54 protein-coding genes (2 of these 54 cut by a window edge) are annotated in these 57,671 nt (G+C 41.4%); 18 read left to right on the top strand and 36 right to left on the bottom strand.

Annotated features, from left to right (window positions below):
- Nucleotides 1–1,317, top strand: the 3' portion of a protein-coding gene (gene mutS / locus C2M30_RS04920; RefSeq protein WP_105170861.1) for a DNA mismatch repair protein MutS. 1,284 nt of this gene lie to the left of the window's left edge; the window shows 1,317 of its 2,601 coding nt (coding positions 1,285–2,601); its start codon lies off the left edge, out of view; the stop codon is at nucleotides 1,315–1,317.
- 57 nt (nucleotides 1,318–1,374) lie between these two features.
- Here mutS and C2M30_RS04925 read toward each other — a convergent pair whose 3' ends face one another.
- Genes C2M30_RS04925 through C2M30_RS04935 form a run of 3 tightly spaced genes read right to left on the bottom strand, consistent with a single transcriptional unit; the run spans nucleotide 1,375 to nucleotide 3,324 of the window.
- Complete coding sequence (locus C2M30_RS04925) at nucleotides 1,375–2,208, bottom strand: DUF1835 domain-containing protein (RefSeq protein ID WP_105170862.1); 834 nt, start codon at nucleotides 2,206–2,208, stop codon at nucleotides 1,375–1,377.
- Between the two features lie 32 nt (nucleotides 2,209–2,240).
- Nucleotides 2,241–2,948 (bottom strand): SIMPL domain-containing protein, encoded by a 708-nt coding sequence (locus C2M30_RS04930; RefSeq protein WP_105170863.1) that lies wholly within the window; start codon nucleotides 2,946–2,948, stop codon nucleotides 2,241–2,243.
- Entirely contained in the window at nucleotides 2,941–3,324 is a 384-nt protein-coding gene (locus tag C2M30_RS04935) for a cupin domain-containing protein (RefSeq protein ID WP_010560895.1), read from the bottom strand. Before C2M30_RS04935 ends, C2M30_RS04930 begins: the two co-directional genes overlap by 8 nt.
- 134 nt (nucleotides 3,325–3,458) lie before the next feature.
- On the opposite strand from C2M30_RS04935, the gene C2M30_RS04940 reads away from it, so the two are divergent.
- Entirely contained in the window at nucleotides 3,459–6,128 is a 2,670-nt protein-coding gene (locus C2M30_RS04940; protein ID WP_105170864.1) for a bifunctional acetate--CoA ligase family protein/GNAT family N-acetyltransferase, read from the top strand.
- 9 nt (nucleotides 6,129–6,137) lie between these two features.
- Nucleotides 6,138–7,085: an ion transporter gene (locus tag C2M30_RS04945; protein WP_100912805.1), complete on the top strand. Its 948-nt coding sequence runs from the start codon at nucleotides 6,138–6,140 to the stop codon at nucleotides 7,083–7,085.
- 3 nt (nucleotides 7,086–7,088) lie between these two features.
- On the opposite strand, the gene C2M30_RS04950 is transcribed toward C2M30_RS04945, so the two are convergent.
- The 3 genes from C2M30_RS04950 to C2M30_RS04960 are packed head-to-tail and all read right to left on the bottom strand — an operon-like array spanning nucleotide 7,089 to nucleotide 12,168.
- The gene (locus tag C2M30_RS04950) at nucleotides 7,089–11,549 is read right to left on the bottom strand and encodes an EAL domain-containing protein (RefSeq protein WP_105170865.1); all 4,461 of its coding nucleotides are present in this window, start codon (nucleotides 11,547–11,549) and stop codon (nucleotides 7,089–7,091) included.
- Nucleotides 11,549–11,935 carry a GNAT family N-acetyltransferase gene (locus C2M30_RS04955; protein WP_158683320.1) on the bottom strand — a complete coding sequence of 129 codons (387 nt, stop codon included), beginning with the start codon at nucleotides 11,933–11,935 and terminating at the stop codon, nucleotides 11,549–11,551. Before C2M30_RS04955 ends, C2M30_RS04950 begins: the two co-directional genes overlap by 1 nt.
- Nucleotides 11,936–11,967: 32 nt before the next feature.
- On the bottom strand, nucleotides 11,968–12,168 hold the full coding sequence (locus tag C2M30_RS04960; protein ID WP_010560900.1) for a DUF3283 family protein: 201 nt from the start codon (nucleotides 12,166–12,168) through the stop codon (nucleotides 11,968–11,970).
- A gap of 211 nt (nucleotides 12,169–12,379) precedes the next feature.
- On the opposite strand from C2M30_RS04960, the gene C2M30_RS04965 reads away from it, so the two are divergent.
- Nucleotides 12,380–12,988, top strand: a complete 609-nt coding sequence (locus tag C2M30_RS04965; RefSeq protein WP_148665223.1) for a hypothetical protein — start codon at nucleotides 12,380–12,382, stop codon at nucleotides 12,986–12,988.
- Nucleotides 12,989–13,024: 36 nt separating this feature from the next.
- On the opposite strand, the gene C2M30_RS04970 is transcribed toward C2M30_RS04965, so the two are convergent.
- The 10 genes from C2M30_RS04970 to zntR all read right to left on the bottom strand — a co-directional run bounded on the left by C2M30_RS04970 (nucleotide 13,025) and on the right by zntR (nucleotide 23,348).
- A complete protein-coding gene (locus tag C2M30_RS04970; RefSeq protein WP_040641367.1) occupies nucleotides 13,025–13,273 on the bottom strand; it encodes a DUF1289 domain-containing protein in 249 nt (82 codons plus the stop codon).
- A 165-nt stretch (nucleotides 13,274–13,438) separates the two neighbouring features.
- Nucleotides 13,439–14,545, bottom strand: coding sequence for a lysophospholipid acyltransferase family protein (locus tag C2M30_RS04975; protein WP_100912801.1), 1,107 nt, complete (start codon nucleotides 14,543–14,545; stop codon nucleotides 13,439–13,441).
- Between the two features lie 82 nt (nucleotides 14,546–14,627).
- Nucleotides 14,628–15,704, bottom strand: a complete 1,077-nt coding sequence (locus tag C2M30_RS04980) for a DUF1513 domain-containing protein (RefSeq protein ID WP_105170868.1) — start codon at nucleotides 15,702–15,704, stop codon at nucleotides 14,628–14,630.
- A gap of 2 nt (nucleotides 15,705–15,706) precedes the next feature.
- Nucleotides 15,707–15,919 carry a hypothetical protein gene (locus C2M30_RS04985; RefSeq protein WP_105170869.1) on the bottom strand — a complete coding sequence of 71 codons (213 nt, stop codon included), beginning with the start codon at nucleotides 15,917–15,919 and terminating at the stop codon, nucleotides 15,707–15,709.
- Nucleotides 15,916–16,845 carry an imelysin family protein gene (locus C2M30_RS04990; protein ID WP_105170870.1) on the bottom strand — a complete coding sequence of 310 codons (930 nt, stop codon included), beginning with the start codon at nucleotides 16,843–16,845 and terminating at the stop codon, nucleotides 15,916–15,918. Before C2M30_RS04990 ends, C2M30_RS04985 begins: the two co-directional genes overlap by 4 nt.
- An 11-nt stretch (nucleotides 16,846–16,856) precedes the next feature.
- Nucleotides 16,857–18,263 carry a di-heme oxidoreductase family protein gene (locus C2M30_RS04995; protein WP_105170871.1) on the bottom strand — a complete coding sequence of 469 codons (1,407 nt, stop codon included), beginning with the start codon at nucleotides 18,261–18,263 and terminating at the stop codon, nucleotides 16,857–16,859.
- Nucleotides 18,260–19,915 (bottom strand): di-heme oxidoreductase family protein, encoded by a 1,656-nt coding sequence (locus C2M30_RS05000; RefSeq protein WP_105170872.1) that lies wholly within the window; start codon nucleotides 19,913–19,915, stop codon nucleotides 18,260–18,262. Before C2M30_RS05000 ends, C2M30_RS04995 begins: the two co-directional genes overlap by 4 nt.
- Before the next feature lie 63 nt (nucleotides 19,916–19,978).
- Nucleotides 19,979–21,388, bottom strand: a complete 1,410-nt coding sequence (locus C2M30_RS05005; RefSeq protein WP_105170873.1) for an imelysin family protein — start codon at nucleotides 21,386–21,388, stop codon at nucleotides 19,979–19,981.
- 300 nt (nucleotides 21,389–21,688) lie between these two features.
- Nucleotides 21,689–22,948: an SO_0444 family Cu/Zn efflux transporter gene (locus tag C2M30_RS05010; RefSeq protein ID WP_105170874.1), complete on the bottom strand. Its 1,260-nt coding sequence runs from the start codon at nucleotides 22,946–22,948 to the stop codon at nucleotides 21,689–21,691.
- A complete protein-coding gene (zntR, locus tag C2M30_RS05015) occupies nucleotides 22,935–23,348 on the bottom strand; it encodes a Zn(2+)-responsive transcriptional regulator (protein WP_105170875.1) in 414 nt (137 codons plus the stop codon). Before zntR ends, C2M30_RS05010 begins: the two co-directional genes overlap by 14 nt.
- A gap of 92 nt (nucleotides 23,349–23,440) precedes the next feature.
- Between zntR and C2M30_RS05020 the strand changes: the two genes are divergently transcribed.
- From C2M30_RS05020 to C2M30_RS05030, 3 genes are all read left to right on the top strand, one after another.
- Nucleotides 23,441–24,385, top strand: coding sequence for a D-2-hydroxyacid dehydrogenase (locus tag C2M30_RS05020; protein ID WP_105170876.1), 945 nt, complete (start codon nucleotides 23,441–23,443; stop codon nucleotides 24,383–24,385).
- A 109-nt stretch (nucleotides 24,386–24,494) separates the two neighbouring features.
- Nucleotides 24,495–26,270 (top strand): DUF885 domain-containing protein, encoded by a 1,776-nt coding sequence (locus tag C2M30_RS05025; protein ID WP_105170877.1) that lies wholly within the window; start codon nucleotides 24,495–24,497, stop codon nucleotides 26,268–26,270.
- 215 nt (nucleotides 26,271–26,485) lie between these two features.
- On the top strand, nucleotides 26,486–27,439 hold the full coding sequence (locus C2M30_RS05030; protein ID WP_158683321.1) for a hypothetical protein: 954 nt from the start codon (nucleotides 26,486–26,488) through the stop codon (nucleotides 27,437–27,439).
- 168 nt (nucleotides 27,440–27,607) lie between these two features.
- On the opposite strand, the gene C2M30_RS05035 is transcribed toward C2M30_RS05030, so the two are convergent.
- Nucleotides 27,608–28,996, bottom strand: a complete 1,389-nt coding sequence (locus C2M30_RS05035) for a PhoH family protein (RefSeq protein ID WP_105170879.1) — start codon at nucleotides 28,994–28,996, stop codon at nucleotides 27,608–27,610.
- Nucleotides 28,997–29,226: 230 nt separating this feature from the next.
- Between C2M30_RS05035 and rapA the strand changes: the two genes are divergently transcribed.
- Genes rapA through C2M30_RS05050 form a run of 3 tightly spaced genes read left to right on the top strand, consistent with a single transcriptional unit; the run spans nucleotide 29,227 to nucleotide 33,738 of the window.
- Nucleotides 29,227–32,121: an RNA polymerase-associated protein RapA gene (gene rapA / locus C2M30_RS05040; protein ID WP_105170880.1), complete on the top strand. Its 2,895-nt coding sequence runs from the start codon at nucleotides 29,227–29,229 to the stop codon at nucleotides 32,119–32,121.
- Between the two features lie 57 nt (nucleotides 32,122–32,178).
- Nucleotides 32,179–32,832: a bifunctional tRNA pseudouridine(32) synthase/23S rRNA pseudouridine(746) synthase RluA gene (rluA, locus tag C2M30_RS05045; RefSeq protein ID WP_105170881.1), complete on the top strand. Its 654-nt coding sequence runs from the start codon at nucleotides 32,179–32,181 to the stop codon at nucleotides 32,830–32,832.
- 57 nt (nucleotides 32,833–32,889) lie between these two features.
- Entirely contained in the window at nucleotides 32,890–33,738 is an 849-nt protein-coding gene (locus tag C2M30_RS05050; RefSeq protein ID WP_158683322.1) for a DUF3530 family protein, read from the top strand.
- A gap of 36 nt (nucleotides 33,739–33,774) precedes the next feature.
- Here C2M30_RS05050 and djlA read toward each other — a convergent pair whose 3' ends face one another.
- From djlA to C2M30_RS05065, 3 genes are read right to left on the bottom strand one after another with little or no spacing between them, the layout of a single operon-like run.
- Entirely contained in the window at nucleotides 33,775–34,614 is an 840-nt protein-coding gene (gene djlA, locus C2M30_RS05055) for a co-chaperone DjlA (RefSeq protein WP_105170883.1), read from the bottom strand.
- Between the two features lie 5 nt (nucleotides 34,615–34,619).
- A complete protein-coding gene (gene murU, locus C2M30_RS05060) occupies nucleotides 34,620–35,288 on the bottom strand; it encodes an N-acetylmuramate alpha-1-phosphate uridylyltransferase MurU (RefSeq protein ID WP_100912738.1) in 669 nt (222 codons plus the stop codon).
- Nucleotides 35,285–36,292, bottom strand: coding sequence for an aminoglycoside phosphotransferase family protein (locus C2M30_RS05065; RefSeq protein WP_158683323.1), 1,008 nt, complete (start codon nucleotides 36,290–36,292; stop codon nucleotides 35,285–35,287). Before C2M30_RS05065 ends, murU begins: the two co-directional genes overlap by 4 nt.
- A 333-nt stretch (nucleotides 36,293–36,625) precedes the next feature.
- Between C2M30_RS05065 and lptD the strand changes: the two genes are divergently transcribed.
- The 7 genes from lptD to C2M30_RS05100 all read left to right on the top strand — a co-directional run bounded on the left by lptD (nucleotide 36,626) and on the right by C2M30_RS05100 (nucleotide 45,336).
- On the top strand, nucleotides 36,626–38,848 hold the full coding sequence (gene lptD / locus C2M30_RS05070) for an LPS assembly protein LptD (protein WP_105170885.1): 2,223 nt from the start codon (nucleotides 36,626–36,628) through the stop codon (nucleotides 38,846–38,848).
- 20 nt (nucleotides 38,849–38,868) lie between these two features.
- Nucleotides 38,869–40,155, top strand: coding sequence for a peptidylprolyl isomerase SurA (gene surA, locus C2M30_RS05075; protein ID WP_010560922.1), 1,287 nt, complete (start codon nucleotides 38,869–38,871; stop codon nucleotides 40,153–40,155).
- Nucleotides 40,156–40,157: 2 nt separating this feature from the next.
- Entirely contained in the window at nucleotides 40,158–41,144 is a 987-nt protein-coding gene (pdxA, locus tag C2M30_RS05080; protein WP_105170886.1) for a 4-hydroxythreonine-4-phosphate dehydrogenase PdxA, read from the top strand.
- Nucleotides 41,145–41,951 (top strand): 16S rRNA (adenine(1518)-N(6)/adenine(1519)-N(6))-dimethyltransferase RsmA, encoded by an 807-nt coding sequence (gene rsmA, locus C2M30_RS05085; RefSeq protein ID WP_105170887.1) that lies wholly within the window; start codon nucleotides 41,145–41,147, stop codon nucleotides 41,949–41,951.
- Nucleotides 41,935–42,318 carry a Co2+/Mg2+ efflux protein ApaG gene (apaG, locus tag C2M30_RS05090; RefSeq protein ID WP_010560925.1) on the top strand — a complete coding sequence of 128 codons (384 nt, stop codon included), beginning with the start codon at nucleotides 41,935–41,937 and terminating at the stop codon, nucleotides 42,316–42,318. The genes rsmA and apaG overlap by 17 nt, the downstream gene beginning before the upstream one ends.
- 10 nt (nucleotides 42,319–42,328) lie before the next feature.
- Nucleotides 42,329–43,159: a symmetrical bis(5'-nucleosyl)-tetraphosphatase gene (locus C2M30_RS05095; RefSeq protein WP_105170888.1), complete on the top strand. Its 831-nt coding sequence runs from the start codon at nucleotides 42,329–42,331 to the stop codon at nucleotides 43,157–43,159.
- A 161-nt stretch (nucleotides 43,160–43,320) separates the two neighbouring features.
- Nucleotides 43,321–45,336 (top strand): methyl-accepting chemotaxis protein, encoded by a 2,016-nt coding sequence (locus C2M30_RS05100; protein WP_105170889.1) that lies wholly within the window; start codon nucleotides 43,321–43,323, stop codon nucleotides 45,334–45,336.
- 400 nt (nucleotides 45,337–45,736) lie between these two features.
- On the opposite strand, the gene C2M30_RS05105 is transcribed toward C2M30_RS05100, so the two are convergent.
- The 5 genes from C2M30_RS05105 to rplU all read right to left on the bottom strand — a co-directional run bounded on the left by C2M30_RS05105 (nucleotide 45,737) and on the right by rplU (nucleotide 48,625).
- Nucleotides 45,737–46,111 (bottom strand): DUF3718 domain-containing protein, encoded by a 375-nt coding sequence (locus C2M30_RS05105; RefSeq protein WP_105170890.1) that lies wholly within the window; start codon nucleotides 46,109–46,111, stop codon nucleotides 45,737–45,739.
- A gap of 71 nt (nucleotides 46,112–46,182) precedes the next feature.
- Nucleotides 46,183–46,683 (bottom strand): type 3 dihydrofolate reductase, encoded by a 501-nt coding sequence (gene folA / locus C2M30_RS05110; protein WP_199775873.1) that lies wholly within the window; start codon nucleotides 46,681–46,683, stop codon nucleotides 46,183–46,185.
- A gap of 82 nt (nucleotides 46,684–46,765) precedes the next feature.
- Entirely contained in the window at nucleotides 46,766–47,923 is a 1,158-nt protein-coding gene (cgtA, locus tag C2M30_RS05115) for an Obg family GTPase CgtA (protein ID WP_105170892.1), read from the bottom strand.
- Nucleotides 47,924–48,038: 115 nt separating this feature from the next.
- Nucleotides 48,039–48,296: a 50S ribosomal protein L27 gene (rpmA, locus tag C2M30_RS05120; protein WP_010560931.1), complete on the bottom strand. Its 258-nt coding sequence runs from the start codon at nucleotides 48,294–48,296 to the stop codon at nucleotides 48,039–48,041.
- Nucleotides 48,297–48,313: 17 nt separating this feature from the next.
- A complete protein-coding gene (gene rplU, locus C2M30_RS05125) occupies nucleotides 48,314–48,625 on the bottom strand; it encodes a 50S ribosomal protein L21 (RefSeq protein WP_010560932.1) in 312 nt (103 codons plus the stop codon).
- A gap of 290 nt (nucleotides 48,626–48,915) precedes the next feature.
- Here rplU and ispB point away from each other — a divergent pair, with 290 nt between their 5' ends.
- On the top strand, nucleotides 48,916–49,887 hold the full coding sequence (ispB, locus tag C2M30_RS05130; RefSeq protein ID WP_105170893.1) for an octaprenyl diphosphate synthase: 972 nt from the start codon (nucleotides 48,916–48,918) through the stop codon (nucleotides 49,885–49,887).
- A gap of 257 nt (nucleotides 49,888–50,144) precedes the next feature.
- Here the strand turns inward: ispB and rpoS are convergent, their stop codons facing one another.
- From rpoS to C2M30_RS05185, 11 genes are all read right to left on the bottom strand, one after another.
- Nucleotides 50,145–51,101, bottom strand: a complete 957-nt coding sequence (gene rpoS, locus C2M30_RS05135; protein ID WP_010560934.1) for an RNA polymerase sigma factor RpoS — start codon at nucleotides 51,099–51,101, stop codon at nucleotides 50,145–50,147.
- Nucleotides 51,102–51,164: 63 nt separating this feature from the next.
- Nucleotides 51,165–51,989, bottom strand: coding sequence for a peptidoglycan DD-metalloendopeptidase family protein (locus C2M30_RS05140; RefSeq protein WP_105170894.1), 825 nt, complete (start codon nucleotides 51,987–51,989; stop codon nucleotides 51,165–51,167).
- A gap of 9 nt (nucleotides 51,990–51,998) precedes the next feature.
- Nucleotides 51,999–52,643, bottom strand: coding sequence for a protein-L-isoaspartate(D-aspartate) O-methyltransferase (locus C2M30_RS05145; RefSeq protein ID WP_105170895.1), 645 nt, complete (start codon nucleotides 52,641–52,643; stop codon nucleotides 51,999–52,001).
- On the bottom strand, nucleotides 52,633–53,397 hold the full coding sequence (gene surE / locus C2M30_RS05150; protein ID WP_105170896.1) for a 5'/3'-nucleotidase SurE: 765 nt from the start codon (nucleotides 53,395–53,397) through the stop codon (nucleotides 52,633–52,635). Before surE ends, C2M30_RS05145 begins: the two co-directional genes overlap by 11 nt.
- Nucleotides 53,375–54,415 (bottom strand): tRNA pseudouridine(13) synthase TruD, encoded by a 1,041-nt coding sequence (gene truD, locus C2M30_RS05155; RefSeq protein WP_105170897.1) that lies wholly within the window; start codon nucleotides 54,413–54,415, stop codon nucleotides 53,375–53,377. The genes surE and truD overlap by 23 nt, the downstream gene beginning before the upstream one ends.
- On the bottom strand, nucleotides 54,408–54,881 hold the full coding sequence (gene ispF, locus C2M30_RS05160; protein WP_010560939.1) for a 2-C-methyl-D-erythritol 2,4-cyclodiphosphate synthase: 474 nt from the start codon (nucleotides 54,879–54,881) through the stop codon (nucleotides 54,408–54,410). Before ispF ends, truD begins: the two co-directional genes overlap by 8 nt.
- The gene (gene ispD / locus C2M30_RS05165) at nucleotides 54,872–55,582 is read right to left on the bottom strand and encodes a 2-C-methyl-D-erythritol 4-phosphate cytidylyltransferase (RefSeq protein ID WP_105170898.1); all 711 of its coding nucleotides are present in this window, start codon (nucleotides 55,580–55,582) and stop codon (nucleotides 54,872–54,874) included. The genes ispF and ispD overlap by 10 nt, the downstream gene beginning before the upstream one ends.
- Nucleotides 55,569–55,853 (bottom strand): cell division protein FtsB, encoded by a 285-nt coding sequence (gene ftsB, locus C2M30_RS05170; RefSeq protein WP_054979728.1) that lies wholly within the window; start codon nucleotides 55,851–55,853, stop codon nucleotides 55,569–55,571. Before ftsB ends, ispD begins: the two co-directional genes overlap by 14 nt.
- A gap of 9 nt (nucleotides 55,854–55,862) precedes the next feature.
- Nucleotides 55,863–56,495 carry a hypothetical protein gene (locus tag C2M30_RS05175; protein ID WP_105170899.1) on the bottom strand — a complete coding sequence of 211 codons (633 nt, stop codon included), beginning with the start codon at nucleotides 56,493–56,495 and terminating at the stop codon, nucleotides 55,863–55,865.
- A 209-nt stretch (nucleotides 56,496–56,704) separates the two neighbouring features.
- A complete protein-coding gene (locus C2M30_RS05180) occupies nucleotides 56,705–57,178 on the bottom strand; it encodes a DUF2947 family protein (RefSeq protein WP_010560948.1) in 474 nt (157 codons plus the stop codon).
- 117 nt (nucleotides 57,179–57,295) lie between these two features.
- Nucleotides 57,296–57,671: the 3' portion of a substrate-binding periplasmic protein gene (locus C2M30_RS05185; protein WP_105170900.1), read on the bottom strand. It continues 359 nt past the right edge of the window; the window shows 376 of its 735 coding nt (coding positions 360–735); its start codon lies off the right edge, out of view; its stop codon occupies nucleotides 57,296–57,298.

Here is a 57,671-nt window from a genome sequence, read left to right on the forward strand (position 1 = left end):
GGTGGTGTTATTGCCCCAGGCTATAACGCCGAACTCGACCAGTGGCGCAACCTTAGCAAAGGTGCAACCGATATTCTTGAGCAAATGGAAATTCGCGAACGCGAGCGCACTGGCATTGCAACCTTAAAAATTAGCTACAACAAGGTACATGGCTATTACATAGAAGTCAGTAAGGCCAACGCTAACCTTGTACCGGCAGATTACGTACGCCGTCAAACACTGAAAAATAACGAACGCTATATTATTCCTGAACTGAAAGAGCACGAAGACAAAGTTCTTAACAGCCAATCAAACGCATTGGCACTTGAAAAGCGTCTGTATGAAGAATTGTTCGATATTATTTCGCCGCAAATTGACGTACTGCAAAAAATGGCTGCGGCGCTCAGTGAATTGGATGTAATTAATAACTTAGCAGAACGTGCTGAGTCTCTCGATTATGTTAGGCCCAACCTTAGTGAAGACAACTGCATCGACATTAAAGGCGGCCGTCATCCTGTGGTTGAGTTTGTTATGCAACAACCATTTATTGCCAACCCAACTTACCTTGATGATAAGCGCAAAATGTTAATTATTACCGGGCCAAATATGGGTGGTAAATCAACCTATATGCGTCAAACTGCGTTAATCGTATTAATGGCACATATTGGTTGTTATATTCCAGCGCAATCTGCGAGCATAGGCATTACCGACCGAATTTTTACACGTATTGGCGCGAGCGATGACCTTGCATCAGGTCGCTCAACCTTTATGGTAGAAATGACTGAAACCGCTAACATTCTTAACAATGCTACCGAAAACTCACTGGTATTAATGGATGAAATTGGCCGCGGTACCAGTACTTATGATGGTCTATCACTGGCGTGGGCAACAGCCGAATATTTAGCGAAGAATATCGCTGCTAAAACACTGTTTGCAACTCACTACTTTGAACTAACTGAGCTTGTTGACCAGCTGGAAATTTTAGCCAATGTACACCTAGATGCAATTGAATACCAAGATACCATTGCGTTTAAACACACTGTATTAGATGGCGCAGCAAGTAAAAGCTTTGGCTTACAAGTAGCGGGCCTTGCAGGTGTGCCAAAGGCGGTAATCAACCGTGCAAAACAAAAGCTGTCATTGTTGGAGCAGCATCAAAGTGTCAGTGAAATGCCGCTTAACAACGCGGCAGATATGCAAATATCACAACAGGCAAGTTTATTTGATACGCCTAACCCTGTGGTTGAAACCTTAGACACGATTGACCCGAATGATTTGACCCCGCGTCAAGCACTTGATTTAGTGTTTAAACTGAAACAACTGGCAAAAAGTAACTAATTCGCGTCTGCGCTAGCTAATTTTTAGCTAACCTGAACGCGGGTTACTACCTTTAATTTAGAGCAGAGCTTGTCCTTTTTCTGACAAGCTCACTTTAACCCCGTGATAGAACTCTATTTCTTGATGCAATAAACTGTCTTGCGTCGATATATTCAAATACTCTCGCATTTCTTCAATCTGACACCAAAAACTTAAATCCCCCATAAACGGGACTTCTTCCAAATCTTGATTCGCACCGAATAACTGCGCTAACGACAAAGTTTGTCCGTTTAAACAATCCAAAATCTGCCATTGTGTGCGGTTTAAACCGATATCATCAGGTTGCTCTTGTAAGAAGCGTTGAACCGAAGTTTTAAGATTAGGCCAGTGTTTGAAATCGAGTGTTAAACAACCTTCTAACGCTGCTAAATCGGTTGTCAGTGCGTGCCACACCCTAGTTGCTAATTCAAAAAATGGCTCACTTGGACTAAAGCGGGTTTTATAATACTGTGCAATTTGGCTTGCCTCTAATTCCCGCGGAGGTAAATGATCAGATAATAAAACCACGAACAGATTGCGCGTGGTATTAAATTTCGCCCGATACCAAGCAATAAACTGTAAGCCAATCAAACTATCAAACAGCTCTGGCGTTAACCACAAGGTGACTTCATCGCTGTCTTCTATGGCATTTAATTTATCGTTACGCGCCTCAAACTTGGCCCGTACTTCTTTGAGCGGTAAACAAAAATAGTCTGCTAAAAATGCGGCGCGATAATCGCTCATCGCAGACAGTGATACTTCAGCGTTAATAGGACCATGATGTAGCACATCTTGCCACGCAATAAATTGCCCCTGAATGCCAATGCGCTTTAAAAATAGGTTTGCACTGTCGCCATTAGTAATATGATACATAAACTAACCTCATCGACTGATAGTTGTTTGTTCTAATCCACTAAATAATATTCAACACTCGAAACCACGCGCACACGTTTAATATGTGGTGAGTTAGAGTCGCGATCTGAAATACTAAACAGCCCTTGGCGCGCAGATTTAATTTTACCTAAGGTGGATTTTGAATCGGTGGCAAATTTTTCAGCAACTTCGCGTGCTTTTTCTGTTGCTTGTTGGATCATCTCCGGCTTGATGTCATTTAAGCCAGTAAAAATGTACTGTACTTTAGCGTCGTAGCGATCGCTTGAGATGGCAATGCCTTGTTTTGCAAGTTGCGTCACTTTCGTTAATGCGTGGCGCACTTTTTCTGGCTCGTGGCTATAAACCGTAATGCTCGACATCACAAAATAACGCATTTGGCCTTTTTCTAATTGCGCGTAAGGCTGCGCTAGTTTGTCTGCAACATTAGGCGGCGATACTGAAATTTCTTCGTCGCTAAAACCATGTAATGCTAAAAATGCACGTACTGCTTGGTTTTTAGCCTCTAATTCATCAATTAATTTTGTTAAGTCATTACCCGCAAGTGAGTAATTAATCGGCCAAATAACGGTGTTTGCCATCACTTCTTTTTCAGCCAGTCCTTTTACCGCTACACTGCGGTCGAGGGTTTTAAACTCTACAATGCCTTGTTTTAACAACAAGCTGGCAACAATAATTGCCAGTGCAAAGATAATCGTACTGGTTAGCGATTGTTTATTCATGGTTATCTACCCTATGTTTATCCTTGCCAAAGTATTCCGGTGTTTGCGTTGACAGTACTTTAAGCGGCTGCGATGACGTTACCTTAACACCATGTGGTGTATTTTCATCAATCTTTACAAAATCGCCTTTTTTAATTGTGAAGGTTTTATCACCGAGCTGCATTTGCCCTTCACCGTCGACAATATAAACCATTTCACTGTGCTCTTTATGAATATGCAGTGGTACTGACTTTTTAACATAGATCAGAAATTGGCTTGCATCTTGGTTGCTAGTCAACGGCACAACTTTTACGTTGTCTAAATCACTTGGTGCAACCATTTGCTCAAGATTGATAGGTGCTGCGCTGATAGCAGCGCTCAGCAGCAGTAGAGTCATATTTATTAGTCCATATTTATGCCCTGTTGAGCATAACAAGACCCTGTTTTATATCAAGTATCTAACAACATTATTGCTTTATACTTGTAAACGAATTTTATAAGATAGCAACAACTCAACTGTGGTGAAACGCTATGACGGTAAAAAGGATAAGTCAATTTTTCAACCCTAAATCAGTAGCAGTTATTGGTGCGTCAAACCGTACCAATCGCGCAGGTTACGTGGTGATGCGCAACTTGTTGCAAGGCGGTTTTAATGGCCCGATTATGCCAGTAACGCCAAAATATAAGGCAGTTCATGGCGTGCTTGCTTACCCTACAATAGACGCCCTGCCACAAGTGCCCGATTTAGCCGTTATTTGCACCAGTAAAGACCGTTGCTGCCAAATCGTTGAACAGCTTGGTAACAAAGGCTGCAAAAATGCCGTCATTATCGCATCGGGCATTGATAAAGATTTAAAGCACGCACTTATCGAAACCGCACGCAAAGCCAATGTAAATATACTCGGGCCAAATAGCCTTGGATTATTAATCCCGCGTATCGGACTTAACGCAAGTTTCTCCCATATGGTCGCTAAGCCCGGAAAAATAGCTTTCGTGTCGCAATCTGCCGCAGTTTGCTCAACAATTCTCGACTGGGCACAAACAAAAGACATTGGCTTTTCATATTTTGTCTCGGTGGGCGATTGTGGCGATATTGATTTTGATGAATTGGTCGATTTTTTAGGGCGTGATGCCAATACCCAAGCAATCTTGCTGTATATCGACAATATTGAACATACCCGTCAATTTATTTCCGCTGCACGAGCCGCTGCGTTCAGTAAACCCGTCATTGCAATAAAAACAGGGAAAACCGCCGCAGGCGCAGATGCTGCTATGGCGCACACCGGTGGCAACCAAGGTTCCGATGCGGTGTATGATGCGATGTTCCAGCGTGCCGGTATGCTGCGCGTAAATGACTTACGCGAGCTGTTTGCCGCAACACAAACCTTAGCACTGCACCCTAAACTATTAAAACAAGAAGCCCTGACCATTTTGACCAATGGCGGCGGACCAGGTGTAATGTCTGTAGACACCTTGATCCAAAGCTCGGGCAAACTTGCTGAACTTTCGAAAGAAACCATTACTAAATTAAATCAGGTATTGCCTCAGCACACCTCATTCGCCAACCCTGTTGATATTTACGGCGATTCCGATCCGTGGCGCTATCAAAAGGCGGTCGAAATTCTAGTGCAAGCACCTGAGGTTGATAATTTACTCATTTTACATAGCCCATCGGCATTAGCTCCTAGCGAGGAGTTTGCTAAGATTATTGCAGAAACGGTAAACAAAGTGCCGAAAATGCAGCGCCCGTATGTAATGACCAACTTTATGGGTGAAACGGCAGCCTATGAAGCGCGTAAAGTTTGCCAATCAGCAGGCATTCCCACTTACCGCACACCCGAAGGTGCAGTAGCGGCTTACATGCACTTAATTCAGTATCGCCGTAACCAAAAGCACTTAACGCAAACACCAGAATCCCTATTAGATTCAGACAATATTCACACTGAACAAGCTGGCAAACTAATAAGCGGCTACCTGCAAGAGAAGCGTCACTACTTGCCTACGCATGATGCAGCAGCACTGCTTGAGTGTTATCAAATTAACTGCATTGCAACTGAGCATGCATTTACACCTAGCGAAGCGCGCGAACTAGCCGAGAGCATCGGCTTTCCGGTTGCGCTTAAATTAGTAAGCCCTAACATTCCATCTAAGTCTGATGTTGGTGGTGTCGTATTAAACTTAAACGATGGCGTTGAAGTAGAGCAAACAGCATTTAATATGCTACTGCGAATTAATGAAACTTACCCAGATGCCAAAATTGATGGTTTTGCGCTACAAAAAATGGCAACCCGTGCTGGCGGTCAAGAGCTGCGCATAGCAGTTAAAACAGATGCTAATTTTGGCCCGGTTATTTTACTCGGCGAAGCTGGCACTGCTCTTAACTTTGACCTAGCAGCGGTTGCTCTGCCACCGCTTAATATGAATCTAGCCAAGTACTTAATTGCCGCAGCAAGCGATAAAGGGTTTATCAAAGAAAAACATTTACCAACCAAAATCGATAAGTACACTCTGTGCGCTATGCTTACTCGCGTATCACAAATGGTGGTTGAAAATCCTGATATCAAATCACTTGAGCTTAACCCAGTCCTGGCTTTACAAGGTAAATTCTTAGTACTTGATGCGGCTATTGAGCTAGAAAAATACCAAGCATCAAGTCGCGCAAAACGCTTAGCAATTAAACCTTATCCAAAAGAGCTTGAGCAAAATATTACCCTTAAAGATGGTTCTGCTGCGATATTAAGACCAATTCGTCCAGAAGATGAAGAAGCGCATCGAGAGTTTGATAATCAGCTAACCAAAGAAGACAGATACAAACGTTTCTTTGGTGAAATGCCACAATTTAGTCATGAGCAATTAGCTAAAATGACGCAAATTGATTACGACCGCGAAATGGCATTTATCGTTACGCAACGACGCGACGATAAATGGCAAACACTTGGTGTGTCGCGTGTGTTAATGGACCCAGATAACCTTGTTGCCGAGTTTGCTGTAGTTGTGCGCTCAGACCTAAAAGGGCTTGGGCTTGGTCGTATTCTAATGCAGTCGGTGATTGATCATTGTAAACGCCAAAATGTGCAAAAAATTGAAGGCCTTACTTTACCTGAAAATGGTGGCATGATTGGCCTGTCGGAAAAACTAGGCTTTAAAGTCACGCGTGATTTCGAAGAAGGTACGGTTATTATGACAATGCCACTTAACTAAGAGGTCACTGTGAATCAATTACGACTGAGTATTGCACAAGTATTAGAAAGTTCTGGCGAAGGACTAAAACTTGGTAGGTTTATCGATGCGCTGTTGATACTGCTGATTATCGGCAATGTCGTTGCGATTGTACTCGAGTCGGTTGAAGAGGTCGCTGCCAGCTACACGCATCTTTTTTTAGCAATTGAAATCTTCTCTGTCGCGATTTTTACTATCGAATACCTGCTGCGCTTATGGGTCTGTGTTGATAAAGAACATTATCGCGATTTGCCTATACCCAACTGGCGAAAACGCATTCGTTATTTGCGTTCTCCTTTAGCGATTATCGACTTAATGGCGATTTTGCCAACATATTTAATGCTGTTCGTCAGCTTTGATTTGCGTTTCTTACGTGTATTTAGGCTATTACGTGTTTTTAAGCTGACTCGCTATTCCCGTGCAATGCAATTATTGTTGCAAAGTATTCGAGAAGAAAAAGGCCCATTGCTTGCCGCATTTTTTATTATGAGTGTGGCGCTTATCACCGCTTCGTGCGGTATCTACTTAATTGAACATGACGAACAGCCGGATAAGTTTGGCTCTATTCCCGATGCCATGTGGTGGGCGATGGCAACACTCACCACAGTTGGCTATGGAGATGTTGTGCCAATTACTCCGCTTGGCCGCTTTTTTGGCGGGGTAATAACCGTGCTAAGTATGGGTATGGTGGCAATCCCAACCGGTTTGCTGGCATCGAGCTTTTCAGATCAATTAAGACGCCGTAGGGTGCAATTCGCGCAGTACGTTGCGTTATGCTCGCGCGATGGTGATATTTGTGAAAAAGACCAAATACAAATTGAAGAAATGCGTATTGAGCTAGGCTTAAGTAAAAAAGAAGCTGAGCGTGCCATTAAGCGTAAAATGAATGAAATAAAACACATTAATTATTGCGCTAACTGTGGCCATAAAATCCCTTAGCATTTAACGCTTAAGCAATGACTTAACTTGTGACGCATCAAGCGGTGAGTAAAAGTAATAACCTTGCACATACTCACATCCTTCTGCCTGCAAGAAAAGCAGCTGCTCCTTGCTTTCAACTCCTTCAGCAATACACACTTTACCTAAGCTTTTTGCAAGCGCTAAAGTTGAGCGAATAATCGCTTCGTCGTCTGCTTCATCGCCAATATTTCGAACAAAGCCACCATCAATTTTAATCACATCCACTGGAAAACGTTTTAAGTAAGCCAGCGATGAGTAGCCAGTGCCAAAATCATCAAGATAAATGCGACAACCTGCACTTTTTAGCTTATCCATAGCCGCTTTTGCACTATCAAAATCAGCCATAAGTACAGATTCGGTAATCTCAAGTGCCACCATATGACACGGCACTTCATACGTGTTGCACAATGCGATAATTTGCTCTGCCAGATCAAGGTGATGGAAGTCTTTCGCCGATAGGTTAATCGATACATAAAAGTCGTTATCGATCTCGCACCAGCGTTGCATGTCTTGTACTGCGCGTGTTAACGATGCCATTGTCATTTCAGTAATGAGACCGGTATTTTCGGCAATGGCGATAAAACGCGATGGACTAATTGCCTCACCATTGTGCTGCCAGCGCATTAAGGTTTCAAAGCCAACCACCTTGCCTGTATTAACATCAATAATCGGCTGATACTGATTCGACAATTCATTTTCGCTATGCGCTTGCTTAAGCCTTGATTCTAAACGAAGCAATCGCTGTACTTTTTTATTCATTTCTTGTTGGAAAAACAAAAAGCACTCGCCACCGCGTTTTTTAGCGTGGTACATCGCAATATCGGCAGCTTTAATCAAATTAATTGCGGTTGTTTCATCATCTGGAAATATGGCAACACCAATGCTGGCAGTAATTCTCACGGTTTCCCCCGCCAGTGCAAATGGCTCTTTTAGCGCTGCAATTAAGCGCTGACACAAGGTTATAACGTCTTCTTTACTATTAATATTCTCAAGCAATACAGTAAATTCATCGCTATTTAATCGCGCTGCGGTCGCCTTGCCGTCAATGACCTGCTTAATGCGTTCGGCTATTTCCACCAACAATTTATCACCATCATGATGACCAAATGAGTCATTCACTTTCTTAAACTGGTCAAGATCGATAAATAACACTGCCAGTAGCTGCTCACTGTTTTTATTAAGACTAATGGCATGAGCCACTCGATCAATAAACAAACTGCGATTAGGTAATTTGGTTAGTTTGTCGTAATTTGCCAGTAAATACAGCGCTTGCTCAGCTTCTTTTTGACTACTGATATCGGTGATCACCACAATATAGTTATCAACCTCACCGTTTTCAGCCGCAATCGCTGTGGCTTTTATCAAGCAATTGTATTTTGTGCCATCAGGACTGGTGATGGTTTCTTCCGATTGATAATGCTCACCTACGTTTAGTTTACCAAGCGCCCTCAAATAATAAGTGCGTCTTTTGGCACTTAGGCCAAGTGATAGCTTGCGTGCTGAGTCTTGTTTAAGATCAAAATGATGGCTTTCGCGCAATGCTTTATTTATCGCAAGAATATTAAACTCGCGGTCCATCACAAATACCCAATCGCGAGTATGCTCAAATGCGGCGCTAAATAAACGGGCACTGTTTTCAAAGTCACGCTCACGCGTAAAGTTGGTGTAGGTGCCCGAAACGCGCTGCGGCACATCTTCATCCCACTCAATAACGCGACCTACATCTTTGTACCAACGCCAATGGCCTTGGCTATGACGCACTCGGTAAGCAAGTTCAAATTCGCCTTTATCTGTGCTGACAAACTCTAACCATTCAATGCGATAACGGGCTCTATCATCGGGATGAATTTTTGCTAAGTACTCATCCAGTGATACTTCGCTTTTATCAAAACCCAGTTCATCGACTAGGCGTGGCTGATAACTATGACCAAGGCCACTTTGCCATTCCCACACTCCTGATTGGCTGCTTTGTAGCGCCATTTTTAAACGCGTGGCATTTTCGCTGCTTTGTTTGTGTGCAGCTAGCAAGCGCGTTTGATAACGATGACGACGCAACATCCACACCGACACAATACTTGCCAATAATATAAAGTAAATGGCGAATGCTGCGGGAGAGCGCCAAGGTGGGTAATTTACCTGAATCGTAAAACTCTTAAAGTCGGTATAACTGCCGTTGAGCGGGTCTCTGGCACGTACGTAAAAAGTGTGTTTTCCCGGTGAAATTCGTGCAAACGCAACTTTGTTATTACTCGTTCTGACTAATGCAGAATCATCTAAACGGTATTCATATTCAACGCGTTCCTGATACTTAAATAACATCGCAGAAAAGCCAATTTCTAAACCGATATCATCGTAATCAAGCTCAAGTAAGTTTTGCTGAATAATCGACTCAGCTTCAAGTTTGCGCGACATGAGGGTAATTGAGGTGATATTCACTCGCTCTGATATGTGTTCATTAGCGTCATTGCGCTCGGGGAAAAAGCTGGTCACCCCTTTAATTGAACCAAATACAATGCGGCCATCGGAGTAAGTTATTTTTGCGGCCGAGTTAAACTCATTAACGGCAATACCATCATCCACTGTGAACTGCCTAAAGTGTTGGGTATTTGGGTCAAAGCGCCAAATACCACTGTGGCTCGCCATCCAGATCATGCCTCGCTGATCTTTGGTTAGGCTATAAAACAACGAGCCGCGGGTATCAACCCTGTCTTCGATTTTGTATTTTTCTTCAAATGTGGTGCTATCTAAACCGACTAACCCGTAGCCATAATAAGAAAGCCAAAGAATGCCGTTGTTATCGATTACATAAGACGCAAGCGACAAATACTCCACTTCATCGGGAACTGGCGCGGTATAACGATATTCTACGGTGTTGTCCGGCATCAGTTGATACAACGTTTTATTGTGATAAAACAGCGGTAACTTGCTGTCATCTAGCGGCGGTAAAAAATACCCTGCAAACGTATCACCAATCACTTTTACGTCGGGGTGAATTTGCGTTAGCTCCTCTGTGACTACATTGTATTTAAAGTAGCCATAGCGAAAGCTCTTAAAATACATATCACCTGCGTCGTTAAAATGCCCTATCACAATCTGCTTGCTAAACATGTCCTTGTACTTTTCAAAAGGCATTTCAACCGCTGAAATTGTTAACGTTTCCAAGTCAAAGGTAAATAATCCTCGCGTACTTACCAGCCATAACTTGCCGTTAAAGCTAAACATTTTATATACGTGGAATTCATGGTTTAAGCGGTCAGCTAAGTAACCTTCTAGATAAGTTTGGCTTTGGTAAGAATAGGGATTGAAACGCGTAATACCGTCACTGGTCGCTAACCAAATGTCTTTATTATGCTCAACAATACTCCAAATATTGTTATGGGATAAACCACCATACAAGGTATCGCGGTTATAGTTTTGAAATGAGTAATTATTATTCGAGACAAAATACGCACCATCGGTTTTGCTGGCAAGCCACATTGAACCGTCATCGGAAAGCAGCATATCAACAATGCTATTGTCGCTTAACTTAAAATCGGAATTATCGAGTTCTGTGCTTTTAATTAGCTGATCATCATCGGCAAAGTAATTATAAACACCTTCATTGGTAGCAAGCTTTAATCCCGATTTAAACGGCATGATTTTCCATATGTTTAAATCTGAAATACGCAGTTCGCTACTCAGTTTATCTATTTCACCAGCTACCAAGCGCTCGATATGGTCAAGTTCAACTGTGTGTAAACCTTGCACGGTGCCAAGCCAAAGCTGAGAACCCGAGATATGGAATGACTTTGTATTATATTGATCGTGATGCGCTGCGGGTTCATTTAAAAATTCTAGTTTAACGATTTTTTCAGTGCGCGTATCCATCACAAAGGCACCTTCCGATGTGCCTATTATTAAAAAGTGTTTGTAATATTTAAGCGCTCTAACATACGCGTATTTAAAGTCTCCGGGGATTTTAAACACACTTTTCACTTCGCCGGTTTCACTGTTTAACAGCGCCAAGTCATGAACACGCCCCAACCAGTAGAAATTAGGTTGATGGGTTTCTAACATCACGACTGGAGAGTGAGTTCGGTCATTTTTAAAATCAAGCACGCGCTCTAGTTGATAAGTATCGGTTTTATATCGATACAAGCCAGAGTAGGTAGTGGAAATCCAAATATCGTTTTGTTTGTCTTCGTAAAGGAAATCAATCGATTTATCGCGCAGTTGCCCTTCAGCACCTGTCATAGTCGATAGTTGATAACCATCGTAACGGTTTACGCCAGCTTCGGTTCCAACCCATAAGTAACCATTTTTATCAACTAATAAACCCGTTACATAAGACTGCGCTAATCCTTCATTTGGCGAGAATCGACGTACGTTTGCCTTACTGTTTGCCAGTGCATTTATTGATACAGCACACAACAAAATTGCCAGTACGCAGTATCGCCAAATCATTATGCACAATCCTTATTGGCTAACATACAGACGATTTGACGCCCTTGATTTTGATAAGCGCTAAAAAACGGAGCCAACTCAGCTGGCGCGGCATGTTCGGTAAATCCGCAGTTTTGATACCAGCTAACTAAATGATTGTACGCAAACGTGAAAAATGGTTTTCGATAATCCAAAGCGATTGTTTTAATTAATCTTGATGCCAGTTTTTGACCGCGAAAGCATGGTGCTGTAAATACGCCAGATAATAAAAACTGTCCGTCTTTTAAGCTTAACTTTGCAGCTGCCACAATTTGATTTTCAGCTTTGATAACCCACACCCTATCATGGCTTTTAGCACGCCCTCTTACCTTAAAGGTTTGATAGAACTTATTAACCAAAGGATACATAACTGGGTCCAATTGCTGGCACGTAAATGAACTCACATCATTGTCGCTAAATAGCGTTCAAAACGTTGTTTTAGCTCACCTTGCTCTGATTGTGGACGCTGTAAAATAGATGAATAAATTTGATCGCGCGTTGCTTTGCCACGCTTTACTTTAAACGCCCAAAACGACGCCTCGTAATCGAGTTGAATTAAATACTTTTCTTGTCGAGGTAAGTTACACAAATTGAAAGACATGTTCTTTTAATACAGCTAATAAAATATTATGTTATTGTAGCAATGTACCATATAAGTTTGACCAATCAACACTAAAATGAACGCTGCGTTACGTCATAAAATGATAAAAAACTCGATAACTAAAAGCTGCAAGCATGCTTGTACCATGCTTTGTGCCTTGTTGTTTTTGAGTAAGATGGTGTGGGCAAATGCCCCTATCAAACAAACGCTAGTGTTTAATAAACCGTTAGATACACACGTTTCTCGATTATTAATCAAACGTCTAACACCTGCTTATAAAGCAATTGGTGTCGATATAAGCATTATTGAATTTGATCACAAAAGCTCACTTGCAGCGGCTAATCTCGGAGAGCTTGATGGCCAGATTGGTCGTGTGATTGGTATTTCTAAGGAGTACCCAAACCTAATTGCGAGTAATACTCCGTTAATGTATTTGAATCTGGTACTGCTTACCAACAAGGGGCAATGCGAGAATTGTCGCATTCAGCAGTTGAGTACAATTAGCCACAATCCAAGCTACCCGTTTGCACAAAAATTTATTGCTCAAGAAAAATTTAAAGGTGAGGTGATAAGTAATAATAACCTTGCTAGTCAGCTGCATATGCTGCGCGACCGCACAATTGATGGCATTTTAGTACTTGAGTATTTGCTAACGCATCACATTGATGATGCCACCCTAGCCCATTTTGATAAACGCATTGTGTCGCAAAAGCCTATCCATCATTACCTGCACAAACAACATAAAGCAATTTTGGCACAATTAGACCTACAGTTAATGCAAAGTGCTGAAGCTACCCTTGAACATAAAACCCCTAAATAAGTGAATCTAGATTAGATAAGGCGAGATTAGGCAAACCTAAAAGTCGAGTTTTGTTTGCTCTGTATCCAGCTCTGGTGAGATTTGCTGTTGAGCCATTTTTTGGCGAATGCGCTTTTCACGTTGTGCGCAAAGCTTAATCACATGTTTTTTTTGCGCGTTCGTTAATTGGTTCCAATGAAAGCGCTCTTCTCGCGAACGAAAACACCCTAAGCAATAACCTCGGTTATTAGCCTGACACACCCCTTTGCACGGACTGGGTATTTCAAATATTTCTATTTGCTCAATAATTGGTTTTTGCTCAGCCATTCACTCACAGTGGCTTGCTTGCAAAGCAGGCAAACCTAGGTCTTTTTTTACGCACTCATATTTACAGTTTAACCATTTTTTGCACAAAAAAAACCAGAGTATTACTCTGGTTTCTTAAAACTATAATTTACTTAGGCTTGCTGGTTACTTTTGATTAAATACCGGCTTCGCGTAAATTTGCTTAATAAATTCATGTAATTCCGGAGCAACCCCTTCAAAGCGGCTGTGGTAAACACGCTTCGCATCGTCACAAATTTCATGTTCAGCAGATTCTGCCGCCAAATAATTATTGGGGTGCAAGAAGTAGTTTTTGTGAATGTAGTTATCAATGGTTTCAGCAAGTTGATCTGGGGTATCGCAATCGCTGGTAATTGGCTCGCCAAACGATAAATGCACATGCCCTTTATTCGTAGCAAACCCTTCAATAATACTGGCAATATCTTCACCTTGCGCTTTTTTGTATTCGCCAAAGGTCGCTTTATGATACTGCTCTTTTGCCTTCGCTTTTTCGCATGGTTCAAATTCGTATGAAATCGCAACCGGTACAACATTGATCGATTTTACATAGTCTGCAAAGTCCATTTTTAGTTTGCGACCATGTAGCTGCAACATTTTAATTAGTGCAGGATCGGTAACATCATTACCATCTTTCGCACGTCCTTCTTTTTGCGCAATCCAAACTGAATTACCGCTATCAAGCGAATCATAAATATAATGCGAAAGTGTCGTAAGCGTTCTCAGCATCTCTTTTGGCGATTTAACAGAACGTTTAACAATAAAACTCTTATTTAAACGCATTAACTCGGTCATGTATGGCACTTGCAACAGGTTATCACCAATCGCAATGCGTACGGTTTTCATATTATTTTGAAATAGACCGTAGTTTACAAAAGCAGGATCAAGCGCAATATCTCGGTGGTTTGAGATAAACAGGTACGCTTTGTTTTTATCAAGCTTATCTAATCCTGAGAAAGTAACTTTGCTGGTTGTGCGCTTAACTAAAATATCAAGATAACGTGAAACGGCCTGCTGAACTTCATCAACCGTTTTAAATTTTCCGTATTTGTTGCGTAATTTTGATTTAACTAAATAGTTGCCAAGAAATGGAATAGCACGCAACCACGATGGTAAGTTGTGCTCTGCAATTACCGAGATAAATGCATCATCATTTAACAGACGCTCAACAGACGCGGCTACTTCTTCATCATTATATGGGCGAATATCTGCAAATTTATCGTTTGAATTAGTCATAACTTGGTTTACTGCATCACAAAAAGGTCGGATATTTTACCTGTCATTATTCTGTTTGGCTAAATTTAACATCTCTTACCAGTTAAGAGTAAATTAAATGGTTATCAAACCGCAACGGTTGTAACTGAAAAATAGGCATATTTTTACTATCGTTAATTACTTGTCCCTTGCCGTTTGTGACAATAAATTCATTTTGCGCACTCGCTACACCCGCACAATCGGCGAAACGTTCATGACGAATAAACTGATGATTATCCAATTGCCAATACGCCACAATAGCACCGCGAGGGGAAGTAACTGCAATACGATTATCACTGTCAGCAATTGCAATACTGGCAACGTATTGCTCGAAGTTTTGCCAAAACTTTGGCTCTGCCTGCAATGGCTGAAGTTCGCGACCTAGTTTATGGCTAAATACCAAAGGATGCGCATCGCGATAATTTCCCTGATATTGCGCTCCAACAATCACTTCGCCACTGTTTGCTACCGCTAGATGACGTAAACTTAACTGAAAATGCGGAGGAGTGACAGATTCAACTAACTTGCCAGTGTCGAGGTGAATGTAGCTTAAATTTGGTGCCATACTCGCTAGATTTAATTTTTCACGACCTTTATCTGGATGTGTTTTAATGCCCCCATTGGCAACCACAATATGTTCACCATCGGGCATTAACGCGCATTGATGCGGCCCAATACCGCCACTTGGTACACGCTTTTCCACGGCAAAATTGTGAGTATTGCGCACAACTAAGTAACCACCAGCACTTTCAATATGATTTTCTGTGGTGATCAGTTGCTTGCGTTTGCTATCAAACACACCATGACCATAAAAATGAAAACCTTGCTCTGCGTTGATGATTTTCTCTAGCTGGTTTTGTGCTAAGTTCACCACAAACAACTTGGTAAACGGGCGGCGTGAAAACGCCACAACCCGTTCACTATCAAGCATTAATAAATCATGGCCGCGATTATCAATTTTAACCTGGTTTAATAAATTCCCTGCTTTATCAAATGCCACCACAAAATGTTCACCTTGGTGGTTGGTTGCCGCACTAACAAAACGACGTTGCGCTTTGCTTGAACACGCAACTAAATTAGCGCCGAGTGATAAACTTAAACCACATAACGCTAAACTTTTGATAAACGCTCTACGCTCCATGATTAATCACCGTCATTCGAATTAAAGTTAGGATTAAGGCCTGTAAGCTGAATAAAATCGGTAGACAGGTAAGTTCTTAATTCGTCTATTTTTGTGATAAGTGGCGACAGTTTATTGCGGCTGTCTTGTATTGTTACCGCTTGCGATAGCGGTTTTTCAATATCATTTAGCAAGACATCAATTTCGTCGAAGTAATTTAGAATAGTGTCATTCACTTGTGATTTTCATGAATATCCACCAAGTACTCGTCAAAGCCATAACCATTGCCCGCAAGGTAGGCCTGTTTCAGCCCTGCAAAATTGGTTTTAATGTTTTCAAGCGACGATAAGCTAATGTAACTTTCCGCTTTTTCTGGGTAACCTGGGATCAGCGTACCTTTAACATTATTGAGCTTGTTATCTTTAATCACTTCAATTAGCTCAAACCAATTAGTAATAAAATCTTCAAGCACCGCTTGTTTCGTGTTGTACTCGCCACTGCCATTTTTAAAATCAAGGGCAAAACCAATCTTCTCGTGTTGCCATAGTGCTAAAATTTCAGTTGCGACTGTTTTCACATTAGCGGTAATTGCCATTACCGCGAGGCAACGATCTTGTTTATTGCTTGCACTTAGTAACGATGCATCTTGTGCTTGATTAAAAATTAATAACTCGAGCGCTGGTAATCCTTGAGCACCATCTTGTAGGCTAGCAACGGCGTTCTCATCTATCACTTGAGCCGCAAGTAATGACGCAACACCGCGCTGAACGGCATTGTTGTTATCAGGCCAAAATTGTAAGCGATAATGGCGAAATTCTTCAGACTCTGGCCCCATTTTTACCGCTTTCGCAAATTGCCATGCCTTGCTTAACGCTAACCATGCATTTTTTAATTCTATTAGCTCGCTTTCGCTTGGCGCCTGATAAGCACAAAACATAATGCTCGCCGCATCTAGTTTATCCGCCTCATCCATCAGTGTTTGATACGCAGGCAAAATATAATTATCAGCTTGCGCTGCTAATAATTTTGTCATGGCTTCATCTTTCGTTAGTTTAACCACGGGTGGCGTAATGGGTGGTTTTTCGCTGTTGGTATCGCTGCCACCACCACATGCACTTAGTAACGCAGCCGTCACAAGCAAAGAAAGTGCTTTAAGTTTCATCGTATTTGCCCTTAAATTTGTTTTAGAAAATAAATCAATGCGTCACGCTGCTGTTGGTCAAACGCTACAAACACGCTTTTTGATTGCTCGGCTTCACCGCCATGCCACAAAATTGCTTCAGCCACTGTTTTCGCGCGGCCATCATGTAAAAATGCCTGATAGCCTTGTACTGTTTCTTGTAATCCTAGCCCCCAAAGTGGTGGCGTACGCCACTCTCGACCATTGGCTAATCCTTCTGCTTTGCCATCAGCCAGTGCTTCGCCCATATCGTGTAACGCCAAATTGGTGTAAGGCCAGATAGTTTGATTTGCCAGCTCTTTAAGCGGATAGTCGCTTGCCGTGGTATAACTCGGGGTGTGACAACTATGGCAATTCGCTTGATAAAAAAGTGCTCTGCCCTGTTGTGCTTTTTCTGAAGTGAGCTTTCGGGTCGGTTGCACCGCAATGTGCGCTCCCATAAATACCGTTAACTTATGCAGCTTTTCGGGTATTTCTAGCGTGCGGTCGTGACCGCCCATTGCTGATGCAAGTTGACAAAGCGGCTGTGATGGCGTGCAAGTATCGTTTGTGAAAAACGGATTGGTTATGCCGATATCATTAACAAATGCCGCTGCCGTTTGTGATGCTAAACTTGGTTGACTCGCTTTAAAGCCAAAACGTCCAATAACCTGTTCCTTAGTTTTAGCACTCATCACACGATTATACTTAGCCGAAATACCATCGTTGTTTTTATCCGCAATTTCCTCTTGCGCAATAAGGTCGTGTTCGCTAATCGCGTCCAATAACCCCATTCCGTAAAGTGCTGGCGCATAACGTGGCGATAACACCGTATTGGGTTGCAATTCGCCATAGGCTAAATCAACCAATTGGTAATGTGGCTTGCTTAAAGTGTAAGGCGTGCCATCCGCATATTGACCCGATATGGTTTCGTAACGAATAGTTACTTTACCTTCCGCCGCAAGTGATTCAGGTTTTGCTAGTTTAATGGCAAATGGCTGAAATTGACCGCCATAGTGTTTATCAACCGCATTGCCATCATCACCCTTACCTAAACGAAAAAGCAATGCCATTGGCGAATGCGTACCTTCCCCAACAAGCTTTCCTCGACCACCACGAATATGACATGCTTTACACGAACGCGCGTTGTAAAGCGGTCCTAAACCATCACGGTCTTGGGTTGCAGCAGGTGCTGCGACCCAAGGATCACGAAAAAATGAAAATCCATCCCAAAAATCAAGCTGCCTATCTAAATCGAGATTTTCTGAAGGATGAATAAAAGTACGAGTATTAAGTCGCTTTAAGGTTGTTGCGCCGCCAGGGCGCAACTCGCTATGTGAAAATTCAGGTACAGCTTGATCTTTACAACCAATTAGCAAAGCGCCAAAAGTACACGCAGTTAAAAGACTTCGTTTAATCATAGTGAATTTAAAAACGCCAATAATTGTGAGCGCTCAGTTTTGGACATTGCGAGGTAGGCTTGCTTAGCGTTTTCTGCCTCACCGCCATGCCATAAAATGGCTTCGCTGATTGTGCGTGCTCGACCATCATGCAAATAAGTAGCGCGCGCATTTACTTGCTGAACCAAGCCTAATCCCCAAAGCGGTGTTGTACGCCACTCAGTACCAGATGCTTGCCCCTCGGGACGGTTATCTGCAAGACCTTCACAGCGCTGCACATAAATGCAATTTTCACCAACCTGACAGCTACCGCCTTGTGCGTTTTCTAATTTAATAGGCGCACATTCGCCGCCCATATCATGAAGTAACAAGTCGCTGTAAGGATAAATAACTTGCTCGCTAAGTGCAGCAATCGGCGTACTTTCGCCAGTAAAGCCAAGAATGTCGACATCACCTAACAAGCTTGCCGGTGCTTCACCAGTTTTATGACGAGGTACATGGCAGCCATTGCAGTTCGCGTCGAAAAATAACGCACGGCCATGCTTGACATCGTCTTGCCAAGTATTGGTTTGCACGTCAAACCCTCGCCTTGCTGGCACAGCTAATAGACGGTTATAAAATTCAACTTGTGCGAGATCTAAATCACTTAAATCAAGACCATTGGCTTCACTGTTTTGCTCTAATGCCGCTTGTTCATTACAGGCAACTTGATTTTCGGTGCACGGCTCAGATTGGTTAATACGATTAGTCACGCCCATATCACCGCGATAGGCACCCGCTATTTGCTGTAATACTGATGCAGTGCCAAGTTTATAGCCAAAGCGTGCTAATTTAGTTTGCTCTGAAATAGGCTCTGTTACATACACAGCACGGCCAGAAATACCATCATTATCAACATCGTCAGGGTCAGCGTAGCTGGTAATGTACTGTTCAGGAATTGCATGCAGCAGACCTGAGCCAAAAATCGCAGGTGAAACACGGGCAGAGAACCTTACTGTGTCGTTAAATGGGCCGTAAGATAAATCGGTTACTTTATAAATGGGTTTGCGCAACTCGTATTCTTCGCCATCGGCAAATTTACCCGTTATGTTTTCATACTCAACAAACGCGTAGGCTTCGCCATATGCTAAACCTTCATCTAACGCGCCGTTAAATTTAGGTAATGCGCCTGTCGGGTGTCCGGCAACCGTGCCAAATGTTTGTAATTGGTCGCCATACACCGCATCGGGTTGACCATTCTCATCACTAATACGCAGGAACATACTGGTCATTGCACGCTGCGGTGAGCTTGGTACTTCGCCACGACCATCTTTAATATGACACCCTTGGCAAGTTGGGTTATTAAAAACTGGGCCTAATCCTTTGTGTGTGCCTCTAAACAAGTGATCGCCCGATTTAAATACCGCGTCTAATGCAAAATCACTGCGAATTGCCGGTGCCGATTGGCTAAATGCGTCTTCATTTTGAACATCGGTTGTTACTGCACCACCCGCTAGGTGCTCGTTGGTGTCAGGCGTACTGCTGCTAAGCGGCGCTAAGCCATCATTTGGCTGCCCCGGCAGTGTGACAACAGGCGGTTGAGGTTCGCTAGGCTTTGCTTCTGGTGATTGCGATGAGCCACCACAGCCTAAAGCACTTAACATAAAACTGGTTAGTAAAAGATGTCGCTTCATAAATGCCCCTAGAAACGAAAAAAGCGCTGCAAAATAGCAGCGCCAATAATAGTGTTAGCCTAATTAGCTACCAAACTCGTCAGTATCTTGCTCAAGATCACCCGTGGTTACTTCTAACGCTTCAATTGCTTGTTTAATCACTTGTGTTTGTGATTTAAGCGCTTCGATTGTGTGCGTAACAGGTTGCTTTAAGTCAGCATTTTGAATTTGCACATCAAATGAGTAACCTAGCTTAGCGTTAGTATCGATAACCGCTGCTTTCGCCATCGTATCTTCAATCGCAGCACGTAATTCATTGGCAAGTTCGTGCGAACCATCCACTACCAGTAAATCGTAAATGCTAGCACCTTCTAATGTTTCGCCATCCATACGCTGGTAAGCACCATTAAATGCGTTTTGAATACCCTTAGCATTTAAGAAAATATCGCGGTGTGTATTATCTGAAAAACACGAGTGCTCGTCTTCTTGTGAATCGGTACGAAGTGCAATACTCATGCGCTCACCAGCAAGTTCACCAAAGCTTAAACGGCCCATGCCTTCGAGAATTTTCGCCAGCGACGCTTTTACATTTTCGTCTTTAGTAAATTCAACATAGTGAAAACCTGAACCTGGAGTCCATGCATCAACAACACCTTGTAAATCGTCGATCAGTAAATCTGCTGCTGCAATTAGGTAGTCACCACGGCGTTCACAAATCACCGAATCAACCACGTTATCTACGCCAGATGTACACTCACCCATGCCACTTGCCGAAGTGTAATAATCGTTTACTTTACGGTAGCCAGCACTGTAGTCACGGTTTGGCGTGTAAGAACCATCGGCGTTAAGATCTTGTCCCCACAGTAAAAATTCAATCGCGTGATAGCCTGATGTTACATTAGCTTCATCATCGCCGCGCTCAAACTGTTCAGCGAGTAACGCTTTGGTGATATCTGGGAACTCAGCAAGATCGGCAATAATATTGCCACCTACAGGTAAGCTTGCAGGGTTTTCAGGCAGTTGTGCGCCATCCATGTCAATTGTGTAATCAATTAGCGCTTCGGCTAGTGGCCATGCGTTGATTGCACCTTCAGGACCTTCTTCAGCAACTAATACCGGGTTGCCATTGTCATCACGCGTTAGATTGTCGATTGGCCCTTCACGAAAACGATAAACTTCTGACTGACCATAAGGTTCGCGAGCATCTAACCACGCATTTTTAGCAGCGCTAAAGTTAGCTTCGCTTGGCTCTGCAACAAACTGCTCAATCACATTTTTAAGCTGCTTAGCAGCGATAAGTGAATCGGCATAAACCGCATATGCATGCTGCGCATTGGTAACAACGACATCTTTTTCGGTCACATACATTGATACACCACTTTCGCCACTTACACCTGGTGCGCCGTCTGCCCCGTCTTTGCCATCGTCACCGCTACATGCTGCAAGCATTGCAACACATAACGAAGAAAGTGCAAAATTCGCTATTTTTTTCATTATGTTAATCCCTGATATTTTTATGATTGAGTAATACCAATTTTTATCAAAAACGTAATTGGCTTAATAAAACTGCGAAGCATTCTAAAACCCAAAACAAATTAGATCAATAACAGAAATCATTATCATTTAAAAATATTTAAAATAAGTTTATATTTTGGTTTATCTAAATTTATAAACTTGATCTAGATCAAAAAAAGGAGCCTATGGGCTCCTTTTTATTAAACGAGTCATCGTAAAAAAAATGTCTTTCAAGCTTAAATATCAATCAACTAGTACACCTAAAAGCAAATACACAAGTTACTTGCGGCTACTTAATTTGAGCCAAACCAAGCGCAACATTAACACCAAAAGTAAGGCTCCCGCACCGTACTCTAGCCACATAGGTAATACATGATGCGATTCTTGTAGCGATGGTACGATTTCGAATTGATAGCGTGCTACCAAATAGTCGGTAATAAAGCCGAAAATTAGCGCAACACCAATAACCCCTGTTAAATAAGCGACCACCGCGCGCTTGCCTAGTTCGCTCGCTACCACACCTAATGTAGCTACATTAGTTGCCGGGCCCGCTAACATAAATACCAGCGCAGCACCGGGGCTAACGCCCGACATCAATAACCCTGCAGCAATAGGCGTTGAGGCAGTTGCACATACATACATTGGAATACTAATTAAAATTACGATTAGCATGGCCCAAATTCCATTACCATACTGTTGTAGAAAATCTTGCGGTACAAAGGTTTGCACTAACGCGGCAAAAAGCAAACCTATCATCAGCCACTTTGCGGTATCACTTAGCAGTTTGTTAGCACTAAATGAAAATGCACGCTTGAGTTTTGCTGTCGCGGTTTCTGTTACAAGCTGCGTCTCTTTGTCTGTGGAACAACACGAGGTAATATTTTCTTTTTGCTCATCAGAATCTTTTACCGAGCAACAAGCAGCACTGGTTGTTACATTCGGCTTAGCTTCAGCTACTGTTGGCGCACAACAAGGAGAAGTTTGCACAACAGGCTTTTGCTGAGTACTACAGCATGACATCTTTTGTTCTGAAACCATATTGCTAGCCTGCGCCGCATTTTGCTCTGTGGTGTGCGCACTACTGCAGCAAGTATCATCGGCTTTTTCTTTTAAGTTATCAGCGCTTTGTTGCGTATTGCCTTTGCTTTCACCGCCCACTAATAAACCTGCTGTAATGGCGCTGGCAACCGCTGCAATCGGTCGGATAATTGCCATAAATGGGCCAAGCAAAACATACGAGACAGAAATTGAATCAACACCTGTTTCGGGCGTAGAGACTAAAAATGCCGTGGTTGCGCTTTTTGACGCTCCCGCCCTTCGCAGCCCGAGTGCCGCTGGAATTACGCCACAAGAACACAGCGGCATTGGCGCACCAATAAGAGCCGCTTTAATGGTAGTAGCAAAGCCCTCTTTGCCAAGGTGGCGATTGAGAAAATTCTCAGGTAAGTAAACGTTAATTAATGCCGCTATAAACAACCCCAATAACAACCAAGGCGCTGAAATAATAAAGAGATCAATAAAGTTATTAACGAGCGTCATTTTGTGCCTCCAGCGCTGAAAGAATTGAACAATGAACGGCGGGTTCATTACCGCCGCAGCATGATTTGTGCAGTAGTTTAAGCGAATTTAAAATGATATTTAACTCGGCAATTTTACGCTCAACTTGCGTTATTTTTTCACTCGTAAAATGTTTAACTTGCTCACAGCTGTGACTTTGCTTATCCACTTTTATTGCAAGTAACTCTTTAATTTCATTCAGTGTAAAGCCTACATCCTTTGCCCTTAGTACAAACGACAGCTGCGCAACGTCTTGTTCAGAATACAAGCGATATCCCGAGTCACTACGCGCCGATGAATTGAGAATGCCTTGCTTTTCATAGTAACGAAGCGTGTCGGTCGAGACCGCTAACCGTTTTGCAATTTCACCTATTTTTACCATTTGCCTGCCTAATTGAGATACACTAAATCTAACTTTCCTACTAAGTATAAACCTTAGAGTTAACTCCAAAGTCAAACCAAATATTTAAAATTATGAAAATTGCTATTCTCGACTACGCAACAATTGAAAATGGTGACTTGTCACCGCTAAATGCGCTTACACAAAACATCGCATTATTTGACAATACCTCGCCTGCACAAGTAATTGAGCGCTGCCAAGGCATGGACGTGATAATTACAAATAAAGTAGTGATAGACCAAACAGCATTATCTCAACTAAGCACGGTAAAGCTAATTTGCATTGCCGCCACAGGCACCAATAATGTTGATTTAGTAGCGGCAAAACAGCATGGCATTGCGGTTACCAATGTTGCAGGCTATTCCACCGCGAGCGTGGTGCAGCACACGTTCGCTTTGTTATTTAACTTACTAGGTAATACTCATCAATACATTGCTGATTGTCATAACAATCAGTGGCAACAAGCGAGCCATTTTTGCTTTTTAGACCACTCAATAGACGAAATAGCAGGTTTAAAAATGGCATTAATCGGGTATGGCGATTTAGGACGCGCAGTAGCAAAAGCCGCAACAGCATTTGGCATTGAAACCTTGATTAGTGAGCGTAAAAACAGCCCTGTGCGTGACGGTCGAGTTACATTTGATGACGCGATAGCAAACGCCGATATTATTTCTGTTCATTGCCCTCTTAACCAAGAAACTGAAAATTTAATTAGTACACGCGAATTTAAACTAATGAAATCTAGCGCGGTACTAATTAATACTGCACGCGGTGGCATTGTTGATGAAAGCGCACTTGCACACGCGCTGCTAACCAACCAAATTAAAGCAGCGGCAATTGATGTTTTAAGCAAGGAACCCGCACAAGACAACAATCCGCTCGTTCAGTATCACGGGAGCAACTTATTGCTCACACCACATATTGCATGGGCCAGCAAGCAGTCTATCTCGCGCTTAATTAAGCAAATAGCGCTAAATATTAGTGCCTTTGAAAATGGCGAAACACGTAACCGAGTATAGGGTTGTTGACCTTTTATCGAAAAAACTTCGATTTTTAAGCGAAATTGATACACTGACTTTAACGCGGCTTTAACTCGCTTAGTCGCTTTAATCACTCAAGGGAAACACAATGAAAAAAACAGCCTTAAGTTTAGCGCTGGTTGCAGCACTTGGCCTTAGTGCATGCCAAACAACCAATTCAACAACTGACGCACCTGCAAGCCAACAGCAGTCTCAAGCTGCTGCATTTGAAGCGTTTTCAGCACAATTTATTGAAGACTTTTGGCGTCACCGCCCTGAGTGGTCGCAATACGCAGGTTACGGCAAATACGACCATATTTTAACGGTTCCCGACGCACAAAGCCGCGTTAACGATATTAATTTTGCCAATACACAACTCGCTAAATTGGCCCAGTTTGACCTTAATAAGTTACCAGCCAATTTAAAAACCGATTATCACTTAATCGAAAATCTATTAAAGAAATCAATTTGGACGGTAAACACGTTTAAATCGTGGCAATGGAATCCATCAAATTACAATGTTGCAGGTGGGTTTGCACAAATCATTAATAGTCGCTTTGATGATGACAACACAAAAATCACGAAAGTATTAAAACGTCTTGAAAATGTACCGGCCTATTATGCAGCAGCCATTGCCAATATTGATACGCCAACACTTGAGTACACACAGTTGGCAATTAGCCAAAATAAAGGAGCATTTAGCGTATTAAATAAAGATTTATTTAATAAAGCTAAAACCTCAAATCTATCGGACGCTGATAAGCAATTATTTGAAACCCGTTTTAAAGCAGCAACAGCTGCGATTAATGAATACATTGAATTCTTAACTAAGCTGGAACAAGAGCTGGTCGCAAACAATAACGCACGTTCATTTAGAATTGGCGAAGCGCTTTACGAGCAAAAATTCGCATTTGATATTCAGTCGGGTTACAGCGCAAAAGAGGTTTATCAAAAAGCGCTGGCAGATAAAGACCGTGTTACCGCTGAAATGTTAAAAATCACCAAGCAACTTTGGCCTAAATATTTTGCCAATACAGAGATGCCAAGTGAACCTCAAAAAGCAATTTCAACACTGATTAATCACCTTGCGGTTAAGCACGTAAAACGCGAAAACTTTGTTGAGGAAATTAAAAAACAAATTCCTGAACTTGAAGCCTTTATTAAAGAAAAGGACCTCATTACTCTTGATCCTGAAAAGCCGCTAGTGGTGCGCGAAACGCCAGATTATATGCGCGGTTTTGCTGGTGCATCGATTAGTGCACCGGGTCCATATGCGAAAAAAGAAAACACCTACTACAACGTTACGCCACTCGATAATATGAGTGAGGAACAAGCCGAATCGTATTTGAAAGAGTACAACCACTGGATTTTACAGATTTTAAATATTCATGAGGCAATTCCGGGCCATTACACTCAATTAGTTTATTCAAATGAGTCTCCGTCTCTAATTAAGAGTATTTTCGGAAACGGCGCAATGATCGAAGGTTGGGCAGTGTACACAGAGCGCATGATGCTAGAAGAAGGTTACGGTAATTTTGAGCCAGAAATGTGGTTAATGTACTACAAATGGAATTTACGCGTAATTTGTAACACGATTTTGGATTATCAAATCCAAGTGGAAGGCATCAGTAAAGAACAAGGCTTAGATCTACTTATGAATGGTGCTTTCCAAGAGCGCGCTGAGGCAGAAGGCAAATGGCGCCGCGCGACGCTGAGCCAAGTTCAGCTAACAAGCTACTACACGGGCTACCGTGAAATTTACGATTTCCGCGAAGCGCAAAAAGCGAAACTGGGTGACGATTTTAACTTAAAAGCATTCCACGAACAGTTTTTAAGTTACGGTAGCTCACCGGTAAAATACATTCGTGAATTAATGGACAAGTAGCCTGTATTAAGGTAAATAATCCAAGAATTAAAAGGAAGCATGCGCTTCCTTTTTTATTACCCAAATTAATAGTCTTAGTAATCAGCGTTAAGAAAGTTGGCCTTCGAATTTATTAAATGAACAAAAATATTTCGTTCTATCACAACACCTTGACTAAGCTTATTGTTATTTATGACAATTCACCTAACAGACTTTACGCAACCTCGGATATTATCATGGTTAAACTAAAACCAAGTTTATTACTCGCAGTCATTTTGAGCCTTTGCGCTTTGCCGCTTTTTAGTCACTCGTTCGAGCGCAAAGTGGTACAAGAAAAACAACAACAAACGTTTTATTACACTTGGTTTGATGATCAAGACAAGGAACAAAAGCTTAGTTTTAGCTACTCAAACGACCAGCTATTTAACCACTACCGCCGCTTTAAAGGCTTTAACGCACAAGAATACCTCGACAAGATTGATATAAAGGTAAGAAACACCATTAGAGAGTTCGACCGACGTAAATACACACTCGAAACACAACGTAAAGAACGTAGCATTGAATATAAAGTTTACAGTGATGACAAAGCACTATTAAAGGAACTTGAAGCGCGAGTAGAAAAAGCAAAACAAAGTGCGCGTAAAAGCTATTTACGCAAGCATCACTATGCTGATTTAGAAGCCATCTGGGCAATTGATGCGGTTAGACCTGACTTACCGCGCTTTGTGAAAAATTCATATGACTATATTTCACCGATTAGAGAAGCAATTTTAACAAAGTTTGGCAATAACGTTAGACCAAAAACAGTCATTAACTTTGTGTTAAGTTGGGTACAAGCGATGCCAACATCTGAGTTGCCAGACCGTTTTCATAACAGTGGCGAAAACTTTAAGCCACCTCTTAAGCTGATCCGCCAACAATACGGCGATGTAGACAGTAAACTTGTGCTCACTAGCGCTATTTTAAAAGCGATTTACCCGCGACTGACCATCGCTATTATTACCTCCCCTAACCATGCGCTAATTGGGTTAAATTTACCGATTCGCAAAGGCGACAAGCATGTTGAAATTAATGGCTTAAAATACTTAGTCGGTGAAGTCACAGGGCCAAAGCAATACCCAATCGCAGAGGTAAGCAGTAGCTCTTGGAGTATGCTGAAAAGTAAACAATACATAGTTGATATAATTTAAGCTGCACTCGCTATAGCACATGATTCTCTTGCGGCTACGTTTATGTATTGCAGCGTTAAATGTGTTAGCGATAGATCCGCTTAAATCATCAAACAAAAAAAGGGCTGATAAACATCAGCCCTTTTAACTTTTCATAGATGTCATTTTTAGACACCTTCACTCGTTAGCTTATAAATTTTCTTCAGCGAAGCTCGCTAAACGGCTGCGTACTACACCGTTTAAATTAATCGTGCTGCTGCCTTGGAAGTCTTTAAAACGTTCAACAATATAGGTTAACCCCGAAGTCACTGGGGTTAGATAATTACTGTCAATTTGTGCCAAGTTACCCGAGCAAATTAATTTAGTACCTTCACCACAACGGGTAATAATGGTTTTTAATTGCGATGCGGTTAAGTTTTGGCTTTCATCTAAAATAACAATCGCATTTTGAATACTGCGTCCACGCATAAAGTTTATCGACTTAAATTGAATATTGGCTTTTTCCATAATGTAATTACGGCTCGAAACCGGATTTTCGTCGTTTTTATGAAGTACTTCTAAGGAATCAGTTATCGCCGCAAGCCAAGGCATCATTTTCTCTTCTTCGGTGCCTGGTAAAAAGCCGATTGATTCAGCAATTTCGGGCGTGTTACGGGTCACAATGACCTTGTCGTACATTCCCCGTTCAATCACGAGTTCAAGGGCACAAGCCAATGCCAACAAGGTTTTGCCGCAACCAGCAGGGCCTGTCAAAATCACTAAATCCATATGCGGGTCGAGCAGCGCATTAATCGCCATTGCTTGATAAACATTTTTAGGCTGAATGCCCCACGCACTGCGTCCCATAATACGTTCAAAACCCAAATCAAGTAGCTTAATATGCTCTTCGTCGTAATCCACCACACGGGCAGCAAAGTGGCCTGTCTCGTCGAGTAAATACTCATTGATAAAGACTTCATTAAGCAAATTACGGGGTACGGTATGATACGTATCTCGACCGCTTTGCTCGCTGTCGCACTCTTTTACATGCTGCCAAAAATCGCCATCAAGTTTTTTATAGCCGCTAGTTAGCAAGCTAATATCGTCAATGAGCTGATCGGTGCGATAGTCTTCAACAAACTCAAGCCCCGCTCCTTTAGCTTTTAAGCGCATGTTTATATCTTTAGTGACTAACACTACTTTTACTTCAACTTTTAGTTGCTGCAAATGCAATGCGGTATTAATTATGCGATGGTCGTTTTCATCTCCTGGTAAACCCGAAACCGCATCTTCAAACATATGGTCGTTAACAATCGTTAGTTTACCCGTACAATTTTTAGCGACCGTTGAAAGATCAACCCCAGCAAGCATTTCTTCAGGACTTGCGTCTCTTAACACATCATCCAAAGCACGAATAGCAATACGTGCGTCTCGGCTCACATCTTTTTTGCGATCTTTAATGTGGTCCAGCTCTTCTAACACTGTCATTGGGATAACGACTTGATGTTCTTGGAAAGATAAAAAAGCGAAAGGTTCGTGAAGTAATACGTTGGTATCTAGGACATAGAGTTTATTATCGTTATTGCGCATTTTTCCCATAAGCTGTTCCTTCTCTTAGCTGGCGGGTTTATGGTTTTTGCTTTACTTTTAAGTTTAGTCTATTTCAGGAATTTGGCTTTTTTATGACAAAAAAAGTGCAAAATTCTGGCTAAATTACAAACATTAAAGCGGCGAATAGGTATTAACCTCACGAGTTCTAAATTAACAGGTGAATCCAACGAGAAATCTAGGTAACATAGCCGCCTTTTTTCGATAGTAGCGAGTTAAAAATGAGCTTTTCTTTAGGTCAACGCTGGATCAGCGACACCGAATCCGACTTAGGCTTAGGTACGGTCGTAGCCTGTGAAGGACGCCAAGTAACTATTTTATTCCCAGCCAGTGGTGAGAACCGCGTTTACAGTATTTCTGAAGCACCTGTTACCCGAGTGGCATTTAATGTAGGTGATAAAATTCGTAGCGTTGACGAATGGGAACTCATAGTTGAGCAGGTTGACGAAGAAAATGGCTTGTTTACTTACACTGGTACTCGCGAAGACAATCAAGAACAAGTCGCACTTAAAGAAACCTTTCTTGATCACTTTATTAAATTTAATAAGCCGCAAGATAAACTGTTTTCAGGGCAAATTGACCGTTTTGACCGCTTTACTCTGCGCCATAACACGCTTACCCATGTTCACCAAAACCAACAATCAAGCTTAAAAGGGTTAGTCGGTGCGCGCGCAAGCTTAATTCCACACCAGCTATATATTGCTGAAGAAGTGGGTAAACGTTTTGCCCCACGTGTATTACTGTCAGATGAAGTTGGTTTAGGTAAAACCATTGAAGCCGGTATGATTATTCACCAACAGGTGCTTACAGGCCGTGCTTCTCGCGTGCTTATTGTGGTGCCTGAAAACTTACAGCACCAATGGTTAGTTGAAATGCTGCGTCGCTTCAACTTACAGTTTTCAATTTTTGATGATGAACGCTGTACAGAAGCTTATGCAGATGCTGCAAACCCGTTTGAAACTGAACAGCTGATCCTAACCAGCCTTGAATTTATTACGAAAAAGAAAACTTGGTTTGAGCAAGCAACACTTGCCGATTGGGATTTACTTGTCGTCGATGAAGCGCACCACTTAAAGTGGAGCGAAAAGAAATCAAGCACAGAATACAACCGTATTGCTGAACTAAGCCAAGACATTCCGGGCTTAATTCTACTCACCGCTACGCCTGATCAACTGGGTCACGAAAGTCATTTTGCCCGTTTAAAACTGCTTGATGAAAACCGTTTCTACGATTATCAAGCATTTGTGGAAGAAGAAAGCCACTATCAAGAAGTTGCTGATGCGGCAAACCAGCTACTAGCTGATGAAGCATTAAGTGATAACGCAAAACAAACGCTTACATCACTATTAAAAGAAAGTGATATCACCACACTGCTTAGCCAAGTTGAAAAAGGTGAGCAAGCGGCTAAAAATGAAATTTTATCAATGCTGCTCGACAGACACGGTACAGGCCGCATTTTGTTCAGAAACAGCCGTAGTAGCATCCAAGGCTTCCCATCACGTGAGCTACACGCTTACCCTGTAACGATGCCGAAACAATACACTACAGCAATGAATGTAATGGGTAATATTGCTGGCTTAAAAGATGCGGAAATGCGCGCGAAACGTGCATTATTTCCAGAAAAAATCTTCCAAGAATTTGAAGGCGAATCCGCAAGCTGGGCGCAATTTGACCCACGTGTTGAATGGTTAGCCGAGAAACTACTTGAGCTAAAACGCGAAAAAGTATTGGTAATTTGTAGTGAAGCGCAAACAGCACTGAGCTTAGAACAAGCAATTCGTGAAAGTGAAGGTATTAAAGCCGCAGTGTTCCACGAAGGTATGAGCATTATTGAACGTGACCGCGCAGCAGCCTACTTCGCCGAACAAGAAGATGCGGCGCAAGTATTAATCTGTTCTGAAATTGGTTCAGAGGGACGTAACTTCCAGTTTGCCCACCACCTAATTTTATTTGATCTACCGCTAAACCCTGACTTACTTGAGCAACGAATTGGCCGCTTAGACCGTATTGGTCAAAGTGAAGACATTAAAATTCATGTGCCGTACTTTGAAAACACTGCGCAAGAAGTATTATTCCGCTGGTACCACGACGCGTTAGAAGCATTTGAACACACATTAACCACTGGACAACTGCTATATTCAGAATACAAAGATGAATTGCTGGAGTTCGTGGCAAGCCATAACACCGACGAGGAAGAGCTTGATCCATTACTTGAATCGGTAAACAAGCAAAACCAAGCGTTAAAGCAAAAAATGGAGCAAGGCCGCGACCGATTACTTGAACTACATTCAAAAGGCCAAGGCCGCTCAGAGCAATTGGTAAGCGATATTGAATCGCTTGATAACCAAACTGCACTGCCTATGTTTATGATCAAGGTGTTTGATATTTTCGGTATTTCACAAGAAGACCGCGGTGAGAACTCAATTGTTCTAAAACCAACTGAACATATGCTAACGCCATCGTTCCCGTGTTTACGTGACGAAGGTTTAACCGTTACTTTTGACCGCGACACCGCACTTGCACAAGAAGATGTGCACTTTTTAAGTTGGGATCACCCTATGGTGCAAGGTGCAATGGAGCTGATTATTGATGATGATCTCGGCACTACTTCCGTTGCACTACTTAAAAACAAGCAACTGCCTGCAGGAAGTTTCTTTGTTGAGTTAGTGTACCTTGCAGAAACCAGCGCACCAAAAGCACTGCAAATGGGTCGTTTCTTACCAACCACACCTGTGCGTTTATTACTCGATAAAAACGGTAATGATTTAGCTGCGAATGTCGCCTTTGATACGTTTAATCAGCAACTTAATGCCGTTGGTAAACAAACTGCTAGCAAGCTTGCCTCGGCACTGCAATCAAGCGTTCACCCAATGATTGAAACGGCAAATAAACTAGCGCAAAGTCAATTAGATACACTAAAGCAAAGTGCTAAAGAAAGTGTGAATACTAACTTAGATGATGAGCTAGCACGCTTAAAATCGCTAAAACAACTTAATCCGAACGTACGTGAAGACGAGCTGTTTTATTTAGAAAAGCAAAAATCACAATTACTTGAGCATGTTGAAAAAGCAGAGCTTAAGCTTGATGCAATCCGCTTAATAGTGGTTTCTCACTAACTATAATTGCTTTAAAATGGGGCTTAGATTAAGCCCCATTTTTTTGCTGGAATCACTGTGCTGTTAAACTATAACCCGCCCACTTCGCCATACATCAATATTTTATATCGTGATGATGACCTAATCATTCTTAATAAACCCAGTGGTTTACTGACTGTGCCGGGCAAAGCGCTTGAGCACAAAGACAGCCTGATTAACCGCGTTAATTTAGTATTTCCAACGGCAACCATAGTACATCGCCTTGATATGGCCACCTCAGGCATTATTTGCCTTGCGCTCAATAAAGCGGCGCACCGTGAAATAAGCCGCCAGTTTCAAGACAGAGAAACCAAGAAACGTTATATCGCTCGCGTCTATGGCAAACTCGAACCGGAAACAGGTTCTGTGGATCTTCCGTTAATTTGCGATTGGCCAAACCGACCAAAACAAATGGTGGATCATGAGCGTGGAAAGCCCTCTCTTACCCATTATGAAGTGTTAAGCTATGAAGAACATGCAACGCGTGTTGCCTTAACGCCAATCACCGGTCGTTCACATCAGTTGCGTGTACATATGTTATCGTTAGGTCATGTGATTTTAGGCGATCGTCTTTATGCGCACGACGACGCACTTGCTATGGCGACAAGATTACAACTTCATGCGCAATACTTAAGCTTCACTCACCCTGTAACAAAACAGCAACTCAGTTTTTATAGTGATCCTGGTTTTTAACTAAAATATTAGCTTAGAGTGTCGATAAGCTTAAAAAGTCAAAATCAAATCATGCGTGTGAAGCCTAAATTTTACCTTACAGTTTGTTTGTTACTTGTTAGCGCGTTCTTAACGCAAGCTAAGGATGTTGAATGGCTCGCACCTATCAATAAAGAGCTGCAAAACAATCAAGATGTGTCCCATTACTTCGAACCTTCAGAGGTTGTAACAGTAATGGCTGGCGACAATGAGTTAACAGCCTTGTACCGAGACCACACTGCAGAATTTGAAAAGGGTGTTGCGATCTTAATTGCTGATTGGCACTTAACCCAATCGAATGACCGTGGCATCGACTTTTTACGTAAATCACTAAATGATTATGGATGGGTTACTTACAGCATTAGCGCAGGGAGTAGCCCACGTATAAATAATGATGAATTGCCCGATAATGATAACGTAAGCGTTGCGCCTAGTTTATCGCAATTTAAAAAGCCCGACCTCGACGCCTACGCACTTAGTTTAACCAGCCGTTTTAAAGCCATGTATCAACAAGCGCTAACTCACCCGGGTTTTGTAATTGTGATTACACAAGGACAAAGCGGCGCGATTTTGAATAATTATCTAAATCAGCAAACATCGGAACAAATTGATGCACTGATTTTGCTTAATAACTTTTATAACGAAGCGCAGAAAAACAAGTCACTAAACCAAACCATCACTACGACCCCGTGGCCAACACTGGATATTTATTATCAAAGCCAAAACCATTGGCTAAACCAACAAATGGTACAGCGCAAAAAACTTGCACGACGTAACCATAAATTAAACTATCGCCAACGCGCTTTATTTGGCAACCAATCCAGTGAGCAGCAACATCAGCGTTTATCAAAAGAAATATATGGTTTTTTAACCTGGTTAGGTATTTAACTAATACCCTGTAGCTAAGCTTTTAAGCCAAACCTGCTACTTCGCTTTTAAATATTCATATGCTGCTTGAATATCTTGGCTTTTCTGTTTGGCAAGCTGCATCATCTCAGGTGGTAACCCCTGCGACACTAGTTTGTCTGGATGGTGCTGAGCCATCAATTTACGATAGGCCTTTTTAATCGCCTTGTCATCGGCATTTCCATCCAACCCTAGCACTTGTAGTGCTGCACTTTTTGTTAATGCCGTATCTTGCGCTTTGTTCGTTGACGAGCGATGAGATTGCTGCTGATTCTGCTTTGTATGTTGATAACGATGAAACTCAAATTCGGCAATATAACGCTTTAAAATAAACTTAAAGTGAGTACTGTTAATGCCAATGTATTTACTCACCTGCTTGAGTAAATCACGCTCTTTATCGCTTAACTCGCCATCGCTAAATGCCATTTGAATTTGAATTTCAAGAAACAATTGGATCAGGTCATAACGACCTGAAAAGCGGTCGCGAAAATCTTTAAGTACTGACTTAAACGGGAAGTCAGCTTGTTTGCCACTGCGAAATGCGTTTTGCGCATCGCGGCGCGCGTCGTCAGTTAATCCCATTTCATCCATAAAACGAGACGCAGCACTAATATGTTGTTCGTTAACACGGCCATTCGATTTAGCAATATGCCCCATTACGGCAAAGCAGGTATAAGAAAATAACGCTTGTTTTTCAGAGACGCTACTATTGTCGAAAAAGCCTTGAAAGCCACCGGCTTTATTAAAATCTTGCTTTAAACCGCGGTCAAATAAGTGGCCTAAATAAAGACCTAAAATTGCGCCAAACCATTTACCAAATAAAAAGCCAAACCCAGCACCTAGTAACTTTCCCCACATTTAGTTTAATACTCCTGTTGGTTAATTTCGGCCAATCGCTCAGGTGTGCCGACATCTTGCCAATTGCCAATGTACAGTTCGGCGGTCACTAATTTTTCGGCCATTTTTTCTCGTAGCATTGGCGCGAGTGGTAAAAAATCAGCCTTGGTATTCGCAAAAAATGATTTATGGTAAAGCGCAATACCCGCAAATGTATGTTTTATTTCGGCATCGCTATCACTTGATGCAAACCCTTGCACTAACGAAAAATCACCGTTCGGATTATGTGCTGGATTTTCAACTAACACTAAATGCGCTTGTTGCGGCAATAGCGCAATTTGCGTCAAACTTGCTGCATCATAATCAGTAAAAATATCACCGTTAATGACAATAAATGTCTCGCTAAGTAAATCGAGGGCATTGATAATACCACCGGCAGTTTCTAAACCTTCTCCCCCTTCGTCACTATAAATAAGACTCACGCCAAATTGGCTGCCATCGCCTAATGTATTGCGAATACTTTCACCACACCAAGCCAAATTAATCACAATTTCGCTAATACCCGCCGCTTTTAAGCGTTCAATATGGTACTCAATGAGCGGTTTGCCATTCACTTTTAGCATGGGTTTTGCGGTATCTGCTGTTAATGGCATCATGCGTTTACCGCGCCCCGCCGCTAAGATCATTGCTCTCATAATTTTGCCTTTAAGCTTGGTAAAACACTCACTTTAAGCCATTGTGAAAAGTAACCTAAGACAGGAAATGAATGTGCTAATTCGTCGCATGCTTCAACAATATAGTGCATAGTATCAAGCACATGAGGTAGGTATCCTTGTTTGTTATCTCGAATACTTAATCGGCAAAAAATACCCGCAGCTTTTAAGTGACGCTGAATACCGGTTAAGGTGTATAAGAGTTCAAAATCATCAAACGATAAACCGACTGTCATTCCCGCTTTTTCGTACTGCGTAAACCCGTAGCGTACAAGCTCTTGACGAAGCGTCTTTGGTAAAATGTGATAGCAATCTTTGGTAAGCGACACTAAATCATAGGTGAGCGGGCCTTGCACCGCATCTTGATAATCGATAATTGCCAGCTGTTGTTGCCATAACATTAAATTTCGACTGTGGTAATCACGATGCATTGTCACTTTAGGTTGCATTTCTAACGCATTAATTAGTTGTTGTTTTACTTGCTGCCATGTTTTTTGCGCGCCAGTATCCATTGTAAACTGACAAAACTGCTCAATTAGCCAGTGATTAAAAATTTCTAGTTCAAGATCGATAAACGCTGCATCATACGGCTTCATTGCGTTGGTTTTTGCTAACTTTGCAATGTTAGGCAGCATATCAATCGCTTGATGGTACAATTTCTGCTCACAACCTTGCCCTAAACAATCAGCAAAGTGAGTGCTTCCTAAGTCTTCAATAAGTAGTAAACCTAATTCTTTATCTACTGCTAGAATTTGTGGCACTTTAAAAGAGCCCTGACTAAACAGATGATTAAGTTCAATAAAGGGTTCGTTATCGACTAAATTTGGTGGCGAAACCATTAAGATATAAGTGTGGTTATCAGTAAAAACACGAAAGTACTTACGAAAACTCGCGTCACCTGTAATAAGCTCAACTTTGAATGCGTTTTGTTGTTCTAAATTCGGTAAGTTTTGCGTTAAAAACGCATCAAACATTTGGTTATGCAAGGCTTAACCCCAACTACAATTAATTACAAATTGTGCATTGTCCTGTGCCATTTGCTAACAGACTATAAATGGCGCTTAATTGCACAAGTATTTTTCTCTTTTCAATGGTATATTAACAGTTCAAGTAATGAGAGAAATCATTAAAATTAAATTATTATAGGCTTAGTTACGTGTGCGCTTTAAATTATGCTCAAAGCAGCAAGTTTTTGGTGCAACAAAATGCCGCTGTTTAACCATATAAAATTAAATGTAAGCTCCAAAATTCGCTTACTGACAAAAACAGCGCATAGTATAAAACGTAAGTAAGGTCTTTTTCACAAGGTTATCTGATTAATGAAACGCCCTTTTGGCATATTTGCGACACTGATTTTTATGTCACCTCTGGCCAGTGCTTCAGATATGTTTTCTCTGTGCGAAACCGATCCTAACTTAAGCTGGCAGTCTACTTCCCAGCTTGCTGTTGGTCAGCTTGCGATTAACGCAGATCAGGTAGAATTAGCAGGAAAAAACAAAGCGCTCTTTAGCGGCAACGTGATGATGGACTCGACACAGATGAGTCTAACCGCATCCAGCGCTGAACTTGATAAAATAAATGGCATGCTCAATGCCATTGGCCCAATTGTTTATCAGGATCCCAACAGCTATATTTCGTCAAAACACTTTTTTGCTAACTTAACCTCATCTGAGTTATCTCTCGGTGACGCTAAATATCAATTTACCCAACAAGCAGGTCGTGGCGAAGCCAAACTGCTTGAAGTAAATCAATCACTTTTACTCTTGCAAGATGCCAGCTTTACAACTTGTCCAAGCGATAACCCTGTGTGGGCGCTGGATGCAAAAAACATTAAACTATCACAAGAAGAAGGCTGGGGTGAAACCTACGGTGCGGTATTAAAAGTGTATGACACACCGGTGTTTTACCTTCCGTATTTTACTTTTCCAATATCGGATAAACGTAAATCTGGTTTTATTCAACCAACATTTACCAGCTCTAATCGTTATGGTTTAGAGATTGAAACCCCGTTTTATTGGAATATTGCGCCCGATATGGATGCGACGATTACCCCGCGTTACATGTCAAACCAGGGTTTTCAGTTGCAAACCGAGTTTCGCTATTTAACTGAAGAGCACCAAGGTATGGCTGCAATTGAGTATCTTAATAGCGATGATTCTGAACCTGAACTGGGCAGTCGTTATTTACTGCACCTAAGCCAATACAGCAAAATTGACGATAACTGGCGCGGCCAAATCGATATCACAAATATCAGTGATGATAACTATATAAACGATATGGGATCGAGCTACGCTAATCGTACCGATACTCAGCTTAATCACCTTATTCAGTTAACTCATTTAGGTGATTACTGGCATACCGATATGAAGTTACAAGGCTTTGAGGTACTTGGTGATCATTTAGAGTCTTATCGCGCACTGCCACAAATTACCTTTAGCCAGGTTAATGCGTTTGATTTTTATGGTGTCGACTTTACTTTAAACGGTGAATTTGCCCATTTTCAAAACGAAGAAGCACTGGTGGAAAAAGCCACCCGTGTTCACTTAGAGCCTAAGTTAAGCTACGGCATTAGCGACTACGCATGGAGTTTTTTATCTGAGGTTAGTTTGCTGCAAACGAATTACCATCAACAAGGTGATTTACTTGGCACGCAGTTAGAGGAAAATGTAAACCGTACCTTGCCAAAACTACGCCTCTACGGACAAATTAATTTTGAACGTGATACTCATTGGTTAGTCGATAACGGCCTACAAACACTTGAACCAAAAGCTCAGTATTTGTTTATTCCAGAAAAAGATCAGTCAAATATCGGCTTGTACGATACAGTAAAGCTACAAGATGATTTCCACGGGTTGTTTCGCGAGCAACGCTTCTCGGGCGTAGACCGTATTGCTACGGCAAACCAATTTACCTTAGGCGCAACAACACGTATATTTAATCAACAAAATAACGAAGTATTTAACTTCAGTATTGGTCAAATCTTTTACGTTTCAGATGACGCTAAACCGTCTGAGATTGACGACAATGCGAGTTATAACTCGTTATTTGCCAGTGAAGCTATGTTACATTGGCACAAGAATTGGTACCTGTCTGCAGGTATGCAATACGATACTGACGGCAGCGACCTTGTTAACTCACACCTCACCCTCGATTATAAAGGGGATAATAATGAGTTAATTCAATTGAACCATAGGTACGCAAACAATGTCTCAGGAAATACAATAGAGCAAGTTGGTATTTTTGCCAGCTACCCAATTGGCGAGCAATGGCAACTTGTTTCGAGCTACCAGCGCGACCTAGAATCAGATCGCAGCGTGGAGTTTTTAACTGGTGTACAATACCAATCATGTTGTTGGGCGATTCAATTATCTGGTAGCAGACAAATAGAAACTGACTTAAATAAACCAGTTGGTCAGTTTGCTAATGAATCAGCTAAATTTGACTCGAGTATTCAAATTAAATTTATAATGGGTCTAGATGCGCAAAAACTACTCAACCAAAGCATCTTTAGTTATCGCAGACCTTACTTTCTAACAAATTAATATGTAAGTAGAAAAAATCAATGAAGTTAAAACGATTAATGACAGCGGGCGTTGCCCTACTTGCTTTCTGCCAAAGCGCATACAGCCTTACTGAACTTGATAGTGTTGCCGTAAAAGTTAACGACGGTGTTATTTTACAAAGTGAAGTAGACGCACTGGTAAACCGTGTTAAAAACCGTGCAAAAGATTCTGGTCAGGAATTGCCTTCAGAAACAGCGCTAAGACGTCAAGCAATCGACAAACTTATTGACCAAGCTCTGCTACTGCAAATGGGTGAACGTATTGGTTTACGTATTTCTGATGCACAGTTAGATCAAACCCTCTCGCAAATGGCCCGTGAGCAAGGTGCAACCCTTGACGATATGCGCCGCTCGCTGGAAGCAAGCGGAGATAATTTCCAAACTTATCGTGAAGAAATTCGTAACGAAATGGTTGCTAGCCGCACTATGCGTGCAAGTGTTGAACGCCGCGTTTACGTAAGCTTACAAGAAGTACAAAACTTACTGCGTATTTTAGAGCAGCAAGGACAGACAAACGAAGAATACGATATCGGTCATATCCTGATTGAGATCCCTGAAAATGCCACTGCGGACGATATCAAAACACAAAAAGAGCGTGCTGAAGCCGTTATTCGATTACTAAACGAAGGACGCGAATTTAAGCAAATAGCAATTGCGTCATCAGGTGGTGGTAAAGCACTTGAAGGTGGTCAATTAGGTTGGATGAACATTAACGAAATGCCAACACTATTCGCTGAGGCGGTAAAAGGCCATAAGAAAGGCGATATTGTCGGCCCACTTCGTTCAGGCGCTGGTTTCCACATCGTCAAACTACAAGATGTACGAGGTGTTGAAGTTGTTGAAGCGGTGGAGCTAAAAGTACGTCATATTCTTGTTAAGCCATCAATTATTGTATCGGAAGAAAAAGCGCGTTCTATGCTCGCAGGTTTTGTTGAGGATTTAAAAGCAGGTAATGCTGATTTTGGTGAATTAGCTAAAGAGCATTCTGAAGATCCAGGTTCAGCATTAAACGGTGGTGAATATGACTGGACAGACCCGAACTCTTGGGTAGGCGAATTTAAAGAAACAGCATTAGGTTTGGAAAAAGGCCAACTCAGTGAGCCATTCAGAACCCAATATGGCTGGCATATTATGGAATTATTAGACCGTCGCGTATCAGACAAAACTGAGCTTGTTAAACAAAACCGCGCGCACCAAATGATTTTTAATCGTCGCTTTAAAGAAGAAAGCTTTACGTTCCAGCGTGAATTACGCGAACAAGCTTATATTGAAGTTGTAGAAGAATAGTTATGACATTACGTATTGCAGTTACACCGGGCGAACCGGCAGGTATTGGGCCAGACCTTATTTTACAGCTGGCGCAACAAGATTGGCCTGCAGAACTTGTCGTAATTGCTGATAAAAATCTGCTAAAACAACGTGCAAAATTACTTGGCATAGATATTCAACTAATTGAATATCAACCAGATAATGCGGCTCAACCGCATAATGCAGGTAACTTAACAGTTAAGCATATTCCATTAGCAGAAGACGTGACTGCAGGCGAACTCAATGACGCCAACGGACAATACGTACTTGATACGCTGAAATATGCCTCTGATGGCAATATGCAAGGTGAGTTTGCTGCTGTGGTCACAGGCCCTGTGCATAAAGGCATTATTAACCAAGCGGGTATTTCATTTAGTGGTCATACTGAGTTTTTTGCTCAGCAATCAAATACGCCTGATGTTGTAATGATGCTCGCTACCGAGGGCTTACGCGTTGCTTTAGTAACAACGCATATTCCTTTAGCGTATGTATCTAAAGCAATTACTGAAGACCGTTTAAGCAAAGTGACGCGTATTTTGCATCATGATTTAACCACTAAATTTGGCATTGAATCAGCAAAAATTTATGTCTGTGGTTTAAACCCGCACGCAGGCGAAAATGGTCACTTAGGCCGAGAAGAAATCGAAGTCATTTCACCAACGCTAGAACAGCTTAGAAATGAAGGCATTAACCTTGTTGGCCCACTACCAGCCGATACGTTATTTCAAGACAAATACCTAAAAGATGCCGATGCCGTGCTTGCAATGTATCACGATCAGGGATTACCTGTGTTAAAATACAAAGGATTTGGTAATTCAGTTAATATCACCCTAGGTTTACCGTTTATCCGCACATCTGTGGATCATGGTACCGCTCTCGATTTAGCCGCAACTGGCGAGGCCGACGTGGGGAGTTTTGAATTAGCAATTTCTAAAGCAATTGAAATGGCAAGTAAAAGCGCACAATAGATGAATGATAAAGTACACTTAGGGCACCGCGCCCGAAAACGTTTTGGTCAAAACTTTCTACACGATACAAGCATTATCGATAAGATCGTAACTGCAATTGATCCAAAACCTGGCGATAACCTCGTTGAGATTGGTCCAGGCCTTGGCGCAATTACAGAGCCAGTGGCAGAGCTTACAGACCACTTAACGGTAGTTGAGCTCGATAAAGATCTTGCTCATCGCTTGATTCATCACCCATTTCTTGCCGACAAGCTGACTGTGCATCAGGGTGATGCCATGCAGTTTGACTTTGCATCATTAATCAATGATGAGCGCAAACTTAAAGTATTCGGTAATTTGCCTTATAACGTTTCAACGCCACTACTGTTTCACTTATTTGAGTTTTATCAAAATATTGAACACATGCACTTTATGCTGCAAAAAGAAGTGGTTAAACGCATGGTTGCGAGCCCTGACAGCAAGGCCTTTGGCCGATTAAGTGTGATGACACAGTATTATTGTCATGCAATGCCTGTTATTGATGTGCCACCAGAGTGCTTTAAACCTGCACCTAAAGTGGATTCAGCAGTTATTCGCCTGATCCCGAAATCGCCAGATCAATTAAAGGCAAAGAGCACTAAAATCCTTAACACGGTATGCTTAGAAGCGTTTAACCAAAGACGCAAAACAATTCGAAATAGTTTATCGAATTTATTAACGCCTGAAGAAATTGAAAACTTAGGGTTAGATTTAAAGCTGCGCGCCGAAAACCTTTCTCTAGACACTTTTGTAAATATTGCAAACTGGATTTATGACAACAAGCAGTAATTCTCCAATTAAAGTATCGGTAGAAACGTTTTATGTTGATGGTCAGTCTGAGCCAGAAAAAGATAAATACGTTTTTGCCTATACCGTAACAATCAAAAACCATAGTTTATGTTCATCAAAATTGCTTAGCCGCTACTGGTTGATTACCGATGCTAACGGTAAAGAAACCGAAGTTGAAGGTGAAGGTGTGGTTGGTGAAACACCAACAATTGGACCTGGTGAGAGCTACACCTACACATCAGGTGCAGTATTAGATACCCCAATCGGTACAATGCAAGGTTATTACCAAATGCGTAACGAGTTTGGTGCTGAATACCAAGCCCCGATTGAAGTATTTCGCCTAGCTAGTGATGTTGTATTACATTAATTAAGCAAATATGGCTAAATATGTAATTGGTGATCTGCAAGGGTGCTTTAACGAATTTACCTCGTTATTAAAAACGGTAGATTTTAACCCAAGCCGCGATCACCTTTACTTAGTTGGCGATATTGTTGCGCGCGGTCCAGATTCACTGGCGTGTTTAAAGTATCTCTTTGCTCAGCAAGGCAGTGTAACAATAACGTTAGGCAATCATGACTTACATTTACTAGCGACGTACTTCACGCAAAACACTCCCAACCCAAAAGATAACTTACAAGGCTTATTCAACGCAAAAAAGCTACCTACTTACATTGAGTTTTTAAGACAACAACCGCTCGCGGTATGGCTTGAAAAGTATAATACCTTTATTTCCCACGCTGGATTAAATCCCCAATTATCATTGCAAAAAGCACTTGAACTTTGTGCTAAAGCACAAAAAAAATACCAAGGTGACAATGCACAGTTTTACCTCGCAAATATGTATGGCAACAGCGTTAACTGCATTTCACAAGCTAATGATAAACTATCGCGCTTTACCTATACCGTAAATGCATTTTCGCGTATGCGCTTTGTTAATCAACATGGACAAATGGACTTTGCAAATAAAGGACCTGCAAGCCAAAATTCACCCGAATTATTTCCGTGGTTTGATGTGAATGCAAATAATCATTCAGATATTAATATTTGCTTTGGTCATTGGGCTGCATTAAAAGGCCAAACACCTTATCCAAATCTATTTGCCCTTGATACCGGCTGTGTTTGGGGCGAGCACATGACTTTGCTTGAGCTAAAATCAAAGAAAAAACATTATTGCAATAACTACAAAGAACATAAAAACAACACTTAAGTTGTATTTTAAATACTACAATTAACTATTCAGCTATAAATACTGAAATAAAGTTACGAGTTTGTTAGATTGAACTAAAGTTGTATCCATGTATGTCGATAAATTACAAAAGCCCTCAGAGGCTTACTCATTTTGCCGGCAATTAGTAAACAGGAATGAATATGAAGTTGACTGTCAGCCAACGTATTTGGGGTGGCTTTATCCTAATCACCCTACTTTTGATCACCATTGGTATCAACTCACTTGTTAGAATCAATAGCATTAGCAATTCATCTAACCATGTTAATACCCTCTCTATTCCTGCGCTCAGAGCGACAAATGAGCTTCAGGTTTCGTTCAATAAAATGCAGGCGCTTGCGCTACAAGTTTATTACAGCGATAACAGTAAGCAGCTTCAGGGTCTAGTAAACCAATACCGCGCTGCAGCTGAAGATTTTGATAAATCAAATGAACGACTAAAACAGGTTGTTAGCAGCGATGCACAACTGGCAAATGCCGCCTCAGCTGTCGATAAAACTTACAACAGTTTTGTTGGCCGAGTGCAAAATCTTATCAACAACAAAACCAGTGCACTGCAAATTGAAAGCAGTTTAACAACGCAGTTAGAAACACTGGAAATTGCCGCGGAAGATGCCAGCACTGTCGTATTAGACTTAAGTGATAGTGCAGAGCTTGAAGATAACTCACAACGTCTTTATCAAGCCGTTTCGAATATTGAAAATGCACTTCTTAGCATTGTTAGCAACAGCACAGATCTTAAAAATATTAAAAATGCGTCTACAGTAGAAACGTTATCAAACGAAGTCAACTACAGCCTTGCTGATATTGAGCGCAATATCGAGCTACTTTCAGAAACCTTTAAACAAACAGATGAAGACTTACACCAAGACTTCCAAAGCTATTTTGCGGTTGTGAAAGAAAACGGACAAGGCAGTAAATCTCTCGCTAACGTAAAGCAAAATCATATTAGACAACTTGAAGAAGCTGCAACTAACTTATCGCTTGCAGAGCAAGATACAAATACGGCGAGCTCTCAGCTGGATAAGCTAACTTCCCTTTCGGATACACTTGTAGTAGAGCTTAGAAAAGAAGTGGAAAGCAGCGTATCAAAAGCAGAGCTTTGGACATGGTTAGGTATGATCATTGCCACTGTAATTGCGATTGTTATTGCGTTTTTAACAGTTCAACGTATCACGAAGCCGTTATCTGAAATCAACAAAGTGCTTGATAACGTGGCGCAAGGCGATATGACAATGCGCCTTGACGATAGTAATAAAGATGAATTTGGTGAATTAGCGAAAAGCTTAAACCGCGTGACCGACAATTTACGCAACTTAATTCAAGGTATTATTTCACGTTCTACACAGCTTGCAGCGGCTTCAGAGGAAACATCGGCAGTGACAGTTGAATCGAGCCAAGCAATTGAAAGTCAACGAGCACAAGTTGAACAAGCTGCAACAGCAACAACTGAAATGAGCAGCACCTCACAATCAGTTACACAAAGTGCTGAAGATGCGTTACATGAAATTAAACAGGCTGACAACGAAGCTGAGCGCGTTAAAACAATTTCAAGTAATAACAAGCTAACTATCGAACAGCTTGCTCGTGAAGTGGCTGGAGCATCTCAGGTTATTAATAAACTGCATCAAGACAGCGCGTCAATTGGCGGTATTTTAGATGTAATTAGAGGTATTGCAGAGCAAACAAACTTACTTGCACTAAACGCTGCTATCGAAGCTGCGCGTGCTGGTGAGCAGGGTCGTGGTTTCGCAGTGGTAGCTGACGAAGTACGCTCACTTGCAAGCAAAACTCAAGAATCTACACAAGAAATTCAAGCTATGATTGAATCACTGCAAAGTGGTGCAGAAGAAGCGGTATCTGTAATGGCGAAAGGCCAGCAGCAAGCAGATTCATGTGTTGAACAGTCTGAACAAGCCGCTTCTGCGCTTGAGCAAATTACGCAGGCGGTATCACAAGCGCACGATGCGAGTGAACAAATTGCAACAGCAGCAGGCGAGCAACATCAAGTATCACAAGAGATCAGTGAAAGCTTAGAGTCAATTGTTGCAATAGCCGAACAAACTGCTGAGGGTGCAAACCAAACATCAGCGTCAGCAAGTGAAGTTGCTAAGCTTGCAGAAGAGCTAAGACTCTCTGTAGAAGAGTTTAAAGTGTAACGCTATTCACACACTTTCAAAAACAAAAAGGCCCACTAATCAGTGGGCCTTTTTAATATCTAAACAAAACTCGATTGAAAATTAACAAGTAACTTTAACTGAGTAACGGCTGTACAAGATTAAATAAATCGTCAGCCTGATTTGCGAGCTTAGAGGTGCTCTTCAGAGATGCAGCAAAACTTCAATAATAACGAATTAATTGAGTCTGTTATTCAAGATGAAAGGTCAACATAACTGAGGTTAAAGCGTTTAAAACTCCGCTCTTTTTCTATTCCTTAAAGATTACTTTTAACTACATAGCCAGCACTATAATGACTTTATACTTTAAGAGGATCACGTAAAAACAAAAAAGCCAGCTTAAAGCTGGCTTTTACAAAGGGAATAAATTAATTAAAAACTATTAAAGACCTGCACGATCTTTTAATGCAGCAATTACAGCTGAACCTGAATGACCATTTGCATCAGCCCAAGCCACGTCGCCACCTGCTGCTAAGTCGCTTTTTGGTAGCTGCTTAACAATATACTCACCCACGCCATCTGCACCACTAACAATTGCATGACGGATAAGGTTATTACCACCACAGCTAATGCCCGCATAAATATTACGTAGCTTTACACGTGATTCTTTAAGCTTCTTACGAATACGGCTTTTATCATCAGCACCTACATAGTCACAAATACTAGCAGCTAATTGCTCATTTGCATTTACCGTGTGAGAGCTTAGTAATGCAGCCGAAGATACAGATAGAGTAAATAATAATGTTGATAATTTCATGGTACAGCAACCCTAGTAGCACTTTATACTTAATTTAATTGCAACAATTCTAACAACAAGTTAAATCATCTTCAAGAAATTAAGCCTAATTTCTTATAAATAACAAATTGGTAATGATATTGATTGGTTTCATCTGGTGCGAAGCTTTGGGTTTCTAGCACCTGCCAATCTGCCACAGCTTCGTAATCAGGAAACTGCGTATCACCATCAACATCCAAATCTATATGCGTTAAGTATAGTCGATCTGCACGGCTTAAAAAGTCTAAGTAAATTTTACCGCCACCAATAATCATAACCTCATCTACATCACCAGCCAAAGAGAGCGCATGCTCTGGGCTTTCAGCCGTTATCGCACCTTCAACAACGTACTCTGGGTTACGCGTGATAATAATATTATCTCGCCCTGGTAATAGACGACCGATCGACTCATATGTACGGCGTCCCATAATGACAGGTTTGCCCAAGGTGACCGATTTAAAGTGTTTTAAATCAGCAGGAAGGTGCCATGGCATATCGTTATCTTTACCAATAATACGATTATTAGCCATCGCAGCTATCATTGAAATCTTCATAAGAAATTAATACTTTTAACCTAGTTATTTATTATTAGTACTTTTTTATTAAATATAAAAAAAGGTGCGCAAGCACCTTTTATTATCGTTGATAGACGACTTCTACGTCGTAATCATCTTCATCCCAGTCTTCGTCATCATCGTCATCTTCAAAATCAGATATTGACTCTTCATGGTATGTATCCCACTTAAACTCAACTTCTTGTGGCTCTTCCTCAGCAACAAACTTCTCTTTAGGCATACTTTCTAAAAGCTGCATAATGTCGAAGCACAACTGCTCTGTACCAATTTTGTTGAATGCAGAGATCTTATAGGTTTTTTCAGCTTCAAGCGCATCGGCAATCTCAGCGCACAATTCTTCGGCTTCTTCATCTAACAACAAATCAATTTTGTTAAATACTAGCCAGCGAGGTTTTGCAGCGAGTGCTGGGCTGTAACGCTCAAGCTCACCTAAGATTGTGTAAGCATTTTCAACAGGATCAGAACCATCTACAGGCATAATGTCGATTATATGCAGTAGAACACGGCAGCGTTCTAAATGCTTTAAGAAGCGAATGCCTAGGCCTGCACCTTCAGCAGCACCTTCAATTAATCCTGGAATATCAGCGATTACAAACGATTGATTTTGGCTTGGTCTAACCACACCAAGATTTGGCACTAAGGTAGTAAATGGGTAATCAGCAACCTTTGGCTTTGCCGCAGATACGCTGCGGATAAAGGTTGATTTACCCGCATTTGGCAAGCCTAATAAGCCAACATCAGCAAGTAATAATAACTCTAAACGTAAGTTACGAATTTCACCTGGCGTACCCAGTGTTTTCTTACGAGGAGCTCGGTTAGTACTTGATTTAAAACGAGTATTACCAAGCCCGTGAAAACCACCTTTGGCAACAATAATCTTTTGACCATGTTGCGTTAAATCACCTAGTGCTTCCGCAGTATCGACATCAACGATACGCGTACCTACAGGAACTTTTAAGGTAAGATCTTCACCTTTTTTACCAGTCATATTTCGGCCAGCACCATTAGTGCCACGCTCTGCTTTATGAAAGCGTTCAAACTGATAGTCAATAAGTGTATTTAGGTTTTCATCGGCTTCAATAAAGACACTGCCGCCATCACCACCGTCACCACCATCAGGACCGCCGTCTGGTACAAACTTTTCTCGGCGAAATGAAACTACACCGCTGCCACCGTCACCAGCTTCAGCGCGAATTTCAACTTCATCTACAAATTTCATATATTTAGCCTTACACAGCCTAGAATGTACTTATTATACCAAGACAAACGGGTTGTGCGTAATCAAGAAACAAAAAAAGCCCCGCAGTTGCGGGGCTTTTTAAAACTTTTAGGGTTTACTCAGCGATGATGCTTACGTATTTACGACCTAAAGGACCTTTTTGCTCAAACTGAACTTTACCGTTTGATGTTGCAAATAAAGTGTGGTCTTTACCCATACCTACGTTTGTACCTGCGTGGAACTTAGTACCACGTTGACGAACGATGATGTTACCCGCTAAAACTGATTCACCACCGTAACGCTTAACACCTAGGCGTTTACTTTCTGAATCACGACCGTTACGAGTACTACCAGCTGCTTTCTTATGTGCCATCTTTCTGTACCTCTAAATTAAGCGTTAATGCCAGTGATTTTAACTTCAGTGAACCACTGACGGTGACCCATTTGCTTGCGAGAATGCTTACGACGTCTAAACTTAACGATCTTAACTTTCTCACCACGACCATGAGATACAACTTCAGCTGTAACCTTACCGCCATTAACGAAAGGTGCACCAATTTCGATTTTCTCACCGTTTGCAACAAGTAATACTTTGTCAAATTCTACTGCTGCACCAGTTTCAGCCTCTAATTTCTCAAGGCGAATCGTTTGACCTTCAGTCACACGGTGCTGTTTACCACCACTTTGGAAAACCGCGTACATAATTAACTCCGTTCTGCGCCCTCAAATCGACGCAACTTAATAATCTTCGATAGGGCGCAAGTCTACGCGAAACTTAAGCGTAGCGCAAGCCTATTTTTATAAAAAAGACTAAATATGTTGCGTGTTGTAAGGCACACTAAAAAATTTAATATTAATGGCGACAATTCTACCTAATTAAAGCGCTGTAGAAAACTATTATTTTACATAAAATATTGATTCTACTCAGTGCCAAAAATAGTGTACAATCCCCGCAAATCAGCGGATCTTACCTCTTTACTTGTTGGAGACCCATGGATATAAAAGCGATCCAAGCCTTAACAGAACAAGATATGTTGGCGGTTAATCAACTAATCGAACAACAACTGCAGTCAAACGTTGCGCTTGTCAATCAATTGGGGCTTTATATTGTCAATAGCGGTGGCAAACGCATTCGCCCAATACTCTCAATCCTCGCTGCAAAAGCGTTAGGGCACACAGGTAATGAGCATATTCGTCTAGCAACCATCGTAGAATTTATCCATACCGCTACACTTTTACACGACGACGTTGTTGACGAATCACTTCTACGTCGTGGAAACCCAACAGCTAATGCTGAATTTGGTAATGCAGCCAGCGTGCTTGTTGGTGATTTTATCTACACTCGTGCTTTCCAGCTGATGGTTGGTTTCAATAAGATGCAAGTAATGGATATTTTTGCTCATGCAACGAACGTTATTGCTGAAGGCGAAGTGCTACAATTAATGAATTGCAACGACCCTAATACTAGCGAAGAAAGCTATATGCAGGTCATTTACAGTAAAACAGCAAAATTATTTGAAGCTGCAACTGAACTAGCTGCCATTATTACAGAACAAGATGAAGACGTAATAAACGGATTAAAGTTTTATGGCATGCATCTTGGTACCGCCTTCCAACTAGTCGATGATGTGCTCGACTATAGCGCTAACCAAGCTGAACTAGGCAAATCAATCGGTGACGATCTGGCAGAAGGTAAACCAACATTACCTTTGATCTATGCAATGCAAAATGGATCACAAGCGCAAGCTGAATTGATCCGAGGTGCAATTGAAAAAGCTGATGGCAAAGATTACCTAGACAAAGTTCTCGCTATTCTTGAAGAAACCAATGCGTTAGCACTAACAATGCAAAAAGCACAAGAAGAAGCCGAAAAAGCAATTAACTTCCTTTCTGTACTGCCAAATTCAGAGTATAAAGATGCATTAATTGCACTTGCTAAATTATCAGTCGATAGAAAATACTAATCAAACTGAGTTTTGCTTTAAATAACTACTAAAGTATTCAAATAAAAAACCGCTGATAATCAGCGGTTTTTTATTTTTAACTGGTTGTTATACCAATTCACTTAAGTAGCTGATCATCCTAGCGGACTAAATATCATGCTAACTGCGTTAGAATTTATCGATGTAGAACAACTACATAAGAAAAACTCTGCCTTGTTACCATTTCATTTATCCAGTACTATCCCTGATCACATACTTAACAGAATTGGTATTATTTATTAAGCTCTAAATAGCGATTCAATATTCAAGCCTTGGTGTGTTAACACCTCTTTTAATCGACGCAACGCTTCAACCTGAATTTGTCTTACGCGTTCGCGTGTTAATCCAATTTCTTTACCTACATCTTCAAGCGTTGAAGGTTCATAGCCAAGCAATCCAAAGCGTCGTGCTAACACTTCACGCTGTTTCGCGTTAAGTTCTTCAAGCCAATGCACAATATTATTGTGAATGTCTTGGTCTTGAATTTCACCTTCAGGACCACGTCCCTTTTCATCTGCAATGATATCTAATAACGCTTTGTCTGAATCACCGCCGATTGGTGTATCAACAGAGCTGATCTTTTCGTTAAGACGCAGCATTTTACTCACATCTTCAACAGGGCGATCAAGCTTCTCTGCTATTTCTTCTGCGGTTGGTTCATGGTCAAGCTTTTGTGTTAATTCTCGTGCTGTACGTAAATAAACATTAAGCTCTTTAACAACATGGATCGGTAAGCGAATCGTGCGTGTTTGGTTCATAATCGCACGTTCAATGGTTTGACGGATCCACCAAGTTGCGTATGTAGAAAATCTAAATCCACGTTCGGGATCAAATTTCTCTACAGCTCTGATCAGGCCTAAATTACCTTCTTCGATGAGATCTAATAGTGCCAGCCCACGATTGTTATAACGACGCGCTATTTTAACCACTAAACGTAGATTACTTTCAATCATGCGTTTTCGTGATGCTTCACATCCTCGTAAGGCCTTGCGTGCAAAAAACACTTCTTCTTCTGCACTAAGTAGTGGTGAAAAGCCGATTTCGCCAAGATAAAGTTGTGTAGCATCTAAATTTTTAACAACTTCTTCTTTTGCAAAGATTTCGTCTTCTGTATCTTCAATTTCTTCCAAAACCTCGTCTTTAACATCCATATCAACGTTTAGTTCTGTACTATTTTCTTTCTTTGTGCGTCCCATAAGCATCCTCCCGAGTCATTCAGTGACCTTTAAACACTAAAACACGTTCGCGCCCCAACTAACTTAGCGTGGCAAATACCTTAATGGGTTAACCGATTTACCTCGGTATCTTACTTCAAACCTCAGTCCAACCGACTTAGCTTCAGAGTTACCCATAGTGGCTATTTTTTGCCTAGCTGTAACTTTTTGCTTTTCTTTTACCAAAATTTTTTGGTTGTGAGCGTATGCCGTTAGATAATCATCATTATGTTTCACTATGATTAAATTGCCATACCCTCTTAACGCACTTCCCGCATAAACAACAATACCGTCTGCTGCTGCAAGAATGTCAGTCCCTAACTTATTTTTTATTAGAATTCCTTTATAGCCGTTTTCTTTTCCTGAAAACTTGCGGGCTATACGACCTTTAGCAGGCCAATACCAGCGCAACTTACCAGATCTTTTCGCTATCTTTTGTTGCTTTTTTAAACTGGCTTGATTTTCAACATACTCTTGTTGTTTTTTCTGATCAAGTGGTTTTTTTAATGAATTGTTATTTTTTTGTTTATTTTTGGTGGACTTGCTACTAGTGACCGTGTATTTTTTAGCCTTTTTTGCACGTTTAGGTGGTGATACTAAGTGTATTATTTGACCTGGAAATATGGTGTAAGGTGCTTTAATGCCATTGCTCTTAGCGAGATCACGGAAGTCTTTGTTTGATCTAAAAGCGATCGAATAAAGGGTTTCACCTTTCTTAACTTTATAGCTACTTCCATTAATTTTAATTTTTTGTTGCGAACTACTCTTACCAGATGAAAGGTTCGCGACCGGCGCCGGCGTTGTTCTGCTACTGCACGCTATTAACTGAAGACAGATTAAGCAAATAAGTAGTTGAGTTAACAGACGCATTAATATCACCTAATTAATTGCGCCAGCAACCAGCGGTACAAATCTTACAGGTTCTAATGTTTGCGTAATAAACTCATGACCTTGACGCTTCACTGCAACTAAGTTCTGTTGCTCATTACCGCCTACTGGAGAAATAAGCACTCCGCCTTCATTAAGCTGTTCCAGTAATGCCTGAGGCAACTCACTCGCTGCGGCTGTAACAATAATTCCGTCATAAGGCGCGTTAGATTGCCAGCCTTGCCAACCATCAGCGTGTTTCATAGTGACATTGAATAAATCAAGCTGGTGTAAACGTCTTTTGGCCTGCCACTGCAATGCTTTAATTCGCTCAACGGAATATACCGAGTGAAAACACTGAGCGAGAATTGCGGATTGATAACCTGAGCCAGTGCCAATTTCTAATACCTTGGCGTTTGGACCTGTGAGCTGCAACAAAAGCTCGGTCATACGCGCAACAATAAAAGGCTGAGAAATTGTTTGTCCCAAACCAATAGGTAATGCGGTATTTTGATACGATTTGTGTTTTAACACGTCATCTACAAACAAATGGCGTGGTGTAGCAGCAATCGCATCCAATACTTGCTGAGATCGAATGCCTTGCTCATAAACTAATTGCGCGAGTTGATGCGCACTACGACGATAATTATTCAACACCTGAAATATTCAATCCTTCAACCCAAGATTCCATTTTGGCAAGGCTCGATTTTGCCGTCATATCAACCGTCAACGGAGTAACTGATGCGTAATGATTAGCTACCGCAAAAAAATCAGTGCCATCGCCAGCATCTTGCGCTTCACCTAAATGACCATACCAATATATTTTTCGGCCCCACGGATCTATTTGTTCTTGCATGGTTTCAGCTTTGTGACGTGAACCTAAGCGCGTAACCTTAATGCCTTTTAAATCAGCAAGCGGAATGTCGGGTACATTCAAATTAATAATTTGGTCCGGACCAAGCGGGTGCGCTTTTATTTCTTTGATAATGGAAACTGCAACGGCAGCTGCGGTATCGTAATGTGCTTCATGTTTTGAGCACAAAGATACGGCAATCGCTGGTAATCCTAAAAAGCGCCCTTCACTGGCGGCTGCCACCGTGCCTGAATACAAGGTATCGTCACCTAAATTAGCGCCATTATTTATACCTGCCACAACTAAATCTGGGGTAAAATCGAGCAGTTTATTAATTGCCAATTGCACACAGTCACTCGGCGTGCCGTTAACCGATATAAAACCATTATCATATTGATGTGTTCTTAACGGGTTTAACAAGGTAAGTGAGTTACTTGCACCACTACAATTTCTATCAGGTGCAACAACCACCACTTCCGCTATCTGCGATAGGGCGTGATAGAGTACTTCAATCCCTTTTGCATTTACGCCATCATCATTGCTCAGCAAGATTTTCATTATTATCCTTATTCTTTAAAGAAACATCTTGGCACTCTGCAAGCTCACGCAGTACGGCCGTTGCAAAACACCCTTTCGGCAAACTAAAACTAAACTCTATCATATCTTGCGTGACTTCAAGCACTTCAAATTTTTCAGGATAAAGTCGCATATTTCTACGTTCAGCTTTAAGGCCAAGTTGTGAAAGGTTTTCATGCCAGCGAGCGAATGGTGCTAACCACTCTTTTTCAAGCTCTGTAACGCCCTGATCGCCTTTACCAACCAAAGGCGCTGATAAGTGAATATCTCCACAAGCCAAACGATTGACTGTTTCAAGGCTAATACGCTCTTTAAAAAATGCATTGCTACCATCTAGTAGGAACACTTCTTCGACCATGGTTTTTGCAATACCATATTGCGCAATACGTTGGCTTACAATTTGATTAAAGATATGAGAACGTGCAGCAGAAATAACAATACCACGCAGCTTACGATCGTGGATTTCTTTACCTGAGAACAACTGCTCTGCCAGCGTTAAGTTGTGTCCATCATGACCAAAACGCTGCGCACCAAAATAATTAGGCACACCTTGGCGAACCGCATTAATGCGTGTCAAAATGTCCTCAACCATACTGCAGCGTCTAAGCGTAATCGTAAAACGGTTGGCTTTATGGCAACCTGTTTTTAACTTTCGATTATGCCTAACTTGCTGAAGTACTTTCACACTGTCGCTATTCAGCGCTGAAAAGTCGATGTGCTTTTTAATCGGCACCGGTACGCTGAACCATTGCGATGTCACTGCATTGCGGTCTTTTAAACCAGGATAACTTACATTGCGAGCTTGCGTGCCAGCTATTTTAGCGATTTGCTTGGCAATATATTGGGTATTTTCTCCCTTCTTTATTACCTGTAAACATACATGCTCGCCACTTCCGCTAAGCTCAAAACCGAGTTCTTCATCTACTCGGAAATCTTCAGCACTAGTTTTAAATTCGGCGGTCGAATTAGGTTTGCCGTATAAATAACTTAAGTTATCCATTTACGAGTAACACCACGGCATGGCTTTCAATGCCTTCTTTACGACCAGCAAAGCCTAGTTTTTCAGTTGTTGTCGCTTTCACATTCACTTGGTCGATTTGAATATTTAAATCTTCTGCAATCACTTCACGCATTGCATTTATGTGTGGCGCCATTTTTGGTGCTTGAGCTACAATCGTGATATCAGTATTACCAACTTGGTAACCGCGCTCAGTCATTAGCGACACTACATGACGCAATAAAATTCGGCTATCGATGTTTTCAAATTCTGCGGCGGTATCTGGAAAATGTTTGCCGATATCACCAAGGGCTAGTGCCCCTAGAATTGCATCACACAATGCATGAATCGCTACATCACCATCAGAATGCGCTAAAAAACCAAACTCATAATCAATTTTTACGCCTGCAATTGTTAGCGGCCCTTCACCGCCAAACTTATGCACATCATAACCATGGCCTATTCGCATGTGTTGTTCTCCAAAATTTGCTTCGCAATCAAAAACTCTGCGATTGCAATATCATCAGGGGTAGTCAATTTAATATTATCTGCACGGCTCGATACTAATTGTACTTTTCCACCAGCCCATTCAATAGCTGAGGCTTCATCAGTAATTGCAACGTTTTCGTTTAAAGCATTAGTCAGTGCGGCGGTTAAATCGTTCAGTAAAAACATTTGCGGTGTTTGCGCCTGCCAAAGAGCTTCTCTTGGTACTGTCGCTTCAACAAACTCACTACCCTGCTTTATAGTATCTCGCACCTTACTTGCTAAAATGCCACCACAGTGACGCGATTGACAATGTGAAATGAGTGTACGTATATCGCTCGCTAAAACCAGTGGCCGCGCAGCATCATGTACCAAAACCCAGTCAACTGGATGATTAGCTGTCAGGTAATTCAGTGCATTTAATACTGAATCTGCACGTTCCTTACCCCCCAATACAGTCATAACGTTATCGGGCAAGGTTAAATCTGGAAAATAAGCGTCATTTTCACTGATAGCAACAATAATCAATGCATTGGGTATCGTTGCTTTTAGCTTATTAATGGTGTGTTCTAATACCGTTTTGTTGCAAAGTTGAATATATTGCTTTGGCTTATCGGACTGCATTCTTGCCCCAACGCCTGCGGCAGGAACAACAAATGCAAAAGAGGGATTAATATCTGTCATTTTTATGTGTTACGCGAAAAAAGGTTTCGCCTTGTTTAATCATACCCAACTCATTGCGTGCTCGCTCCTCAATGCCCTCGAGGCCAAGTTTGAGATCTTCCACATCTGCTTTCAGTAATTTGTTTCGTTTTTCTAATCTAGCGTTTACTTTAGTGTGTTGAGTAACGGCAGACTGCAGTTTTTTATAGTCTTTTACGCCGTGATGACCAAACCAAAGTTGGTATTGCAAACTTGCAAATAAACACAAAAGCGCTAACTGAAATAATCGCATAGTGAATTTCTATTTTTGAGTTATAAATGGGTGTTTAAAATCTTGCCAATTAATTCGTGCTGCAAGTAACATTTCGCGTAGCGTTAATACTCTGGGTGCTGTTGGCCGGCCGAGTAACCACACATGGCCACAACACGCCGCAGAAAACGCTATTTTGCTTGGTTTTAATACCTGAATACCAACACCTTCTTGTGATTTTCCTGCCTTATCAACCCAACCAAATTGATTGCAGTGAAAACCCGACGCGGTTACTTCATCAATGCTATCGATTCTAACAGTTGAATACTCAGCGTCATATACTAAAACCGGAATAATTAAACCAACAAAGACGTTTTTATCAAAAAATAGTGTGTTTTTCTCTAAATCGTACTTAGGTAGGTTACGCGATTGCTTTGCAATCCAACTGCCATTTTGCGTATCCAATGTAAGCGGACTATTGCCGTCTAAAATATGACTAGCGGCTTTTTCAATATAATATGGAAGGCTTGCAAAACGACGCTGTAATCGCTCTACATTATTAAATGATTCTTTACTCAAACGATGGATTTCACGAACATAAAACGTATTACACAACGCATTATATGCATTGCTTTTTGACGAACTGCGCCAAAGTTCTGTTTGTTCTTTACACCCTGTTTGCACTTATAAAAAACCCACCAAATACACTTAAGTAACCATAGTACATGATTCTATATTTGGATGTAATATAAGCAGTTGCTTTATCAAAGTATATGCTTAATGAAATTTTACATAACCTTAATTAATTAAGGTGAACAGTATGACAGCAATCGATAAGAAAAATAGACGTTAATGAGTAAAATGAAAAGTTATAGTTACAAGCAATAAGCGCATCAATCGACGCGCTTGCCTAGTTTTGCATAACCAGTCTCTAAAAACTGCACAACCTGATGGCGCTTTTTACCAATCAATAAACAGCCATCGCTCATAAACAGAAAATTTAACCACGTAGCTTTAAATGTACGCCAATCTGTTTCAATAACATGCTTTCGCGATAAACAGTAATAAACGGTTGTGTTCTCGTCCCAATCAAGGTGGTTAATTATTTCTTCAGGAAGCGCTTCGTCATTATCCCACGCAGATTCCCACTTTACTGAGTTACCCCATGTTTTACCATTACCCGGCCAATCTTTAGTATCGAAAAAATCAGGGTGATCTTTTTCACGGCTGACAAATGTGCACCATAAATTCGTTGCACGGCTATCTGACATTGGCTTTATTTTAGAAAGTAAATTTTCTTCGATAGGCAGTTGTTGATGACGAAATGCCCACGCATATTTAAAATCATCAAGGGATATGTAATTCATACTCGGTCAAATCAGTAAAAAGTCGTGAAACTATACCACAATTGATGTTTAAGCTAAATCACAGTAATGGCAGAGCATAAAATTGATAGAAAAGTAAAACGCAAAAAATCAGACTAGTTAAAGTTGACTTGGTAACGTTTGCTGGTACTTACTGTAAATTTCAGCCAGTTTTCCTGACTTTTTTAATTCGGCAAAACGACCATCAAACAGTTGGGCTATTTGTTTACCGCGCTCAGATTTCGAAAACGCCATATACAAATTCAATGAGCCGATATCTACTAATTCAAATTCCGATTTATCAGGCTGCTTAGCCAAATGCGTCGCTAAAATTGTGCGAACATCAATAAAATAATCAACTCGATTATGGCGCACTAAGTTAAACCCACTGTCCGTGCTTTCGGTCGGCACGCCTTTTACTTGGGATTTTAACTCACCACTGAGTAACTCATTTCGATACCCTGAACGCCAAACCCCGACTAGTTCAGGCAGCTGT

The sequence above is a fragment of the Pseudoalteromonas sp. T1lg24 genome (assembly GCF_002964745.1).
Taxonomy (GTDB): domain Bacteria; phylum Pseudomonadota; class Gammaproteobacteria; order Enterobacterales; family Alteromonadaceae; genus Pseudoalteromonas; species Pseudoalteromonas spongiae.

Excerpts from the sequence above, each read along its gene's own strand:
- C2M30_RS04925 (WP_105170862.1), bottom strand. The coding sequence starts at position 2,208 with ATGTATCATATTACTAATGGCGACAGTGCAAACCTATTTTTAAAGCGC.
- C2M30_RS04930 (WP_105170863.1), bottom strand. The coding sequence starts at position 2,948 with ATGAATAAACAATCGCTAACCAGTACGATTATCTTTGCACTGGCAATT.
- C2M30_RS04935 (WP_010560895.1), bottom strand. The coding sequence starts at position 3,324 with ATGACTCTACTGCTGCTGAGCGCTGCTATCAGCGCAGCACCTATCAAT.
- C2M30_RS04940 (WP_105170864.1), top strand. The coding sequence starts at position 3,459 with ATGACGGTAAAAAGGATAAGTCAATTTTTCAACCCTAAATCAGTAGCA.
- C2M30_RS04950 (WP_105170865.1), bottom strand. The coding sequence starts at position 11,549 with ATGATTTGGCGATACTGCGTACTGGCAATTTTGTTGTGTGCTGTATCA.
- C2M30_RS04955 (WP_158683320.1), bottom strand. The coding sequence starts at position 11,935 with ATGTATCCTTTGGTTAATAAGTTCTATCAAACCTTTAAGGTAAGAGGG.
- C2M30_RS04960 (WP_010560900.1), bottom strand. The coding sequence starts at position 12,168 with ATGTCTTTCAATTTGTGTAACTTACCTCGACAAGAAAAGTATTTAATT.
- C2M30_RS04975 (WP_100912801.1), bottom strand. The coding sequence starts at position 14,545 with ATGACTAATTCAAACGATAAATTTGCAGATATTCGCCCATATAATGAT.
- C2M30_RS04980 (WP_105170868.1), bottom strand. The coding sequence starts at position 15,704 with ATGGAGCGTAGAGCGTTTATCAAAAGTTTAGCGTTATGTGGTTTAAGT.
- C2M30_RS04990 (WP_105170870.1), bottom strand. The coding sequence starts at position 16,845 with ATGAAACTTAAAGCACTTTCTTTGCTTGTGACGGCTGCGTTACTAAGT.
- C2M30_RS04995 (WP_105170871.1), bottom strand. The coding sequence starts at position 18,263 with ATGATTAAACGAAGTCTTTTAACTGCGTGTACTTTTGGCGCTTTGCTA.
- C2M30_RS05000 (WP_105170872.1), bottom strand. The coding sequence starts at position 19,915 with ATGAAGCGACATCTTTTACTAACCAGTTTTATGTTAAGTGCTTTAGGC.
- C2M30_RS05005 (WP_105170873.1), bottom strand. The coding sequence starts at position 21,388 with ATGAAAAAAATAGCGAATTTTGCACTTTCTTCGTTATGTGTTGCAATG.
- C2M30_RS05010 (WP_105170874.1), bottom strand. The coding sequence starts at position 22,948 with ATGACGCTCGTTAATAACTTTATTGATCTCTTTATTATTTCAGCGCCT.
- zntR (WP_105170875.1), bottom strand. The coding sequence starts at position 23,348 with ATGGTAAAAATAGGTGAAATTGCAAAACGGTTAGCGGTCTCGACCGAC.
- C2M30_RS05020 (WP_105170876.1), top strand. The coding sequence starts at position 23,441 with ATGAAAATTGCTATTCTCGACTACGCAACAATTGAAAATGGTGACTTG.
- C2M30_RS05025 (WP_105170877.1), top strand. The coding sequence starts at position 24,495 with ATGAAAAAAACAGCCTTAAGTTTAGCGCTGGTTGCAGCACTTGGCCTT.
- C2M30_RS05030 (WP_158683321.1), top strand. The coding sequence starts at position 26,486 with ATGGTTAAACTAAAACCAAGTTTATTACTCGCAGTCATTTTGAGCCTT.
- C2M30_RS05035 (WP_105170879.1), bottom strand. The coding sequence starts at position 28,996 with ATGGGAAAAATGCGCAATAACGATAATAAACTCTATGTCCTAGATACC.
- rapA (WP_105170880.1), top strand. The coding sequence starts at position 29,227 with ATGAGCTTTTCTTTAGGTCAACGCTGGATCAGCGACACCGAATCCGAC.
- djlA (WP_105170883.1), bottom strand. The coding sequence starts at position 34,614 with ATGTGGGGAAAGTTACTAGGTGCTGGGTTTGGCTTTTTATTTGGTAAA.
- murU (WP_100912738.1), bottom strand. The coding sequence starts at position 35,288 with ATGAGAGCAATGATCTTAGCGGCGGGGCGCGGTAAACGCATGATGCCA.
- lptD (WP_105170885.1), top strand. The coding sequence starts at position 36,626 with ATGAAACGCCCTTTTGGCATATTTGCGACACTGATTTTTATGTCACCT.
- surA (WP_010560922.1), top strand. The coding sequence starts at position 38,869 with ATGAAGTTAAAACGATTAATGACAGCGGGCGTTGCCCTACTTGCTTTC.
- pdxA (WP_105170886.1), top strand. The coding sequence starts at position 40,158 with ATGACATTACGTATTGCAGTTACACCGGGCGAACCGGCAGGTATTGGG.
- rsmA (WP_105170887.1), top strand. The coding sequence starts at position 41,145 with ATGAATGATAAAGTACACTTAGGGCACCGCGCCCGAAAACGTTTTGGT.
- apaG (WP_010560925.1), top strand. The coding sequence starts at position 41,935 with ATGACAACAAGCAGTAATTCTCCAATTAAAGTATCGGTAGAAACGTTT.
- C2M30_RS05095 (WP_105170888.1), top strand. The coding sequence starts at position 42,329 with ATGGCTAAATATGTAATTGGTGATCTGCAAGGGTGCTTTAACGAATTT.
- C2M30_RS05100 (WP_105170889.1), top strand. The coding sequence starts at position 43,321 with ATGAAGTTGACTGTCAGCCAACGTATTTGGGGTGGCTTTATCCTAATC.
- C2M30_RS05105 (WP_105170890.1), bottom strand. The coding sequence starts at position 46,111 with ATGAAATTATCAACATTATTATTTACTCTATCTGTATCTTCGGCTGCA.
- folA (WP_199775873.1), bottom strand. The coding sequence starts at position 46,683 with ATGAAGATTTCAATGATAGCTGCGATGGCTAATAATCGTATTATTGGT.
- cgtA (WP_105170892.1), bottom strand. The coding sequence starts at position 47,923 with ATGAAATTTGTAGATGAAGTTGAAATTCGCGCTGAAGCTGGTGACGGT.
- rpmA (WP_010560931.1), bottom strand. The coding sequence starts at position 48,296 with ATGGCACATAAGAAAGCAGCTGGTAGTACTCGTAACGGTCGTGATTCA.
- rplU (WP_010560932.1), bottom strand. The coding sequence starts at position 48,625 with ATGTACGCGGTTTTCCAAAGTGGTGGTAAACAGCACCGTGTGACTGAA.
- ispB (WP_105170893.1), top strand. The coding sequence starts at position 48,916 with ATGGATATAAAAGCGATCCAAGCCTTAACAGAACAAGATATGTTGGCG.
- rpoS (WP_010560934.1), bottom strand. The coding sequence starts at position 51,101 with ATGGGACGCACAAAGAAAGAAAATAGTACAGAACTAAACGTTGATATG.
- C2M30_RS05140 (WP_105170894.1), bottom strand. The coding sequence starts at position 51,989 with ATGCGTCTGTTAACTCAACTACTTATTTGCTTAATCTGTCTTCAGTTA.
- surE (WP_105170896.1), bottom strand. The coding sequence starts at position 53,397 with ATGAAAATCTTGCTGAGCAATGATGATGGCGTAAATGCAAAAGGGATT.
- truD (WP_105170897.1), bottom strand. The coding sequence starts at position 54,415 with ATGGATAACTTAAGTTATTTATACGGCAAACCTAATTCGACCGCCGAA.
- ispF (WP_010560939.1), bottom strand. The coding sequence starts at position 54,881 with ATGCGAATAGGCCATGGTTATGATGTGCATAAGTTTGGCGGTGAAGGG.
- ispD (WP_105170898.1), bottom strand. The coding sequence starts at position 55,582 with ATGACAGATATTAATCCCTCTTTTGCATTTGTTGTTCCTGCCGCAGGC.
- ftsB (WP_054979728.1), bottom strand. The coding sequence starts at position 55,853 with ATGCGATTATTTCAGTTAGCGCTTTTGTGTTTATTTGCAAGTTTGCAA.
- C2M30_RS05180 (WP_010560948.1), bottom strand. The coding sequence starts at position 57,178 with ATGAATTACATATCCCTTGATGATTTTAAATATGCGTGGGCATTTCGT.